The following is a 57,039-nucleotide window of genomic DNA, read 5'->3' as shown; positions in this document are numbered from 1 at the left end:
GCCTCGATTTCAGGGATTGAGTTACAAAAGCTGAACGCTTTTTGCCAGTCTACCCGTCATCCACCTGCCGGCACCTTCTCCCTCAAGGGGAGAAGGGGGTAATTGCAACGCTGGTTTCAATTACGAATCTTGCAGAAGTTATGCAGCGATGATGCTTCTTCCTTCTCCCCTTGAGGGAGAAGGTTTCGGCAGGCGGATGAGGGGTTCTTTCCCTTGAGGGGTGCGGAGTGGTCCGCGAAGCAGATGAAAGGCCCCTGAATGGGCATTTCAAATGACGAACGCCCGGTGCCGTAGCGGAGGGCCGGGTGGCGCTGGCAGGCGGATCAGGGGTATTTGTCCTCTACATCGTTGCGCCGACCAGCCACGGCACGAATTCATTATCGCCATAGCCAAGCTCTTCGGATTTCGTGCGCTCGCCCGATGCAACGCGAATAATGGCCTCGAATATCTCTGCGCCTTTTTCCTCCAGCGACACACCGTCGAGAATGTCACCGCAGTTTATGTCCATATCCTCACGCATGTGGTCGAAGATAAACGTATTCGTCGCCAGCTTAATTGAAGGTGTCGGCTTGCAGCCGAAGGCCGAACCACGTCCCGTCGTGAAGCACAGAATATTCGCACCGCCCGCAACCTGCCCGGTCGCGGCAACGGGGTCGTAACCGGGCGTGTCCATGAACACGAGGCCGTGCGATGTCACCGGCTCGGCATAATTCACCACATCGACGAGATTGGTTGAGCCGCCCTTCGCCGCCGCTCCGAGCGATTTTTCCAGGATCGTCGTCAGCCCGCCGGCCTTGTTGCCGGGGGAGGGGTTGTTGTTCATCTGCATATTGTTGCGCGCGGTATATTCTTCCCACCAGTGGATCCGCTCGACAAGCTTTTCGCCAACCTCGCGCGTTTCGGCGCGCCGGGTCAGCAAATGTTCCGCGCCATAGATTTCCGGCGTCTCGGAGAGAATCGCAGTGCCACCATGTTGCACGAGCATGTCCACCGCCGCGCCAAGTGCAGGATTGGCCGTAATGCCGGAATAGCCGTCCGAACCGCCGCATTGCAGTGCCAGCACCAGTTCTGAAATCGGCGCCGTTTCACGCTTTACATTGTTCACGGTGGGCAGCATGTCGATAATCGCCTGCACACCTTTTTCGACCGTGGCACGCGTGCCGCCAACTTCCTGGATGGTCAGCGTCTGGAAGGTGGTATCTTCCTCGATGCCATACGCCTCTTTCCAGCGCGGTATCTGGAACGCCTCGCAACCGAGTCCTACCATTAGAACCCCGCCGACATTGGGATTCGTTGCGTAGCCCCATTGGGTGCGCTTCAGCAGATTGTAGTCCTCGCCATTCGTGTCGATGGCGCAGCCACTGCCGTGAACCAACGAAATCACCCCATCGATATTCGGATAGTCTTTCAGAACGCCGCGCCGCTCCACCTCTGCCGCAATGTGCCGCGCGGCGGTTGCAGAGCAATTCACAGAGGTCAAAACGGCGATGTAGTTGCGCGTGCCCCATCGGCCATTCGCGCGGCGATAGCCTTGAAAAGTGCGGCGCGCGTCGTCTGGCACGCGCACATTCGGCCCTCGAGCCGCGCTGAATTGATAGTCACGCTCAAAGTCATGCAGCGCGACATTTTGCTCGTGCACCCATTCACCGGGCTGGATTTCGGCCTTCGCAAAGCCAATTACCTGACCGTATTTGACGACCGCACCGCCAGCCGCGATGGTCACCAGCGCCATTTTGTGGCCGCGCGGCACACGCGTCGTGGCTGCCACGCTCAGCACCTCATCGCCAGCGGCAAAGGCGTCTACCGCCACCACGACATTGTCGTCGGGATGAAGTTTTATGGAACGGGGCATGGGGTGTTTGCCTTTGCCTATTTTGTGGTGTCAGGAAATCGGCGCGATGCGAGGCGAAACAGCCGATCAGGCAGCCTCTTTCGAGCGCCTTCACGCAATGCTTCAGCACTGATGGGACGATAAAACTATCCCCCGCGTCAAGTGTTTCGGTGCGACTGGCAATAACGGGAGCGCAACGGGGATGCGAATGGAGCGAGCCTTCGCCGCAAAAAGCGCTATGCTGCTGCTTCTGGCGGGAATTGAGGTTGGAGGAGCCATGCTTCGGTTCAAAATTGTCACGGCGCACGAATGAACCGCCGCCTATCGGATGCAACCATGAGGAGCATTTCGGCGGAGGTGGCGCGCCCCAGTTATGACCGCGCGCGCACCAAAGCGGGCATCGTTCATCTTGGGCTTGGCGCGTTTCATCGCGCCCATCAGGCTGTGTTTGTCGACGATTGCATGAACAATGGCGAATGCGATTGGGGCATCGTCGGCGTCTCGCTACGAAGCCCAGAAACACGCGACGCGCTCAGCCCGCAGGACGGCATCTACACGCTTTCCGTTGTCGATGGCTCTGGCGAAAAACTGCGCGTAGTCGGATCTATCTTGCGCTCGCTCGTTGCGCCAGAAAATCCACAAGCCGTGCTCAGCGAATTATGCGATCCGTCGGTGCGCATCGTTACGCTTACAGTCACTGAGAAAGCCTATCTGCGCGATGCAGGCAGCGATCTCGATATCAATCATCGAGATATAATATGGGATTCACAGAATCCAAATAATCCCAGAACCTTGTACGGATTTCTTGTAGAATCGATTGCACGTCGCGCTGCTGGTGGAACGGTGCCTTTCACCGTTCTTTCCTGCGATAATCTTCCAGCAAATGGCGCAACGCTCCGCCGCCTGCTGATCGCTTTCGCCGGCCTGCGCGACCCCAACTTGAAGCGCTTCATCGAGCGCGAAATTTCTTGTCCCTCCAGCATGGTGGATCGCATCGTTCCTGCAACCACTAACGACGACCGCACCCGCATTTCTACTGCGCTCGGCGTTTCGGATGCATGGCCGGTCACGACTGAACCGTTTCTGCAGTGGGTCATCGAAGACGACTTTCCATCAGGCCGTCCGCGCTGGGAATCCTTCGGCGTCGAGATGGTCGCGGATGTCGCGCCATTCGAGGATATGAAACTGCGGTTGTTGAACGGCTCACACTCTACGATTGCATATCTCGGTTTGCTGTCGGGCCACGCAACCGTCTCGGAAGCGTTCTCTGATCCCGCAATTCGCGCATTCGTCTCGTGCCTGTGGGGCGAGGCGAAGCCATCCCTTCCAGGCGGCAAGGGGCTTCGTCTCGATGCCTATACGGACGAACTCACCAAGCGCTATGACAACCCGGCGCTTAAGCACCGCACCGCTCAGATTGCGAACGACGGTAGTCAAAAGCTGCCACAGCGCATCATGACCACAGCGTTGGATCGCGCCGCTGCGGGCGGCAGTTTCCGCATGCTGATGCTCACGCCCGCCGCATGGATTGCTGCCTGTGAAGCGCGTGGCTCGACCCTGCCAAGCGCGCATTTCACTGACCCGCTGGACGGTCAACTCACCGCCATCTTCGCGCGGAGGCTAACCTCTCTTGAAACCGTCCGGTCCGTGTTCGACGCGGCTGGTTTTGCCAACGGTTCACCGTTCCGTCAGGCGTTCATTGAGCAGGTTGCGACCCATCTGGAATCGCTACGCACCAACGGCGTCGTCAAGACATTGAAGGAAGGCATCACATGAAAGAGACGTGGCGTTGGTTCGGACCTGACGATACCGTTCAGCTTTCGCATGTGCGTCAGGCGGGTGCGAGTGGCATCGTCACGGCGCTGCATCATCTCAATGATGGTCGCGCATGGCCCACTGACGAAATTGCCAGGCGCAAATCTGAGATCGAGGCGGCGGGCCTCACATGGGATGTCGTCGAGAGCATTGTCGTCCACGAGGATGTGAAAACGCGCACGGGTCGCCATGCGGAACTGATCGGCAATTACAAACAATCCATCCGCGCCGTCTCGGCCGCGGGCGTCAAAACCGTTTGCTATAATTTCATGGCGATCACGGACTGGACGCGTACCGATCTCGACGCCCCCATGCCACACGGCGGCACGGCTCTGCGTTTCGACGTTGTCGATTTCTGCGCTTACGACGTTCTCGTCCTTAAACGCAAAGATGCCGAGCGCGATCACCCCGCCGAACGCATCGAAGCCGCGCGCAAACGCCTTGCCGCAATGAGCGAAAGCGATCTGTCGAAGCTGGAGCAAAACCTCATCGGATGGGTGCCCGCACGCGAATTCATCTTCGACCGGGATTCGTTCAGACGGGCACTTGACCGCTACCATGATTTGAGCCCGCAGGGCCTGCGCGAAAACCTGCTGTCCTTCCTGAGAGAAATCGTGCCGGTCGCCGAAGAACACGGCGTGCGCATGGCGATCCATCCCGACGATCCGGCGTTTCCGATATTTGGACTCCCGCGTGTCGTCTCGTGCGCGGATGACGCGCGCGCGATCATCGATGGCGTGCCGTCACCATCCAACGGCATCACGCTTTGCACAGGCTCTTACGGTTCAAGAGCCTCGAACGATCTGCCTCGAATGGCGCGCGAATTTGGCCCGCACATCCACTTCGCGCATCTACGAAACGTGGCCAAAGAAACAGATGGCTCGTTCTACGAGGCCGAGCATCTAGGCGGTGACACGGATATGGTGCGGGTCGTCGCGGCATTGCTTGCCGAGGAAAATCGACGGCGTGGAGAAGGGCGCGCGGATTGGGAAATCCCGATGCGGCCGGACCACGGCCACGCCATCGTTGACGACATCGGAAAGAAGGTGAACCCCGGTTATTCCTGCATTGGCAGGCTAAAGGGGCTGGCAGAATTGCGCGGCATTGCAACCACTCTGAAAGCCACCGGGATACCGGACTGGCTATAGTACGCCTTGGAGTTGGTCCATCGGCAACATCGATGCAATTCTGCGCTCTGCAAAAACCAGCAGGCGCGAAGCCGTTTAACTTGCGCCTTGCTCCGCCGCATGATTCAACTTTGCGATGGAATGGCGAGACGAAGGAATCATTCTCGGTGCGCGAAGGCATGGCGAAACCAGCGTCATCCTTGAGGTGATGACGCGCACGCATGGCCGTCATCTCGGTCTCGTCCGTGGCGGGCGCTCGCGCAAACAACAACCGCTGCTGCAATCCGGCAATCGGGTCGAGTTGATCTGGCGCGCGCGGTTGGACGAACATCTCGGCATGTTTCAGGTCGAGCCTGTGGCCCTCAACGCTGCCCGCCTTATGGAAAGCGCTGTCGCCATATTCGGCTTGCAAACTGTCGCTGCACACTTGCGCCTGCTGCCTGAGCGTGACCCGCATTCCGGCCTTTTTGAAACGCTCGCCATCGTGCTGGATCATCTGGAACAGCCGGAAATCGCTGCCGCGCTTATCATCCGCTTTGAATTGCTGATCTTGGAAGAGCTGGGCTTTGGGCTGGACCTGACCGAATGCGCAATCACGGGCCAGCGCACGGAGCTTGCCTATGTTTCGCCGAAGTCGGGCCGCGCTGTTTCTGCCGAAGCTGGCGCGCCGTGGCGAGACAAGCTGTTCCCGCTGCCGTCCTTCCTGCAGTCCGAAGCACGAGAGCAGGCGGATATTGCCGCGCTGGAAGCGGCCTTCCGCCTAACTTCGCATTTCTTCGCGCGGCATGTTTACGAGCCGCGCGGCGTCAATGTCCCCGAATCCCGCGCGGCGTTTATCGTCGCCGTCCGTCGCTTCATTCAGCAGGCGTCAGCGCAAGACGTGGCGCGGGCGCTTCCTTGATCGGCCAGTGAACAACCGCCGCGAACACGCCGAGTGCAACGCCAAGCCACCACACCGGATTGTACGTTCCGAAATGGTCGTACAGATAGCCGCCGAGCCATACGCCGAGGAATGATCCGAGCTGGTGCGAAAGGAACACCACGCCGCCGAGCATTCCGAGATGCCGCGTGCCGAACATGACCGCCACGAGACCATTGGTCGGGGGCACTGTCGAAAGCCACAGCAGACCCATCAGAATTGCAAAGGCAATCACAGTGAACGGTGTCTGCGGCAGTAGCAGGAACGCCGTCACGACAAGCGAGCGTCCGAGATAGATCAGCGCAAGAAAATACGGCTTTGAATAGCGCTGGCCGATGAAACCAGCGGCGAGCGAGCCGATAATGTTGAAGAACCCGATCAGCGACATAGCGATCACGGCATATTTCGCGTCGATGCCGATGTCGCGCAGATAGGGCGGGAAGTGCACGGTAATAAACGCCACCTGAAATCCGCAGACGAAGAAGCCTGTCGTCAAAAGCAGACAGCTGCGATGTCCAAGAGCCTCTTTCAGCGCCTCTGCGACAGTCTGGTCGACTTCGGCGCGAAATGCGGCACCTGTCTTGGCATTGCCTGCAAGCGGAATTGCCAGAACGGGTATCGCCAGCATCATGACGCTCATGATCACCAGCGAATCCGCCCAGCCATAGGCGCTGATGAGCGACTGGCTGATCGGCGCGAAAAGAAACATGCCCGCCGATCCCGCAGCAGTGCCCAAGCCAAATACGAAGCTGCGATTCTCAGCGGAAACATTGCGAGCAAAGGCCGACAGCACGATGCTGAACGAGCCCGCAGCAACGCCAAGCCCGACAAGCACGCCGCCGCTGAAATGCAGCATCGTTGCGCTATCGGCAATCGACATGAGGTAGAGGCCGAGCGAATACAGAACACCACTCAGCAGCAGCACGCGCCACGTTCCAAATTTATCGGCAAGCGCGCCGAAAAAAGGCTGGCCGAGACCCCAGAACAAGTTCTGAATGGCCATTGCAAGCGCAAAGGTGGTGCGGTCCCAGCCGCGATCGGCGAGCATTGGTAACTGGAAGAAGCCCATTGCAGATCGCGGCCCAAAGGTCAGCGCTGCGATGAGGCAGCCGCAGGCGATGATCAGCCAAGGCAACTGGCGCTGTTGGGTTTGTGTGACTTGCGCACTCATGAAAGCCTCTCCATTTCATGCTGCCTATAATGCAAACCGATGCCCAAGGATAATCAATAGAACGAACGGATTCTTCAAAAGTCTTGATGGAATAGATTGCTTGCTGGCAACGTTCTAACAATTACAAACCGCGATTATGGCCGTCTGGCAGGGAGAGGATTGAACGGTTCATGGACGACAGGCGAACCGCGATCCTGGCAGAAATCCCGCGCTTGCGACGGTATGCGCGGGCGCTCCTGCGCGGGCGGGAATCGTCTGACGATCTTGTGCAGGACACGCTGGAACGGGCGCTTGGAAAAATGGAGAACTGGCAAACGGGCGACAGTCCGCGCCGCTGGCTTTTTACGATCATGCACCATTTGTTTATCGATCAGACCCGCCGCCGAAACAGGCGTGGCGAGGATGTCATGCTCTCGCTCGATGATGATGAGGCGCTTGGGCAGCAGGCTCTACAACAGGAAACGGCAGAAGCGGGCGAGGTGCTGGACGCCCTTTCGGCACTCTCACCAGATCGTCGCGCAGCCATCGTTCTGGTAGGCGTCGAAGGCTTTTCATATGCGGAAGCCGCTGGAATGCTTGGCGTACCGGCGGGCACGGTCATGTCTCGCGTCGCGCGCGGTCGCGAGGAGATGCGCCGGTTGCTGGATGACAACGCGCGCCGCAAAACGTTGAAGGTGGTCGAGAAATGAGCCGAACCTTCTCCGAAACTGACATCCATCTGGCGTTGGACAACGAACTGCCCGCCGACGAAAAAGCGGCGTTCGACGCATGGGTCGACGCTAACCCCGACATGAAGGCACTCCAGCAGCGTTATGCGCAAGACCGGGAGCGCCTGCGCAGTGCGTTGGAAGGTATTGCGCTTGAACCGATACCGGGAAGGCTGACCTCGGTCCTGACCGGCGATGCCAAGCCGCGAACCAATCGCTGGGCATGGAGTCGCTACGTTGCTGCCGCTGCCGTCTTGCTCGCTGTTGGCGGGTTGGGCGGTTATTTCGTCGGCCAGCGCGCTGAGTTCGCGCCGCAATCATCGGCCTTGAAACCTATTGCCGAAAATGCCGTCGCGGCGCACCTGATTTATGCCAATGAAAAGCGGCATGTCGTGGAGGTTGGCGCGGATCAGGCCGAACACCTCAATGCGTGGCTCTCGAATCGCGTCGGCGTGAAGATTGTCGCACCTGATCTTAAATCAGGTGGGTACGATCTGGTTGGTGGCCGCCTGCTTCCGTTCAATGGGAAGACCGCGGCTCAGTTCATGTATCAAGACCCCACGGGCAACCGCCTGTCGCTCTATGTAACCAAGGACGATTCGCGTCAGGATAGCGGCTATCGTTTCATGACCGAGCGGGGGGCGGATACGCTTTATTGGCTGGATGGCGGTTATGGTTGCGCGCTTACCGGCAATCTGCCCGAAAAAGCGCTAACGCAGCTTGCGGACCTGACTTACGATCAACTCGTCAAGTCGGCCGGCGAGCCGCATTGATACGGCTTTCAAGCTCTTTGTGACGTTTGAGAAAAGCCCGTTCCACCGTCATCGTCGCCAGCGGCGACAGATCGAGTTCAGCAGGATTGAAATTGCGGGGCCGACCGAAATATTCGGTCGCTTCGGCAACTGAAAATCCCGCAAGAATTGTCGCTTCAAAATAGGCGGCAATCTGGTCAGCGCGTTTGATTGCTGCCTTCAAATTCGCCGAGCAACGTGCAGGCAGGCTAAAGCGCAAATGCACTGCCTCCTGAAGCCGCGCCTCAATATCCTTATAGCCGCCGCCTACGACCGCCTTGAACGGCGAGATCATGTCGCCAATCACATATTCCGGCGCGTCATGCAGCAATGCCGCCATATGCCAATCCGCACCTGCCTCAGCATTGAGTTGGCCGAAAATGGCCTCCACCAGCAGCGAATGTTGTGCGACTGAAAAGGCGTGATTGCCTTTGGTCTGCCCGTTCCAGCGCGCAACACGCGCAAGCCCGTGCGCGATGTCGGAAATTTCAATATCAAGCGGGGAGGGGTCGAGCAGATCGAGCCGCCGCCCAGACAGCATGCGCTGCCATGCGCGCGCCGGTGCGCCGGTTCGGTCGGCCATCAGCCTTCCTCCGCAGCATCGTGCGGAAAGGTGAAACCGGCCCATTCCGGAATGGCTAGACGAACCGTAACGCCATCAGCGAGAAGCGGTGTGCCTTCATCCATCGCGGCCTTCACGCGGTCGATGCGCGCAATCGCCAAACCCCGTGCGCCCGCCACCGAGCCAAGCTTGCCGACCGGCTTGCCGCTGGCGGTAATCTCTGCGCCGGGCGTGAGCGCAGACTCACCTGCGGCAATCAACACCCGCCGCCGCGCGGTGCCGCGATGCTGCATGCGCGACACGACCTCCTGGCCGATATAGCAGCCCTTGCGGAAACCCACGCCATCGATCTGATCGAACAAAACATCGTGCGGAAACGCATCACTCAATTCGTAATCGGTTCCGCTTTCCACGATTCCATTTTCGATTCTCAAGCGCGTCCAATCTTGTAGCGTGCCAGTTGCCGCCACAGACGCGCCATAGGCGCGCTCCACTTTTGTCGCCTTAAACCGGGCATCGCGAACCCAAGTTGAATCAATCTGTGAAGTGCTTGAATCAGAATCTGAAGAGCCTGATTCATTTTCGCCCCAGATAACGGCAACATCCTGATTCTTAACTTCAATCACTGCTTTCGCTCGCAACCGATAAAAGGTTAGGCGCTTTGCGAAATCGGCAGCAATGTCCGCTCTGCAATCCAGAACGAGCCCGTCGTTGCCACGGCGGAACACGAGATAGTCGAACAAAATCTTGCCCTGCGGGGTCAGCAGCGCACCCGGTCTGGCAACGCCCGCGGGCAGCGAATCCAAATCAGTGGTCAGCACATTTTGCAGGAAGTGTTCGGCGTCCGGCCCGCTCACTTCAATCAAGGCGCGATCTTCAAGAATAACAACTGGCATTACTGGCTTCTTGCAATTGAGTCGGTCCTTACGTAAGCCGCAGCGTCTTGGTGAGCAAGGCAGGAGATTGGCATGGCCGCAACCTACGACCTGATCCTGAAGAATGCTGTCGTGGTAAATCACGATGGCATTGGCCAGCGAGACATCGGCGTTTCGGGTGGCCGCATCGCTCATCTTGGCGATCTTTCTCTCGCGTCTGCCGCCGAAACAATCGACACTTCCGGCTTGCATATTCTCCCCGGCGTTGTGGACAGTCAGGTGCATTTTCGCGAGCCGGGTCTGGAGCATAAGGAAGATCTCGAAACCGGCTCACGCGCTGCCGTGCTTGGCGGTGTCACTGCGGTTTTCGAAATGCCAAACACCAAGCCGCTCACCACCAGCGAGGAAACGCTGGCCGACAAGGTGCGCCGGGCTACGGGTCGCATGCATTGCGATTTCGCGTTTTGGGTCGGCGGCACGCGCGACAATGCGAAGGACGTTGCCGACCTTGAACGCCTTCCGGGTGCTGCTGGAATTAAGGTATTCATGGGTTCCTCGACCGGCGACCTCTTGGTAGAGGATGATGACGGCGTTTTCTCAATTCTCAAGAATGTGCGCCGCCGTGCCGCTTTCCATTCAGAGGATGAGTTCCGTCTGCGCGAGCGGCTTGGCGAGCGCGTGCCGGGCGATCCATCCTCTCATCCGGTTTGGCGAGATGAAATCGCCGCACTGCAATGCACCCAGCGGCTCGTAGCTGTTGCCCGCCGCGCTCGCGCGCGAATCCATGTGCTGCATATTTCCACCGCCGAAGAGATTGAATTTCTGGCCGCACACAAGGACGTCGCCACCTGCGAAGCCACACCGCATCACCTCACGCTGGCGGCGGATGATTATGCGCGGCTTGGCACACTTATCCAGATGAATCCGCCCGTGCGCGCGGCGCGACATCGCGACGGGGTTTGGCATGGCATCGAGCAGGGCATTGTCGATGTGCTCGGCTCGGACCACGCACCGCACACGCTTGAGGAAAAGGCCAAGCCATATCCCGATTCGCCCTCGGGCATGACTGGGGTGCAAACGCTGGTCCCAATCATGCTGGATCATGTCAATGCCGGCAGACTTTCGCTGGAGCGTCTTGTCGATCTGACGAGCCACGGCCCGAACCGCATTTTCGGCATGGCGCGCAAGGGCCGCATCGCGGTCGGTTACGATGCTGATTTCACCATTGTAGATCTTAAACGCCGCGAGACTATCACCAATGAACAGGCCGGATCGCGCGCGGGCTGGACACCATATCACGGCAAGCAGGTCACTGGCTGGCCGGTCGGCACAATTGTGCGCGGTCAGCGTATCATGTGGGAATCGGAAATTGTTGCGCCAGGGCAGGGCAGGCCGGTTGAGTTTTCCGAGTCTCTGCTCGCCTGACTATTCGCCCGCGACGAAGAACGCCCAGTGGCCGTCAGGTGAAATGCCGAGCCGGAAAAAGATGTAATTTCCGAAATTCTGCATCTCTTCAAAATCGCTGGCCGTAACGATCTTGTACATCTCCACCTTTTGCTGCGGCGTCAGCTTGTCGAGTGGATATGCGAAGAAATACGGCCAGACATAGAGTTCTTCGGGGGTGCCTGCATCGAGATGCACATACCCGGCAGACAGAACTTCTTCCATGATCGCGAGAATTTCCTCGCCGTCAGGGTCGCCCGACTGGCTCTTGAGAAACGCAATCGGATCGTCTGTCATATCGGCCAGCGAAAGCTGGGTGGCGCTATCGCCAGTACCAAGCATCGGGCGAAGTTTCTCAATGTCGCCGCTCTTTGCCGCGTCGATCAAAAGCTGGCGCATACGGCGAACGGGTTCCGGCAGCTTCAGCACATCATAGAAAACTTCAGGCAGCGGCGCATTCGGATCTACGTCCGGTCGTGCAATGCTGCTGCGGGCCGGGTCTTCATCATCGGTTCCGGCGTCGTCGCCATCGGTGCCGTCCTGCGGCGTTGCAGGCTGCTCACCTTGCGGCGAATCGGTGTTTGGCTGCGTGGCATCCGGCAATGCAGGCTGTGACGGATCGAGAGGCTGCGTTGCGTCGGGCGCCTTTGGCTCTTGATTGGTAGCGGGCGGAATGTCCTCACGCTGAATTTCGCTCAACGCCCACGCCGGACCTGCCGTCACGATATGTCCAAGTAGAACGGCTGCGGCTGAAATTGCCAACAGCGAGCGGGGTTTCCGGGGGGGTACGATCAATCCAGTCTTCACGGGCCAACTCTTCGACAGGCAAATCCGCCGGCAAACGGCCGACAGGCGAAACTGCGCCAGTTGTCAGTGGCGCGTGCTGCGGGATTCGAATTCGCCCGCAATTACCTTTTCGCGCATTTTATCCAGCATTGCCAGTGTCGCGTCTTCGCCATTGGTGCGCAGCAATTCGCCCAGCGCCTTATCAAGCGCCGCTTCGGCCATGATTTCCGGTTCGATGCCGGCCGAAACACATTCAGCCCACGCTTCGGCATGCGTTTCGGCTGCCGTCAACCGCATTTCTTCGCGCACCAGTGCGTCAATGTCGTTTCCGCTCTGTGCCATGTCGTACCCACCCTTCTTCAAGCGACCAGCATCTACCACAACGAAAACCGATTCAACTTGAACTGTCGACTTAATGTCCCATTAAGAAAGAGCCTAGCACGTTCAACCGTGGCAAGTCTGTGACGCTTGATGAAAAAGTTAATGCCGCATTAAAAGTGCCTCAAATTGCGGCACTCTCGCGTGTTGGGCCGCGCACTGTGAAATTATCGATCAGGCGCGTATGCCCTAGCCACGCGGCAACCAGCAGGCGTGCTGGCTGATTAAGCTCGCCCAGAGGCGCGAGGTTGCGCTCAGAGCGCAATTCCAGATATTCAACGCGCTCAAATCCTGCCGCGGCGATTGCTTTCTTCGCGTTCGCGAGAGTGTCTGCCACCGGTTCACCGGCCTCCAATTGTCGCGACGCTTCAAATAATATCTCTGCCAGTTTTGGTGCAATTTTGCGTTCGGCAGGGGAGAGCCTGACATTGCGCGAGGAAAGTGCCAGCCCGTCCGCCTCGCGCACCGTCGGACATCCGATGATCTCAATCGGAATGTCGAGATCGCGCGCCATTCGCTTGACCACAAGCAATTGCTGAAAATCCTTTTCGCCAAAGAAGGCCACATCAGCGCCGGTTTGCAGAAACAGCTTTGCAACCACGGTTGCCACGCCGTCGAAATGACCGGGACGAAACGCGCCACAAAGCCCCTCGCTCACGCCCGCAACAGAAACAGTAGTCGCAAATCCTTCCGGATAAATTTCTTCCGCGTTCGGAGCGTAAAGCATATGCACGCCGAGCGGCGCGAGCTTTTCAGCGTCGTCAATCTCCGTGCGTGGATAGGCGGCCAGATCCGCTGCGCTGTTGAATTGCTTGGGGTTGACGAACAGCGTGACGATAACGCGATCTGCGCTCGCCAGCGCCGTGCGCGCAAGGCTCAGATGGCCCTCATGCAGCGCGCCCATCGTTGGAACGACCGCCACCTTCGCCCCATCGCGCTTCCAACCGGCAACTGTCGCACGCAATTCTCCCAGCGTTCGAACAATCGGCACGCTCATGCGGGACGTTCCTTTGGCGCATTACCGAAAACATGTTCAGACGCTGGAAACTTCCGCGCCCGCACATCGGCGGCATAGGCTTCAACTGCCTTATCCGCCAGCGCGCCAAATTCCGCATAGCGCTTCACGAATTTGGGGTGGAAGTCGGTGAACGCGCCAAGCATGTCGTCAACGACCAGAATTTGTCCGTCACATGCTGGCGATGCGCCGATCCCGATTGTGGGGATTGCAATCCGTTGCGTAATGCTGCGCGCAAGCGCCTCCGGCACCTTTTCCAGCACAACGGCAAACGCACCGGCGTCCGCCACCGCGACAGCGTCACGCGTTACCCTGTCCCCATCTTCGCCGCGACCCTGCACTGCATAGCCGCCGAACGCATTGACTGACTGTGGCGTCAGCCCAATATGCGCCATGACCGGGATGCCCCGCGAGGTCAGGAAGCGGATTGTCTCCGACATGGATTGGCCGCCTTCGAGCTTCACTGCCGCGCATCCGGTTTCCGCCATCACCCGCGCCGCGTTACGAAAAGCCTGCTGCGGGCTTTCCTCATAGGAGCCGAACGGCATATCCACTACCATCAGCGCGCGTTCCACGCCGCGCCGAACCGCCCGTCCGTGAAGAATCATCATGTCGAGCGTAACGCCCAGCGTCGATGGCAAGCCGTGCAGCACCATGCCCACGCTGTCACCAACGAGCACCACGTCGCAATGCGCGTCGACAATTCTGGCCATCGGGGTTGTGTAGGCTGTGAGGCAAACGAGCGGTGTGCTGCCTTTGGCTTTCGCCACTTGTGGAGGCGTTAATGCAGCATTGGTCCCGGTAGCGCTCATCGACCCATCCTTCCACACGCGCGCCATGTGCCACATTTTTTCGCAAATGCGAACAGGGGAAGCGGGTCAGTTCCCGTATTTGACGGCGATTTCGCGCGAAAGTGTCTCGCCCTCTTTCACGTAGCGCTGTATGGCGGCGGCAGCGGCAGGCGTGCAACTCGTATAGGTTGTCTGAAACGTGCGGTAGCCGTGGTTGAAACTGGCGATGAAGCGCGCCTTGCGCGTTGCGTCCGGCTTTTCAGCGGCCATCAGCGCTTCCATCTGGTCGCGCCATACGGTTCCTTTTTCACCGCACAAATTGCGCAAAAAATGCAGCGAGCCGAGAATCTCCGAGAGCCGCACCAAACCCGGTTCGAACGGCCCATCAGTAGCGCCAGCCATATTCAGCGGCATAGAAGCCAACGGCACGGCAACGAGGATGGCTATTGTTCTGCGCATTGCCGCACCCAACCAACCCATTTTGGCCGACTCATGACGGCTGCCCCTTGTCGCGCGCAGCCAAAAGCAGATCACGCGCAATCTCATAAACGCGTCCGGCCAAGGGCAGATCGTCAAGCTGCGACAGTGTGTAAAACCCTGCTTGCTCCGCATCGTCGGCGGCAATCGGCTCACCGCCCGCGTCCTGCGCAGCGAAAACGCGCAACTGGAAAGAAGGCATTGAACTGGAAGCCTCCGGCTCGGTTAGCACTTCCTCGAGGAAGCTTAGCGTCTCTACAACCAGCCCCGTTTCCTCGAACAATTCGCGTTTGGCCGCCTCTTCCCAGCCTTCACCGTGCTCAACGCGACCGCCCGGAAAAGCATAAACACCTTTAACTGGCGCGCGCCCGCGTTTTACGAGCAAAATCGTGTCGCCTCGCACCAGCGCAACCGAGACAGCAGGAAGTGTTTGCAGTTTTTCCGTCATGCTTGAACCTGTAGCGCATAGATACGACATGATCGACGCAATCGGTTAAGCCGATTCCCTCCTGGGAGAAAGCTGCAATGTGCGGACGCTTTGGACTGATACCGACGCATAGCGAGCTTGCCGAACTTTTCGCGCTGCTTGATCTGGAGCCATTCCCGCCGCGCTACAACATCGCGCCGACGCAACCCATCCTGATGGTCATGTCCGGCGAACCACGCGAGCCGGGATCTAATCTGCCAAATCGCCGCTCGCTCCTCGTTCGCTGGGGCATGTTGCCCGGTTGGGTGAAAGACCCGAAAAAGTTTCCGCTTTTGTTCAACGCGCGCTCTGAAGAAGCTGCTGAGAAAGCCGCCTTCCGCGCAGCCATGCGTCACCGCAGAACGCTCGTTCCCGCTTCCGGCTTTTATGAGTGGCGCAAGGATGGGCCCAAGCAAAGCCAGCCATTCTGGGTGCGACCCAAAAACGGCGGCATCGTCGCCTTTGGCGGGCTTATGGAAACGTGGAGCGAGCCGGGTGGTTCGGAGATCGATACGGGTGCGATCCTCACGACAGAGGCCAATGCAGACCTCGCACCCATTCACCACCGCATGCCGGTGGTCATTCATCCGCAGGATTTTGAGCGCTGGCTTGATTGCCGCGACAACGAGCCGCGCGATGTCGCAGCCCTGATGCGTCCCGTGCAGCCAGATTTCTTTGAAGCGATTCCAGTTTCGGATCGCGTCAACAGGGTGGCAAATGTCGGGCCCGAAAACATGGAACCGGTCGAGCCGAAGCCGGCTCCCGCGCGTAACCAAAAGAAAACCGAAATGCCCGCAGATGAACAGCTCAAGCTGTTCTAATCAAATCAGGCAGGCTTTGGTCCGGTCTTCTTGGGGCCTTTGCGCACATAGATCAGCGCTGCCGCCACCGACGCCACGCCGATTGGGCGATAGTGCTTGGTCAGCGACGCATATTGTGCGCGCGCTCGCTCGGAATCGTTCTTGATAATCGATTGCATTGCTCGGTCCGGTATTTGTTGCCGTTTCATCGTACGGGTCGCCAATCTTCGCGGAATTAGACCAAATCTTGACGTCGCGTCACTTTAGCCGCGAAATAGGGCTATTTCATGTATATACATGTTTAATAGAATGTTACCGATCCGCGCCGGCCAGGCGTTTTGCTGAACTTGTTGCCAGACCGCGGCTTGACGGCAACACCAAGCGGCGCAATAAGGCGCTTATGAAAACGTCTTTCGTCATTTGCAGCATTTGCATTATCGGCTAGCGCAATCGCTGGTCCGGACGTTTTCGCCTCATCTTCCCGTAGACAGGACAAACGACCCGGCCAGCAGGCCAGGGGAAATTTATGTCTGACGGTATGGCAGGGTTGAGGTTTTACAATACGCTGACGCGGGCGAAGGAAGATTTTGCGCCGATCGATGCCACGAATGTGCGCATGTATGTCTGCGGCCCGACGGTTTACGACTACGCCCACATCGGCAATGCGCGCCCGGTCATCGTGTTTGACGTGGTGTTTCGCCTGCTGCGCCATGTTTATGGCAAGGAGCACGTCACCTATGTTCGCAATATCACGGACGTAGACGACAAGATAAACGCTCGCGCCGCGCGCGATTACCCCGACATGCCGCTCAACGAGGCGATCCGCCGCGTCACGGAACAAACCAATGCGCAGTTCCAGTCGGATGTGAAGGCATTGGGTTGCCTTGAGCCGTCGAGCCAGCCGCGCGCAACCGAATACATCGATGAAATGCGCGCGCTGATCGAGCGTCTGATCAAGAACGGCGTGGCTTATGTCGCCGAAGATCATGTGCTGTTTTCTCCATCGGAGATGAACAAGCGCAAAGGCGGCCCGCGCTATGGCGCGCTCTCGCGCCGTCCGCTGGATGATATGCTGGCAGGCGCGCGCGTAGACGTCGCGTCTTACAAGCGCGACGAGATGGATTTCGTGCTTTGGAAGCCATCCAAGCCCGGCGAGCCGGGTTGGTCATCGCCGTCGGGCATCGCGGTTCCAGGCCGCCCCGGATGGCATATCGAATGCTCGGCCATGTCCATGGCAAAGCTGCTGGAGCCGTTTGGGGGCGGGCTGCAATGCGATGACCCGCTGAAGAACACCTTCGACATTCACGCAGGTGGCATCGACCTCGTGTTTCCACACCATGAGAACGAGATTGCGCAATCCTGCTGCGCGTTCGGCAGCCAGCGCATGGCAAATCTCTGGATGCACAATGGCTTTTTGCAGGTCGAAGGCAAGAAGATGGCCAAGAGCGAAGGCAACTTTGTCACCATCCATGAACTGCTGGAAACCGAACGTTTCGGCGGTCGCAAATGGCCGGGCGAAGTTCTGCGTCTGGCGATGCTCATGACGCATTACCGCGAGCCGATAGACTTCAGCCAGCGTCGGCTGGAGGAGGCGGAAAACATTCTGCGCAAGTTGAAGCGCGTTTCCGATACGGCCACGGATGCGAGCGGCGCTGTTCCGGCAAATGTTATCGAGGCATTGTCGGATGATCTCGCCACGCCGGCGGCGATTCAGGCGCTCTCAAATCTCGCCGCCGAAGGTAATGCGGAAGGCTTGAAGGCTGCGCTTGCGCTACTCGGTTTCGATGTCAGCGCTGTCGCTGTTGACGAGGCGCTTATCGACCGCGCTATCTCTGAGCGCCTGGCCTTTTTCCGCGAAAAGAACTGGGCCGAGGCTGATCGCATCCGCGATGAGCTCGTGGCCCAGGGCATTCAGCTGAAAGACGGCAAAGACCCGACGACCGGCGAGCGCGTCACGACTTGGGAAATCAAGCGATGAGGCTGTGGCACGCCCGTCGGGCGAACTGTATGTAATGCGAGGCGAGTTGCGGAGGCTGAGCGATGATTGACCATACTGGAATTGCAGTGGCGGACTTTGAGAAGGCGAAAGCCTTCTATGATGCAGCGTTTGCGACGCTCGGCGCGTCGTTACTCTTTATGGTTCCACCGGAGTTTACTGGTGGCGTAAAGGTCGGCGGCTATGGCCGCGAGCGCCCGCAATTCTGGCTTCACGAAAATGCTGAAAACGCACCGGGGAGGCATTACGCGTTCTCCGCGCCGACCCGTGCTGCGGTCGATGCGTTCTATGTTGCCGCGATGGCTGCGGGCGGCAAAGACAATGGCGGTCCGGGCCTGCGTCCGCACTACCACCCCAACTATTATGGTGCATTCGTCTTCGATCCTGACGGCAACAACGTTGAAGCCGTTTGCCACACGCCCGAATAGGAGCTAGCCGTGAGCCTCGACAATCAGCCGATCTACACGGGCGGATGCCAATGCGGCGCAGTTCGCTTCCGCGTCGAAGGCGCGTTGGGCGAGGCTTCTGTCTGCCATTGCCGCATGTGCCAGAAGGCCAGCGGCAATTTCTACATGTCGCTTGTTTCCGTTCGCGGCGCGCGCATGACATGGACGCGCGGCGAGCCCAGGCGCTTCCGTTCATCAAACTTTGCCAATCGCGGCTTTTGCGAAGCCTGCGGCACGCCGCTCACCTACGAAGCGCCGGATGGCGTCGCGCTTTCAATTGGCGCGTTTGATCAGCCCGAAGAGGTCGCGCCGGTCGTGCAATGGGGCATCGAGGCCAAGCTGCCATATGTGGACGATGTGCCAACGCTGCCTGGCCACGGCACGCTCGACGATCAGGAAGCCGCAGATTTCATCAGCAACGTCGTTTCGTATCAGCACCCCGACTACGATACAGAAACCTGGCCACCGGAGCAAAAGCCATGAGAGAATTGCGCGGGCTTTACCCTGAAATCGAGCCTTTCGATTCCGGAATGCTGGATGTGGGCGAGGGCCATCAGATTTATTGGGAACGCGTGGGCACCAAAGGTGCGAAGCCGGCCGTGTTTCTGCATGGTGGGCCGGGCGGCACCATTTCTCCGCGTCATCGTCGCCTGTTCGATCCCGCGCTCTACGATGTAATCCTGTTTGATCAGCGCGGTTGCGGAAAATCCAAGCCCAACGCCTCGCTGGAAGCCAACACCACCTGGCACCTCGTGGCCGACATTGAGCGCTTTCGTGAAATGATCGGCTGCGAAAAATGGCTCGTGTTTGGCGGTTCGTGGGGTTCCACCCTCGCGCTGGCTTATTCGGAAACACATCCAAACCGTGTCAGCGAGTTGGTCGTGCGCGGCATTTATACGCTGACCAAAGCCGAGCTGGATTGGTACTATCAGTTTGGCGTGTCCGAAATGTTCCCGGAAAAGTGGGAGCGTTTCCTTGCCCCAATTCCGCAGTCCGAACGCGGCGACATGATGGGCGCATATCGCAAGCGCCTCGTGGGCACGGATCGTGCCAAACAGATCGAGGCCGCGCGCGCCTGGAGCCTTTGGGAAGGCGAGACGATCACGCTATTGCCGGAGCCTGAAACCAGCGGCCAGTTCGAAGCGGACGACTACGCGCTGGCGTTTGCCCGCATCGAAAACCATTATTTCGTCCACGCCGGATGGCTGGAGGAAGGGCAGTTGTTGCGCGATGCGCATAAGCTGCATGGCATTCCCGGCGTCATCGTTCATGGGCGCTACGATATGCCATGCCCTGCGAAATATGCGTGGCTGCTGCACAAGGGGTGGCCGGAAGCAGAGTTTCACCTGATCGAAGGCGCGGGTCACGCCTATTCCGAACCCGGCATTCTCGACCGGTTGATCCGGTCCACCGATAAGTTTGCGGGGAAGCCAGCGTGAGCAAGCAACGCATCTACCTGTTCGACACGACGCTGCGCGACGGACAGCAGACACCGGGCATCGATTTTTCCGTTGAGGACAAGATCGCCATTGCTCGGCTTCTGGACGATTTCGGCATCGATTATGTTGAGGGCGGCTATCCCGGCGCAAACCCAACGGACGACGCATTTTTCGACCGCAAGCGCACCAAAGATGCGCGCTTCGTTGCCTTTGGCATGACAAAACGCGCCGGCGTTTCCGCATCCAACGACCCCGGCCTTGCCGCGCTGATCAGGTCAAGCAGCGACGCAATCTGTTTCGTAGCCAAGAGTTGGGATTATCACGTCAAGGTCGCGCTGGGATGCACCAACGAAGAAAACCTTGAATCCGTACGCGCCTCTGTCGAAGCTGCCGTCAAGGCTGGCAAGGAAGCGATGGTTGATTGCGAGCATTTCTTCGACGGCTTCAAAGCCAATCCTGAATATGCCATTGCCTGCGCCCGCACCGCTTTGGAGGCTGGCGCACGTTGGGTTGTGCTGTGCGATACCAATGGCGGCACGTTGCCATCCGAAATCAAAACCATCGTCGGACAGGTTATCGCTTCCGGCATTCCCGGCGAAAATCTCGGTATTCACGCCCATGACGATACGGGCCAAGCTGTTGCGAATTCGCTGGCCGCTATTGAAGCCGGCGTTTGTCAGGTGCAGGGAACACTGAACGGTATTGGCGAGCGTTGCGGCAACGCAAATCTCATTTCGATAATCCCGACACTTGCGTTGAAGCCCGCATTTGCGGATCGTTTCGAGACCGGAATTTCGTCCGGACAACTTGCGGGCATATCCCGCCTTTCGCGTGCTTTCGATGAGTTGCTGAACCGTGCGCCCGAGGCGCAGGCGCCTTATGTCGGCACATCGGCCTTCGCCACCAAGGCAGGTATTCATGCCTCCGCAATCGCGAAGGAGCCCAAAACCTATGAGCATGTGCCGCCTGAAACGGTCGGGAACCGTCGCAAGGTCATGGTGTCGGATCAGGGCGGCAAAGCGAATTTCATCGCCGAGTTGAAGCGTCGTGGAATTGACGTGCCGCGCGAAGACACCCTGCTGGATTCGCTCATTTCCGTCGTCAAAGAGCGTGAGGCGACCGGCTATGCCTATGAAGGCGCCGACGCCAGTTTCGAACTGCTGGCCCGCCGCATGCTGCACACAGTGCCGGACTTTTTCGATGTCATCAGCTTCCGTTGCATCGTCGAGCGCCGCTTCGATGCAAACGGCAATATAAAAACCGTCTCCGAAGCCATCGTGAAAGTGTCCGTCGACGGTGACGAGCGCATGTCCGTCGCTGAGGGGCATGGCCCTGTCAACGCGCTGGATCTGGCACTTCGCAAAGATCTTGGTCGTTATCAGAACGAACTGAATGATCTCGAACTGGCCGACTATAAGGTGCGTATCCTCAATGGCGGCACGGAAGCCATAACGCGAGTTCTCATAGAATCGCGAGATTCGACCGGCGCGCGTTGGTGGACGGTTGGCGTATCCGACAACATTATCGACGCGTCGTTTCAGGCCTTGATGGATTCGGTGATCTATAAGCTGATGAAAAATCGTGAGCTTGCCGGGCTTGTCGCGGCAGAGTAAGCGCATTCATCACTGAAACCATATGCAATCATCAGAACTTTGTGATGGTTTTGCGCATTGGGCTGGCGCATAGCCGAAAGCATGACGACCATGACCACGCCAATTGATACCAACCTCGAAGCGGACAGGGGCGCGAGACGCGGCTTCACGCTTGCCCTTTTTGCGTATCTTCTCTGGGGGTTGCTGCCCTTTTACATGAAGGCCGTGCAGCATCTGCCTCTGCTCGAAGTCATCGCTCATCGCATCATCTGGTCCGTCCCTATTGCAGGGGCGGTGCTGGTCTGGATGGGCCGCACGGCGGATTTCAAGGTGGCTTTGCGCACGCCGCGTATGTTGGCGATGGCGGCGGTCACAGCCGTTCTCATCACCGTAAACTGGAGCATTTATGTCTGGGCCATCGCGGTGGACCGCACGGTGGAAACAGCGCTAGGCTACTACATCAATCCGCTGGTTAATGTCGTGGTCGGCGCCGCTCTCTTAGGGGAGCGCTTGGGTCGGTTGCAAATCGTTGCTGTCTTGCTTGCCGCCCTGGCTGTCACGATCCTCACGATAGAGCAGGGCATACTGCCGTGGGTGTCGCTTGCGCTCGCCTTTTCATTTGCGGCCTATGGCTTTTTCAGAAAAACACTGCCCATCGGCCCAAGTCAGGGCTTCCTTCTTGAAATCCTGATCCTGTCGGTTCCGGCGCTTGGCTATATTTTCTGGCTGCAGGCAAGCGGGCAGGGGCACTTCCTCACTGGTTCGACGGAAAACACATGGCTGCTGATCGGCTGCGGTCCAATCACCGCCGTTCCGCTGTTGCTGTTCGCCTTCGGTGCGCGCCTGCTTAAGCTCTCCACCATCGGAATCATGCAATACATTGCACCAACGATGGTTTTCCTGATCGCTGTCTTTATCTTCCATGAGCCGTTCGGCACGATTCAGGCCATCGCATTCGCGCTCATCTGGGCGGCGCTGGCTCTTTACACATTTGCGATGTTCCAGAACCGCGCGCGAAAAGATTGATGTATACGCTGCACATTGCCAACAAGAACTATTCCTCGTGGTCACTCCGCCCTTGGGTGCTGATGCGCACGCTCGACATTCCGTTCGAGGAACATCAGGTTCCATTCCCGACCGGGTCGAGCTTCGAGCTTTACCGGCCGTTTTCTCCGAGCGGACGCGTGCCTTGCATTACTGATGATGGGCGCGCTGTCTGGGATTCGCTCGCTATCGTTGAATATCTTGCGGAGCGCCATGCGGGTGTGTGGCCACAGGATGCTGGCGCTCGGGCATGGGCGCGCTGCGCTGCCTCCGAAATGCATTCAAGCTTCTCGGCCCTGCGCAATGATTGCACCATGAATTGCGGCCTGCGCATCACGCCGCATCCATATTCGGACGCGTTGCGTCAGGATCTCTTCCGCCTTGGCGACCTCTGGAATGATGGGTTCGCTCGCTTCGGCGGTCCGTGGCTCGCGGGCAAGAATTTCACTGCAGTCGATGCGTTTTTCGCGCCCGTCGCCTTCCGTGCGCAAACCTATGGGCTTGAGTTCGATGGTGCGGCATCAAGCTATCCGCAGCGTCTTCGGGATTTGCCTGCAATGCGCGAGTGGTATGCCGCTGGCTTGGCCGAGACCTGGCGCGAGCCTAACCACGAGGCTGAAGCGCTCGCCGCGGGAACCGTCACCGCGGATTTGCGCGCAACCGCCTGATTACATCTTGTCGATCACGGCCTCGACGCCTTCGGACGGCGTCGCGTCCTTCACTGCTGCGGTCAGTATCGCCGGAACAATTGCGCGCGCATCATCCACAACCAGTGGCGTCACCAGATGCCGCGTATGCACGAAACCCTCGTCGCGCATGTGATCCAGCAAGGCGAGCATCGGATTCCAGAACCCGTTGATATTGGCAAACACGATTGGCTTGCGGTGATGCCCAAGCTGCGCCCAGGTCATGATCTCGACGATCTCTTCCAGCGTGCCAATTCCGCCCGGCAGTGCGACGAATGCGTCCGACCGCTCAAACATGATGTGTTTGCGCTGATGCATGGTGTCCACGATGATGGATTCATCGAGATTGGCCAGCGCGCCCTCATTCGCTTCCTTGTTCATGAGGAAGCGTGGGATGATGCCCGTCACCTTGCCGCCCGCGCGCCGCGTGCCTTCGGAAACCGCGCCCATAATGCCTTTAGCGCCCCCGCCATAGATGAGTCGCAAACCAGCTCCGGCAATTGCCGCGCCCATGGTCCTGCCCGCTTCCATATAGATTTCGTCCCGACCGGGGGATGAACCGCAATACACGCAGATGGATCGAATCGTGTTCATACCCACGATAGGCAACGCCAATCGCCTTTTGGTCAAGGTTCTTTCGTGTCGCTAGCCTTATGGTTTTGTTGATGCGGCTATCAAAACGGTCTAGACAAAGCAGGTATCTTGGGGACTCGGGACAATGGCGGTCACTCCGCGTCGAACGCTGTTATTTCTGGGCGGGGTCACACTGGCCGCCGTCGGCACCGCATTTTACACCGGTGCGCTGGATCCCTTGTTTGGCAAGCAGGTAGCTGCGCCTCCGCAGGAGGTCGCCAAGGCGCCGCCTCCGGCCACACCCGAATCGGCCAAGCCGGAAGCGCCAAAAACCGAAACGCCAGCGGCTGAGACACCGAAGCAACCTGAGCAGCAGGCGGCCATTTCGCCTGCGCCGGAAGCTGCGCCAAAGCCGGATCAGGCACCTGCCGCCGAACAGGCTGAACCCTTGTCGCCCAGCTTTGATATTCTTCGTGTTGAGCCGGACGGCTCAATAGTGATCGCCGGCAAGGCTGCGCCTGGCGCGGAAGTCGAAATCCTGTCCGGCTCGAAAGTGCTGGGCAAGGTAATGGCTACGCCCGAGGGTGATTTCGCTGCCGCGCTCGAGGAGCCGCTAAAGCCGGGCGATTACCAGATCGTGCTGCGCTCGACGACAACCTCGCGCGTTGTCGCTAACTCGAAAGAAACGGCAGTCGTCTCGATCCCGGAAACCAAAGATGGGCAGGTTCTTGCGCTTGTCGAGCAGCCCGGCGCGCCCAGCCGCCTGATCACCAAGCCCGACGTGCCTGCGCCCAAGGCCCCGGCGCCCGCCGCGCAACAGGCCGCGCAGCCGGCAACGCCAGCGCCAGCCCAGGGCGAAACCGCCACTGCGCAACCCGCTCCCGCTGCACCCGCTGAAAAGACGGCGCGCCCTGCGCCTGCCGCGAATGTTGCTGTAGATGCGGTCGAAATCGAAGGCCGGAAGGTTTTCGTTGCAGGCTCGAGCGATCCCGGCAAAACGGTCCGCATTTATGCGAACGAGATTCTGCTTGGCGATGCGAAAACCTCGCCGGAAGGTCGATTCCTGATTGAAACCGAGAAAGATTTGCCGGTCGGCGATTATGTCGTTCGTGCAGACGTTCTCGGACCTGATGGCGCAAAAGTTATCGCGCGCGCCGCTGTACCGTTCACGCGTGAGCCCGGCGAAAACATTTCCGCCATCGCTCCGCAGGAGCCAGCGCAGCCGCCGGTCACACTGGCGGAGCCGCAGGCGACACCGGCAGCCCCGTCGCAGGACACCGCAGGCGCGCAGCAGCCTGCGCCTCAGCCACAAGCGCAGCCGTCTACCGAACAATCAAGCGCAGCGGCGCAACCAGAAGCGCCCGCCGCAACAACAACACCAAACGCACAAGCGCCGAGCGCCGACCAGCCCGAACAGCAAGCTGCGGCGCCGGAAGGCTCTGAACTCGCGCCCAAGCTAAAGCCTGTCGATGGCTCGGTAATCATTCGGCGCGGCGATTCGCTCTGGCGCATTTCAAAGCGCGTTTATGGTCGTGGCGTGCGTTACTCCACCATCTATCTGGCGAATCAGGAACAGATCAAAGATCCGAACATGATCTGGCCGGGACAGACCTTCCGCGTGCCGGATGAGACGGAGCAGGGCGAAAAGGCCGACATGGACGCAATCCAGAAGCAGGCACCGGCCACAGTTCAATAACAGCATTCTTGCAGGGCAGACCGTTACCAGCCTTCAAAAATGATCGCTCAGCGCATAGATGTGCGCTGGGGCAACGATGCGCGCCAGCGATAAAGCCAGCCGCCTGAAAGCAAGCAAATTGGCCAGCAAGACAGTTTCCGCCGATGGCGGTTCGACATTCCAGACACTTCGCAACCTATGGCCCTATATGTGGCCTGCGGATCGCGCCGACCTGAAAGCGCGGGTTGTATGGGCCACCGTTTTCCTCGTGCTTTCCAAGCTCGTTCTGGTCGTTGCGCCGTATTTCTTCAAATGGGCAACGGATGCATTGGCCGGTGATTCGCGAACGACGCCACCGCTTCCGGCATTTTTGCTCGCGCCGGTCATGCTCGTCATCGCCTATAATGTGGTGCGCATTGTCCAGACCGGGCTGAACCAGCTGCGCGACGCACTGTTCGCGCGTGTCGGCCAGCACGCAGTTCGCCAGCTTGCCTACCGCACATTCGTCCACATGCACGATCTGTCGCTGCGCTTTCATCTGGAGCGGCGCACGGGCGGCCTGTCGCGCATCATCGAGCGCGGCACGAAGGGCATCGAAACCATTGTCCGCTTCACAATCCTCAACACGCTGCCCACCATTCTGGAATTCGCGCTTACCGCCGTAATCTTCGCCGTCGCGTATGGCTGGATGTATGTTGCGGTGGTTGCGGTGACGGTGTGGATCTATACGTGGTTTACCGTGCGTGCGAGCGATTGGCGCATTTCGATTCGGCGCGAGATGAACAACAGCGACACTGACGCCAACACCAAGGCTATCGATTCGCTGCTGAATTTCGAAACCGTCAAATATTTCGGCAACGAGCGCATGGAAGCTGAACGCTTTGATCGCTCTATGGCGCGCTACGAGGTGGCTGCAACAAAGACATGGACCTCCCTGGGCTGGCTGAACTTCGGGCAGGGCGTGATCTTCGGGTTGGGGCAGGCGCTGGTCATGATCATGTCGGCGCGCGAGGTCGTTGCGGGAACGCAGACCGTCGGCGATTTCGTCTTCATCAACGCCATGATGATGCAGCTTTCCGTGCCGCTGAATTTCATCGGCTTCATCTATCGCGAAATCCGGCAGGGCCTGACCGACATCGAGCAGATGTTCGACTTGCTGGACGTTCCGCAAGAAGTGGTGGACAAGCCAGACGCCAAGCCGCTGGCAATCGCCAATGGCAAGGTTGAATTCCGCGACGTTCATTTCGCTTACGATGCGGCGCGGCCCATCCTGAAAGGCATTTCCTTCACTGTCCCGGCGGGCAAAACCGTCGCAATCGTCGGCCCGTCCGGCGCAGGCAAGTCCACCATTTCGCGCCTGCTTTACCGCTTTTACGACATCCAGCAGGGCGCGATCCTCATTGACGGTCAGGATGTTCGCGACGTGACGCAAAAGAGCCTGCGCGCCGTCATTGGCATGGTCCCGCAGGACACTGTCTTGTTCAACGATACGATTGCTTACAACATCCGTTATGGGCGCGTGGATGCGAGCGAAGCCGAGGTAGAAGAGGCTGCCGAGCTCGCGCAAATCGCCCATTTCATCGAAGCTCTGCCGGATGGCTACGAGACGATGGTGGGCGAGCGCGGTCTGAAGCTGTCAGGCGGTGAAAAGCAGCGTGTTGCGATTGCCCGCACCATTTTGAAAGCGCCGCCGATTCTCATTCTGGACGAAGCAACTTCCGCACTCGACACCCACACCGAGCAGGAAATTCAAACCTCGCTGGACCTTGTGAGCCGTGGCCGCACGACAATCGTCATCGCACACCGCCTGTCCACCATCATTCGTGCCGACGAGATCATCGTTTTGCGTGACGGCTTGATTGCCGAGCGCGGTTCGCACACGCATTTGCTCAAGGAAAAGGGCCTTTATGCACAGATGTGGGATCGCCAGCGCGAGGCCACGGAAGCAGAGGAAAGGCTGCGCATCGCGCGCGAGTCAGACGAGCTTGGCGTGGTTGTGCGCAAGCGCCTGTCAGATTTGTAAGGCCAATGTGCGTTGCGGCACTCCTGCGTTTCAGGTAATCACGCCCCAAAATAAGAAATGGGAGCACCAAACCGGCCATGGCCCTAACCGATACGATTCGGAACGCATTTGTTCCGATCCACCGCGAAGGTTATGTTTTCATAGCCATTTTCGCGGCGGTCACGCTCATTTTGGGCTTGTTTTCGACAAACCTTTTCTGGATCGGGCTCATCCTCACCGCGTGGTGCGCTTATTTCTTCCGCGACCCGCCGCGCGTCACGCCGCTTGATGATCGCATGGTCATCAGCCCTGCAGATGGTGTTGTGTCGTCGGTATCCACCGCAATCCCACCGCGTGAGCTTGGCCTTGGCAATGCGGAAATGACGCGTATTTCCGTATTCATGAACGTATTTTCCTGTCATGTGAATCGCGCGCCGGTCCGCGGGCAAATCCAGCGCATCGAGCATAGGCCGGGTTCGTTTCTGAACGCGGAACTGGACAAGGCCAGCACCGAGAACGAGCGCAACGGCCTCGTCATCGAGAGCCCCAACGGCACTGTTGGCGTCGTTCAGATTGCCGGGCTTGTCGCGCGGCGCATTCTCTGCTGGGCAGAGGCTGGCAATACCATTGCTGTAGGGGAGCGTTTCGGCCTCATCCGTTTCGGCTCGCGCGTTGATGTTTATCTGCCTGCCGATGCTACCCCGCGCGTTGCCACCGGGCAAACCGCGGTTGCCGGCGAAACCGTTCTTGCGGAGTTCGGCGGCGGCGCGATCACTCCTCTCGTTCGGGTTTCCTGATGGCTCGCCCGTTCCAGCCCTTCGAACCTCATGGTCGAGGAGGGCCGCGCATAGGCGAGATTCCGCTGCGCATGTTGGTCCCGAATCTCGTTACGGTCCTCGCAATTTGTGCGGGCCTCTCGGGCATTCGCCTTGCTTTCGAGGCGCGCTTTGAAACAGCGGTCGTCATGGTTCTCATTGCCGCGTTTCTGGATGGCATAGATGGCCGCCTCGCGCGCATGTTGAAAGCCAGTTCGAAGTTCGGCGCGCAGATGGATTCGCTCGCTGATATCGTCAATTTCGGCGTCGCGCCTGCCTTCGTTCTCTATCTTTTCCTGCTCAAAATGGCCGCGCCTTTTGGCTGGATTGCCGTGCTTGTGTTCACAATCGCCGCAGGCCTGCGTTTGGCGCGCTTCAATGTGCTCGATGAGGACCTATCGCGACCCGCCTGGCAGGGCGAATATTTTGTCGGTGTACCGGCTCCAGCGGGCGCGGTGCTGGTCATGCTGCCCATCTATCTGGGCTTTCTGGGAATTGAACGCGGGCGCGAATTCGCCTTCATCGGTAGTGCCTTCGCGTTCCTCGTGGCATTCCTGCTCGTCAGCCGTCTGCCGGTCTATTCAGGCAAGAAAATCAGGATTGGCCGCGACAAGGCGGTGCCGTTGATCTTCGCGGTCGTGCTCTTCGTCCTGCTGCTGGTGAACTATACGTGGCAGACAATTTCCGTCGCAGCGCTCGGCTATCTCGTGTTCCTGCCGCTCAGCGCGCGCGCCTATTCGCGCCGCGCCCGGCTGGAGGAAGCTGCGCAGGCCACCGCGACGGGCGAGGGCGCTCAATAAATCCGGGGCCGCCCTTGCTTTACGGCGCTATTGCTGTATAGACGCGGCCATTCCGCCGGTTCCGAATGGGGGCTGAACGGAGGGCCGAAGGTTTCCTTCGTCGTGAACGCAAAAGCGCTCCGCCTCCCGTGTCTCCGCTCTCGACCGTCTCGAACGCGCCTTTCTTCCCCTTATGGGTCAAGCGAAGTCGCAGAGGCTTTAGCCTTCGGGGTCCGGCTGATTAAACGAAGAAAGGCAAGACAATGGCTCTTTATGAACATGTGTTTCTTGCCCGGCAGGATCTGTCGCAGCAGCAGGTTGATGAGCTCGTTGAACGTTTCAAGGGCGTCATCACTGAAGGCGGCGGAAAAATCGGCCGGGTAGAAAGCTGGGGACTGAAGTCCCTGACCTACCGCATCAACAAGAATCGTAAGGCGTACTACACGCTGATCGATCTCGACACGCCTCCGGCTGCGCTCAACGAAATGGAGCGTCAGATGGGTCTGTCGGAAGACGTTCTGCGCTTCCTCACCGTTAAGGTCGATGCACACGAAGAAGGCCCGTCCGCGATGTTGCAGAAGCGCGACCGCGACGAGCGTGGCGACCGTGATGGCGGTGGCCGTGGCTTCGGCGATCGTCCGCAGCGTTCTTTCGGTGATCGTGGCGACCGTGGTGATCGCGGCGACCGCGCACCGCGCCGCCCGCGTGACAATGAAGGGGAGAGCGAATAATGGTCGACATCAACCAGATCCCGACCCGTCGTCCTTTCCATCGCCGTCGCAAGACGTGCCCGTTCTCCGGCGCGAACGCTCCGAAGATCGATTACAAGGACGTACGTCTCCTGCAGCGCTATATTTCCGAGCGCGGCAAGATCGTTCCTTCCCGCATCACAGCGGTCAGCCAGAAGAAGCAGCGTGAACTCGCCAAGGCGATCAAGCGCGCCCGCTTCCTCGGCCTTCTGCCCTACGTGGTGAAGTAAGAATTTCGGCGCGGGCGGCTTGCCGCCCGCATCTCCGCTTCGGGCGCGGTTCAGCCCGAGTTGGACCCGCGCAAATGTGCAGGCCCTAACTGCCAGACAGGCAGGACAGCGAAACCGGATGCCCGCATCCATTCTCTTCCTCGCCTGTATCCATTTTCGCAGCTCCGGCTGCAATTGAAAGGAACATGAAGATGGAAGTCATTCTGCTCGAACGCATCGCTCGTCTTGGCCAGATGGGCGACACCGTTAAGGTGAAAGACGGCTACGCACGCAATTTCCTCCTGCCTCGCGGCAAGGCCCTGCGCGCCAACGAAAACAACAAGAAGAAGTTTGAAGGCCAGCGCGCTCAGCTCGAAGCTCGCAACCTTGAGCGCAAGTCGGAAGCTTCGGCTATTGCCACCAAGCTTGACGGCAAGACCTTCGTGGTCGTTCGCTCGGCTGGCGAAACCGGCCAGCTCTACGGTTCGGTCTCCACGCGTGACATCGCCGATCTGCTGACGGCTGAAGGCTTCACGGTTACCCGCAATCAGGTCGAATTGAACCAGCCGATCAAGACCATCGGCATCACCAACATCGCGATCTCGCTGCACCCGGAAGTCGAAGTTACGATCTCGCTCAACATCGCTCGTTCCGCTGAAGAAGCCGAACGTCAGTCGAAGGGCGAAACGCTCACGACCGCTGAGGCGATCTACGGCGACGACATCAACGAGAACGCTCGTCCGGACAATTTCTTCGATCCGAACGAAGAAGAAGGCGAAGAGGCATAATCGCCTTTCTAATCGCTTCAAAACTTTCAAATCAGCCCGGGTCAGATGCCCGGGCTTTTTTGTACCAGCACGCTTGTATGAATTGACGAATTCCCTTTCGTATATGTACGCTCCTTATAGGTGGGGAATGGTGTTGGTATGAACATTTTTCTTCGTCACGTTCTCGAGCGACTCGTGAAGACCGGAAATCTCGTTGTTTCCGGCCCCGGCGGCAGCACACACAGATTTGGAGATGGCAGCGGCGATCGAGTGCACATCTCCATCCATTCCATGCGGGCCGAGCGCGCTATCGCTTTCGATCCAATGCTGGCGCTGCCTGAAGCCTACATGGATGGCGATCTCGATTTTCTCGAAGGCGACGTGCTGGGCATGTTGCACATCGCCTACCTCAACATGGGGCCGTATGGCAGCATCGAAGCGAGCTGGACCCGCGCGGTCGAAGGCGTGCGTGCTGCTTTCCGCCGTCTCCAGCAGCTCAATTCGCCAACCCGGTCACGCCGCAACGTCCAGCGGCATTACGATCTTTCGGCAGAGCTTTACCGGCTCTTTCTCGACGACGACATGCAATATTCCTGCGCCTATTTCGAGCGTCCTGATGCGACACTCGAGCAGGCGCAGCTTGCCAAAAAGCAGCATATTGCTGCGAAACTCGCGATCAGGCCGGGGCAAAACGTCCTGGACATTGGGTGTGGTTGGGGCGGTCTAGGTCTGTACCTCGCACGCACCTTCGATGTGGATGTGCTCGGCGTAACACTCTCCACCGAGCAGCACACGATTGCCGCGCAGCGCGCGCAGGTGGAGCATCTCGACAATCACGTACACTTTGAAATCCGCGACTATCGCGAACTGAACGAGCGCTTCGACCGCATCGTTTCTGTGGGCATGTTCGAGCATGTGGGCGTCAACCACTATCGCACTTTCTTCGACAAGGCCGCCAAGTTGCTGAAGCCCGATGGAGTGATGGTTTTGCATGCGATAGGGCGCTTCGGACCGCCCGTGGCCACCAATGCCTTCATCCGCAAGCATATTTTCCCGGGCGGTTATATACCTGCCCTGTCGGAAGTGCTGCCTGCGATTGAAAAATCGGGCCTGATGACAACCGATGTCGAAATATTACGGCTCCACTACGCTGAAACCCTGAAAAACTGGCGCGAGCGGTTTATGGCGAACCGAGAAAAAGCCAAGGCGATCTACGACGAACGTTTCTGCCGTATGTGGGAATTCTATCTCGCTGGATCGGAGGCCGCATTCCGGTGGCAGGATTTGATGGTCTTCCAGATCCAACTCACCCGCCGCAACGACACGCTGCCAATCACGCGCAACTACATGGAAAAGTGCGAAAAGGCCCTGACCTTGCGCGACGCGGCGCAGCTCGCATCCGCACCTTCCCGCAAGTCGCGCAAAACCCGCAGCCGTTGAATCAGCGCACCTACCGCGCACTTCGTCAAAACCGAAATGCTGGCAATTTGGCTCCTGTTACGGTGCAATCCTTGTGACTCTCTAAGGCAGGGGCACCGGCAAGGTAGCGAGTGAGCGACAAGTCAGCTTGCATCCACAACCCCGCGCGCCTAATCAGAACAAAAGCGGCAGGGCCAATAATGAGCTACTTGATCTACGCGGCAGCGGCGCTTGCGGAAATCGCAGGATGTTTTGCAGTCTGGAATTGGTGGAAGCTTGGGCGCTCAACGCTTTGGCTCATCCCCGGAACAGCCAGCCTTCTCCTCTTTGCATGGGTTCTCACCTTGATCGACACAAACGCGGCCGGTCGCGCCTATGCTGCCTATGGTGGCATCTATATCGCAGCCTCCTTGGCTTGGCTGTGGGCCGTTGAAGGCGTCCGCCCCGATCGATGGGACTTCGCCGGCGCTGCAATTTGCTTCGTAGGCGCGAGTGTTATCCTTCTAGCCCCACGCGGAGCATAAAGGTGGAACTTCCGCAACGTCTGCGCGTCGCAATCGACAAGCTATTGGAGGGAACGCCCACGAGTAGTCTCCAGTCTGCAAGCGCGGCTCTCTCCCAACGCTATCGCGCCGAATTGCGCGATGGTCGCCTGCATCTGGCTGACGATCTCTCCGTCAAAGCCTATCTCGCCGCACGCATGCCCGCGACGTTCGCAGCCATCCGCAGCAGTCTTGCCATGTTGGAACAAGCGCTTCCCGCATTTTCCCCGCGCTCGATCCTGGACGTTGGCTCAGGTCCGGGCACAGGACTGTGGGCCGCGCAAGACTGCTGGCCAGAGCTTGCTAAAGCCGATGCGCTAGAGGCCAGCGATGCCGCATCTCGCGTCGGTCGCCATCTCGCGCAGGAACTGCACCTGCTTCAGGTACAATGGCATTCGGGCGATGCGGCGCAGACCCTCTCCTCAATGTCCGCCGCAGATCTGGTGACACTTTGCTATGTTCTCGATGAACTTCCTCCCGAATCTTTGCCGGCGCTTATCCGCCACCTTTGGAAACTTGCCTCCTTCGCTCTCGTAATTGTCGAGCCGGGCACGCCTGCAGGATGGGCGCGCATTCTCACCGCTCGCACCATCCTCATCGAATCCGGTGCGCATATAGCCGCTCCGTGCCCCCATGAAGGACGCTGTCCACTGTCTCCTCCTGATTGGTGCCATTTCGCAAGGCGCGTCGCGCGCACGCGCATCCATCGCGTTACAAAGGGTGGTGACGTTCCGTGGGAGGATGAAAAGTTTATTTTCCTTGCCGCTACACGTTCGCCACCGGACGAACGTTTTTCGCGCGTGATAGCGCCGCCAAAGCACGCCAAAGGCAGGGTCGATCTGAAGCTCTGCGATTCCAATGGAAACGCCGACTTCCGTACGATCACCAAGCGCGAAGGCGAATCGTTCCGCGTTGCGCGACGGGCGGATTGGGGTGACGCTCTAGATCTCATCTAAGTAAGTGTTTGTTTTATGTTCTTGTAATGTTCGTGTTTTGATTTATGTTGGAAACACGATTCGTGTCAACATCTGGGAATGGGAATTTTGGATGTGCTGTGAATTGGTGTGAATCACGGGTACCGCGGCGCTGGCGGTAATCATTGATTCACCACGGCGGTCGGGCATCTGCTACCGCCATCTGGAGACGAGGGTTATGGAATTCGATGGCTGAGGCAGCGCGAAAATTTGCGGTGGCGGAAACGCCGCTTTACCGGGAAGCTCCCAATAATGTGGAGGCTGAGCAGGCTCTGCTTGGTGCGGTTCTGGTAAACAACGACGCTTACTATCGCGTGTCGGATTTCTTGAGGGCGGAGCATTTCTTCGAGCCTCTCCATCGCAAGATTTTCGAGGTTGCGGCCGAGCTGATCCGGATGGGCAAAATGGCCAACCCGGTGACGATGAAGAATTTCGTGCCGGCTGAGGAGAAGGTCGGCGACATGACGGTGTCGCATTATCTGGCGCGTCTGGCCGCCGAGGCCGTGACCGTGATCAACGCCGCGGATTATGGACGCGCCATTTATGAACTGGCAACCCGACGCGCGCTGATTTCGGTCGGCGAAGACATGGTCAATGTCGCTTATGATGCGCCGGTTGACATGTCTCCACGTGAGCAGATCGAAACAGCCGAGCGCCGTCTGTTCGAGCTGGCCGAAACGGGTCGTTATGATGGCGGCTTTGAGAGCTTCACAGACGCGGTAAAGACCGCGGTCGACATGGCCAACGCGGCTTATATGCGCGACGGTGGGCTGTCTGGCGTTTCCACAGGCATTCGCGATCTCGACCGCCGCATGGGCGGCCTTCAACCGTCCGACCTTATCGTGCTCGCGGGTCGCCCGGGTATGGGCAAGACCTCGCTTGCAACGAACATCGCTTTTAACATCGCGCATGCGTATGAGCCAGCCCAGCAGGCAGACGGTTCTTTCAAAGCAAAGAATGGCGGCGTGATTGGCTTTTTTTCTCTCGAAATGTCGTCTGAACAGCTCGCAACGCGTATCATTTCAGAGCAGACGGAAATTCCGTCCTCCAAGATCAGGCGCGGCGAAATAACGGAAATGGATTTCGAGAAGCTTGTTGCTTGTTCGCAGACTATGCAGAAAATCCCGCTGTTTATCGACCAGACCGGCGGTATTTCCATCGCGCAATTGTCCGCCCGCGCGCGCCGTTTGAAGCGCCAGCGTGGGCTGGATGTAATCGTGATCGACTATATTCAGTTGATGACCGGCTCCGGCAAACGCGGAAGCGAAAATCGCGTGCAGGAAATCACGGAAATCACCACCGGATTGAAGGCGTTGGCCAAAGAACTTGGCGCGCCGATCATCGCCCTTTCACAGCTTTCGCGTCAGGTGGAAAACCGTGAAGACAAGCGACCGCAGTTATCGGACCTTCGTGAATCCGGGTCGATCGAGCAGGACGCCGACGTGGTGCTGTTTGTGTATCGTGAGGAATACTACCTCAAGAATCGCGAGCCGAAGCCCGGCACGGAAGAATATATGAAGTGGGAAAACGAATTGAACGAGGCGCGGGGCAAGGCGGAAGTGATCATCGCCAAGCAGCGTCACGGTCCCACCGGCACTGTTCAGATGGCGTTCCATGGAGAGTTTACCCGCTTCTCCGATTTGGCCGAGGAAAGCCATTTGCCTGAACGCTTTGAGTAACCGGCATTTCCGGCACGATGGCAAAATCACGCGTTCAGTTCATTTGTCAGGCTTGTGGTCACGTTTCCACGCGCTGGTCGGGCAAATGCGATGCTTGCGGCGAGTGGAATACGCTTGTCGAGGAAGGCACTGCTGGCGGCATCGGTGCAGGTCCAGCCAGCCTTCGCAGCCCGCGAAAGGGCAGGGCGGTCGTGCTCACCTCTCTGTCGGGTGAAATCGAAGATGCGCCTCGTATCGTCAGCGGCATAGGCGAACTGGACCGAGCGACGGGCGGCGGCTTTGTTCGTGGTTCTGCGCTATTGGTGGGCGGTGATCCCGGCATTGGCAAATCGACGCTGCTCATGCAGGCTGCTGCGGCCCTGGCGCGTAACGGGCATCGCATCGTCTATGTTTCGGGCGAAGAGGCCGTCGCGCAGGTTCGGTTGCGTGCACAGCGGCTGGGCGCTGCCGATTCGCCGGTGGAACTCGCCGCGGAAACAAATGTCGAAGACATTCTGGCCACCATCAGCGACGGTAAGCGGCCCGATCTCGTCATTCTGGATTCAATTCAGACGCTGTGGACCGACCTTGCTGATTCGGCTCCGGGCACCGTTACGCAGGTTCGTGCGTCGGCCCAGGCTATCATTCGCTATGCGAAATCCACAGGCGCGGCAGTCGTTCTAGTTGGGCATGTCACGAAGGAGGGGCAAATCGCTGGCCCTCGTGTTGTCGAACACATGGTCGACGGTGTGCTTTATTTCGAGGGGGAGGGTGGACATCACTACCGCATCCTGCGCACGGTTAAAAACCGCTTTGGCCCAACCGACGAGATCGGCGTTTTTGAAATGTCGGATAAGGGGTTACGCGAGGTTGCCAATCCATCCGAGCTTTTTCTAGGTGAACGTCATGGAGCTGCTCCCGGTGCGGCGGTGTTTGCGGGCATGGAGGGCACGCGTCCCGTGCTTGTGGAAATTCAGGCGCTGGTTGCACCGTCTCCGCTCGGCACGCCGCGCCGTGCCGTGGTCGGGTGGGACAGTTCCCGGCTTTCGATGATCCTTGCTGTGCTGGAAGCGCATTGTGGTGTGCGGTTTTCCACAAATGATGTTTACCTGAATGTCGCGGGTGGATACCGCATAAGCGAGCCGGCGGCCGATCTTGCGGTCGCCGCCGCGCTTGTGTCATCGCTCACCGGTCTTGCTCTGCCAGCCGATTGCGTTTATTTCGGCGAAATCAGCCTCTCTGGCGCCGTCCGGCCCGTTGCACATGCGCAGCAGCGCCTTAAGGAAGCCAAGAAGCTGGGTTTTGTCCGGGCTATATCGCCGGTCGCCGGTTCGAGGGATGAGGAGCCGGCACAAGCTTCGGGTGTCGCGGAGTTTCAGCCAACGACATTGGCTGATCTGGTGGCCCGTATAGCTGGACCGAAACGGGGACGCGCGGACGACTGACCGCATCACGAGGGTGACCATTTATGCCGATCACGCTGCTTGACGGAATTGTCGTCGGCTTCACGCTGGTTTCAGCCATGCTGGCGATGGTGCGGGGCTTCTCGCGCGAGGTGCTTTCCATCGCTTCATGGGCGGCGGCTGCCGTTGCGGCGTATCTGTTTTACAAGCCCGTCGTCCCCTATGTGCAGCCATATATCGGGCATGAGCAGTTGGCGATTATTGCGGCTGCAGGCATCGTCTTTCTGGTTGCGCTCATCATCGTCACGCTCATTACAATGAAGATTGCCGATTTCATTATCGACTCGCGCATTGGCGCGCTCGATCGCACACTCGGCTTCCTGTACGGCGCGGCGCGCGGTGTTCTGGTTGTTGCTGTTGCGCTGCTGTTCTTCAACTGGCTCGTTGGATCAAATCCGCCGCCATGGGTTCAGAATGCCAAGTCGGCGCCATTGCTCAACAGCGTTGGGGCTTGGATTGAGGGCTTGATGCCGGACGATCCTGAGAATTCAATTCTAAAGAAATTGAAGCCCGGTTCAGAAACGCCGGCAGAGGGCGAGCAAACTGCGCCAGCAGAAGGTGCGACAGAAACGCCTCCGGCAGATGGGGCGACTGACCAGCCGCCTGCTGACGGTGGAACTGATGCGCCGGCTGACGATTCGGTGCCACCTGCGACAAACAATTAGCTCGAATATTTGCGGACAGCGCATTATATAAGCGCTTTCCGCTACGGCGGTTTCCCGCAATGAGGCTCAATGGCGATGGTTGATTCTGGCGTTACGCTCTGCGCCGAAGCGGATGATCATTTTCACGACGAATGCGGCGTGTTTGGCATTTTCGGGCGGCAGGATGCGGCAGCGATCGTCACGCTCGGTCTTCACGCGCTTCAGCATCGCGGTCAGGAGGCTGCGGGAATCGTGTCGTTCGACGGTAGCCAATTTCACATTGAGCGGCATGTCGGCCTGATTGGCGATACGTTCACCAAACAATCGGTGCTTGATCGTCTGCCAGGCAGCCGCGCCATCGGCCACACGCGCTACGCAACGACGGGCGGAGCAGGGCTGCGCAATATCCAGCCGTTCTTTGCTGAATTGTCGGATGGTGGGTTCGCTGTCGCTCACAACGGCAATCTCACCAACGCCATGACTGTGCAGCGGATTCTGCAAAAGCAGGGTTCGATCTTTTCATCGACATCGGACACAGAAACGATCCTGCATCTTGTCGCGACGAGCAAGGAACGCGACCTCAACGCGCGTTTCATCGATGCGGTGCGTCAGGTGGAAGGTGCGTTTTCACTGGTAGCGCTGTCGTCCAAGAAAATGATTGGCTGCCGCGACCCGCTTGGCATTCGTCCGCTTGTGCTCGGCGATCTTGATGGCGCATGGATTCTTGCCTCGGAAACTTGTGCGCTCGACATCATTGGCGCTCGCTTTGTCCGCGACATCAAGCCGGGCGAAATGGTTGTGATCACGTCAAAAGGCATTGAAAGCATATTCCCGTTCGAGCCGGTAAAATCGCGCTTCTGCATTTTTGAATACGTCTATTTCGCGCGACCGGATTCGATGGTCGAGGGGCTCAATGTTTATGACGCACGCAAGCGCATCGGCGCACAGCTTGCCATTGAGAATCCGGTAGAGGCTGACATCGTCGTGCCGGTCCCGGATTCGGGCACACCGGCAGCCCTTGGCTTTTCGCAGGAGGCCGGCATTCCGTTCGAGCTTGGCATTATCCGAAACCACTATGTCGGGCGCACATTCATTCAGCCGGGCGATTCGATCCGCCACATGGGCGTCAAGCTCAAGCACAACGCGAACCGCCGCATGATCGAGGGAAAGCGGGTGGTTCTGGTGGATGATTCCATCGTGCGCGGCACCACGAGCCAGAAGATCGTGCAGATGGTCCGCGATGCGGGCGCGAAAGAAGTGCACATGCGCATTGCCTCACCGCCCACGCGCTCCTCCTGCTATTACGGCGTGGATACGCCGGAAAAGGCGAAACTTCTGGCCTCGCGCATGTCCGTGGAAGAAATGGCCGAGTTCATCCGGGTCGATTCGCTCGGCTTCCTCTCTTTGGAAGGGCTGTATCGCGCTGTCGGCGAATCCGGCCGCAACAGCGAGCAGCCGCAGTTTTGCGATGCCTGCTTCTCAACCGAATATCCAACACGCCTCGCAGACATCGAAGGTTCCGACAATGTCCGGACCCTGTCCCTGCTGGCAACCGGCGGTCAATAAAAGAAGCGTATGAGCATTCCTGATCTGACCAATCGTATCGCGCTGGTAACGGGCGCTTCTCGCGGCATTGGCTATCAAATCGCCAAGCAGATGGCGGCGGCGGGCGCGCATGTCATTGCTGTTGCGCGTACCGTTGGTGGCCTTGAGGATCTGGACGACGAGATCAAAGAGGAACGTGCTCGCACGGGCAAAGGCGAGGCCACGCTGGTCCCGCTCGACCTAGCTGATATGCAGGGCATAGACCGCCTTGGCGGCGCGATTAATGATCGCTGGGGCAAGCTGGATATTCTTGTCGCCAATGCGGGTGTGCTCGGCACGATTTCACCGGTCGGGCATGTGGAAGCCAAGGTTTTTGAAAAGGTGATGAACATCAATGTCACCTCTACATGGCGCTTGATTCGCTCGGTCGATCCGCTTTTACGTAAGTCAGACGCGGGACGCGCAATCCTTCTTTCGTCCGCCGCTGCGCATTCGGCGCGCGCTTTCTGGGCACCCTACGCGGCGTCTAAAGCCGCCGTCGAAGCGATGGCGCGGTCATGGGCAGACGAAGCAAAAACCTTCTCGCTGCGGGTCAATTCAGTGGATCCTGGCCGCACGCGCACGGCAATGCGCGCGCAGGCGGTGCCTGGCGAGGACCCGTTGACCTTGCCGCATCCATCGGAAGTTGCCGCGCGCATCGTGCCGTTGGCTGACCCGGCGTTGGAGCGCACCGGCGAAATCTATCAGGCTCAGCCTGATCGCTGGGTTCGTTATCAGATGCCTGCCTGAACAATCCGCGCAGGCTTGACCGCCAACGATCAGCCGCTAACCTACGCGCGGCGGGTGCGGTTGGGAGGTTTTGAATGATCCTGACTGGAAAAATCCTGCTGCTTTTGTTGATGGCCTTGGCTGCTTATTCAGGCTGGCTGGCTTATCGGCTGGGAATTTCCTTCCGACAGGCGATTTTCTACCTTCCGTTGAAGCTTTTCTATCGCGTTGATGACAGCAGCGTGCGCGGCATTCGGTCCGCGCCGTCGCCAGTCGTTTATGTCGTCAGCCACCGGTCGCGGTTAGAGCCGGCGCTTGCGCTGTCGCTGCTGCCCGACAATACGCTGCATATTCTGGACGCGCATTCGGCGCGCTCTGCATGGCTGGAGCCCTATCGCGAGCTTGCGCGCACCATCGCGTTCAACACAGAACATTTGTTTGTGAACCGCAGGCTTGTCCGCCATTTGCGGGGAGGTGGGCGACTGGCCGTCTATCTGCCGGATGGAATCCAGCCAAACACGAAAGAATTCAGGCTTTATCGTGCAATCAGCCGCATCGCCGAGAGCGGTCGGGCCTCCATCGTGCCGCTGCATTTCGAGGGCACGCGGTACACAACATCGGCCTTCATCAAGCCTGAGGACAAGAAGCTGTTCCCACAAATTCAGGTCATCGCGCTGCCAGCAAAAACGATCCTCGAACTTGCGGCGTTGAGTGGTGAGCGCGGTTCGTCACACGCGCTCTACGCGCGGTTGAATGAGGTGCGCGAGCCGGAAGACGCAAAAGCTGCTTGATCGCGGATGAGGGGTAGTTGCGCGATGTATTGAGAACTTGCGCTGCCCTCACCCTTACCATCGGCGCCGCGTTGCATTTTCAACGTTGCTAAGGTTGCGAGACATTACCGCGGCTTCCCTCTCCCGTTCTACGGGGAGAAGATGCCGGTAGGCACGTGAGGGGCAGCACGAACGTGGAGATGTTGGCTCCTGTCCCTCATCCGCCGGCCAGCACCACCTCTTTTCCTGCCGCTTCAAACGCCGCTTGGCTTTGGCAGGTTGGGGAAGAACGCGTTCGTTCTCCACGCTTTGCCGAACATCGCATCGTATTGCAGCAGGCGATAATCATTGATCATCGGATCAACCTGCTTTTCGCGCGCCCAATCGGGCGTAGGCTTTCCGTCTGCATCGACAAGTACGTGCCGTTCGACGACATGGTACTTCATGTTGAGTTCGCCGAGAAAACCCGTGTAGTAGGGGTGGCTGATGCCCGCAGTTTTCAGCACGTAAAGCGGCAGGAAGGCGGGGCTGACCGTGCCAATATCCTGCACAGACCCCGATTTATTCGACCAAACCACGAGCGGCGTTTCGCGGTGCAATGCCAGCGCATCCGGCGGTTCGCGACGGTCCGGCACAGGCTCCTTGAGGAATTTCGTTTCCACATATCCGAGATTGAGCGGCGGCAGATGATCGCCAAAGAATGCAATGATCGTCGGGCGCTCGCGCTGCTGCGCCCAGTCCATCAGGCGCTTCAACTCTTTATCGGCGTCGTGCGCGCCTTCGGCATACGACAGAATCGACTGGCGCGTTGACTCGGTTGTCGAAGCCGAAACCTTAATCACCGGATCGGAATAGCGATATGGCTCATATGGCCCGTGGCTTTGCAGGCTAACTGCGAAATAGAAGAACGGCCGTTCGGTCTGGTCGGCACGGCGAATAATCTCTTCGGTCAGTGATTCGTCGGAAATCAGCGGCCCGCGAGCTTTCATCGGCGGCAGGTTTTCGATGGAATAGAAGCGGTCGAACCCGAAGGCATCGTAAACGGCCTTGCGATTCCAGAACCAGCCTTCAAACGGGTGGATCGCCATCGTCTCATAGCCCTGCGAGCGGAAGAAGCTGGCAAGCGACGGCACGGCTTTGCGCACATATTGCTGATACGGAATGCTGCCATAAGGCAGAAAAGCGTTGGAAAAGCCGGTCAAAGCTTCAAACTCGACATTGGCAGTCATGCCGCCGAATTCGGGCGAAAACACATGGCCGGAATGCGCGGCGCGCACATTTGGAATCGGATCGGGCGTAAACTTCACGCCCGGCAGCCGGGTCGGGTCCCAGAAGGATTCGCTCATCACGATAATGATGTCCGGTTTCTGTTCGGGCAGCGTGATCGTTGCGCCATCCGGCGGCGCAATGTCTGCCAGCGCCTGCTCCGTATAGCCTTGCGGTGTATTTACCTTGGCCATCGGCACGTTCATGGCGAACGCCAGCGCAAAGCCGTTGGAGGCGTAATTTTCTTTTTGATCCCACATTATGGGAATGATTTGCAGCCGGTCGCGGGTCCACGAAAACGTCGCGTAATCCATAATGGACACGAAAAACGCCAGCGCTGGCACTGCGACCGTAAGCCGCCAAATACGGCTTTTTCGGCTGATTTTAGGACCGTTTCGCCGCCAAAACCGCCACATTGCCACCAATGCGCAAATCGCAGTCACGCCAACTACCGCCATCGCTACCGCCAGCCAGGGGCGGTCACGTACCAATAGCGGCATCAGTTCCATGATCTGCCGGGAGTAGAGGAAATCCGTCGGATAGAGCGGATCGCCGAGATAATGTGCTTTTTGGTGGCCAACGAATGCCAGCAGTAGCGTCAGTGGCGCGACGATCAATATGCCGATATGCCGCCGCGCGAAAATTGCGTCCAGCAGGGTCAGCACCAATGTGAAGACGATAATCGTTGTCCAACCGGGCTTGAACGGCTGAAAAAAGAACTGAACCGTCGAGATAAAATCGCCACGCGCGACCAGCTCGATAAGGAACACCAAAGCGGCTGACAAAAACACGGATGCACCAAGCGCGCGGTAAGAATCGCGAGCCTGCCGGGATCTTAAAAGGCGCGCCATTCTCCGAAAAAAGCCTGCTTTTGCAGGGGCGTGCTCAATTTCGACGTTCCTACGCTCCACCCTGAACTCCCAAGACACCCGGCATTGTATTCAAACTGTCATGCCTATGTCACAAATGCAGCTTTTTGACGGAATTGAGAAGTCCGTTTTTTGTTCCATCTAAAATACCCAATCGGCTAAGATTCAGGTGCTTTGTAAATGTCGACCGCTCTTGACTTGCCCGGAAGCATGAAGTCAGACGTTTCCAACAAGAACTCAGGGCAGGAAGAACAATGTCGATCGCTTTCACCTTTCCGGGGCAGGGCAGTCAGGCCGTTGGCATGGGAAGGGACCTTGCCGAGCGTTTTCCCGCCGCGCGCGCGGTTTTTGAAGAAGTAGATGAGGCGCTTGCGCAGCGGCTTTCTCATATTATCTGGGAAGGCCCGGAGGAAACTCTGACATTGACGGCGAACGCGCAGCCGGCACTCATGGCTGTCTCATTGGCCGCGATCCGGGCGCTCGAATCGCAAGGCTTTGTTCTGGCCGATAAGATTTCGTATGTCGCAGGCCATTCGCTCGGCGAATATTCCGCGCTCGCGGCGGCTGGAATGTTCTCCATCGCAGATACGGCCCGCCTGCTGCGCATTCGCGGCAATGCGATGCAAGCCGCCGTGCCGGTGGGCGAGGGCGGCATGGCTGCCATTATCGGCCTTGAGCAATCGCAAGTCGAAGCTGCCTGCGCAGAGGCCGGCGCTGGGGTGCAGATCGCGAATGACAATGGCGGTGGCCAGATTGTTATTTCCGGGGCGAAGCCGGTGGTGGAACACGCCGCTCGCATCTGCACTGAAAAGGGCGCGAAGCGAGCTATCATGCTGCCGGTTTCCGCACCGTTCCATTCGGCATTGATGGCTCCTGCCGCCGAAGCAATGCGAGAAGCGCTCGCAGAGGTCGTGTGGCGTGCGCCTGCGGTTCCGGTTATCCCCAACGTATTGGTCGCTCCGGCCACTGAGCCGAGTGAAATCGCAGCGCAGCTCGTCGCGCAGGTAACTGGTCGTGTTCGCTGGCGCGAAACAATCGAATGGTTCGGCGCAAATGGTGTGACGACACTTTATGAAATCGGCGCCGGAAAGGTGCTTTCCGGGCTTGCGAGGCGCATAAACCGCGACATCGTGACGGCAAATGTGGGCGCGGCGGCGGAAGTCGAAGCTGCTCTCGACGCGCTGGCCTGAAAAACAAGAACACGCCTGAAACAACAACAGGATTGGATTGCAGAATGTTCGAGCTGACGGGACGCAAGGCGCTGGTAACTGGCGCAACGGGCGGCATTGGCGAGGCAATTGCCCGCATCCTTCATGCGCAGGGCGCAACAGTTGGCCTGCATGGAACGCGGGCGGAAAAACTCGAATCTCTTGCTGCAGAACTTGGCGACCGGGTCAGGATTTTTCCGGCCAATCTGTCGGATCGCGACGCGGTTAAGGCATTGGGACAGAAGGCGGAAGCCGAACTTGAAGGCGTGGATATTCTGGTGAACAACGCTGGAATCACCAGGGATGGCCTTTTCGTGCGCATGTCGGATGCCGATTGGGATTCAGTCATCGAGGTCAATCTCACGGCTGTTTTCCGGCTCACGCGCGAGCTTACGCATCCGATGATGCGCCGCCGCTTTGGCCGCATCATCAACATCACCTCGGTCGTGGGCGTTACGGGTAATCCGGGTCAGGCGAACTATTGCGCGTCGAAGGCGGGCATGATCGGCTTCACCAAGTCGCTTGCGCAAGAGATTGCGACGCGAAATGTAACGGTGAACTGCGTTGCGCCGGGCTTCATCGAATCTGCCATGACGGACAAGTTGAACGACAAGCAGAAAGAGGCGATCATGGGTGCAATTCCCGCCCGACGCATGGGAACGGGTGACGAAGTTGCCTCCGCCGTCGCTTATCTGGCGTCAAATGAAGCCGGTTACGTGACGGGCCAAACCCTGCATGTGAACGGCGGCATGGCTATGATCTGATATGAAATACGCGGCAACAGGGCAAAACACCCTGTGCGCAAGCCGAAACTGCTGTGTCACGGGCTTTTACAGATGGAAATTTTCGTGTAATCGGCGTGGCGAGCAAGTAAGGCGTGAAGCTGGTTCGTCCGGCTTTGCAAGACAAAATGTTAGCGCTTGATTAGCGGCAATGGGGCCGCTAACGAATGACAAACAACAGCACTGGAATAAGGATTGCCTACATGAGCGATACCGCAGAACGCGTCAAAAAGATCGTCGTCGAGCATCTTGGCGTTGATGCCGACAAGGTCACCGAAGGCGCGAGCTTCATCGACGATCTGGGCGCAGACAGCCTCGACACCGTCGAGCTCGTGATGGCCTTCGAAGAAGAATTCGGCGTTGAGATCCCGGACGATGCCGCCGAAACGATCCTCACCGTCGGCGATGCGGTGAAGTTCATCGACAAGGCTTCTGCCTGATCCGACAAACTCGGTAAGGCACTGAATGAGACGTGTCGTTGTCACCGGTATGGGCTTGCTCTCACCCTATGGGGTGGGAGTTGAGCACGGCTGGAAAGAATTGCTGTCGGCGCGCAGTGCCGCCCGCAGGGTAACCGAATTTGAGGTCGATGATCTCCCGTGCAAGATCGCTCATGTGATCCCGCGCGGCGACGGTTCAAACAACACGTTCAGCCCGGAGGCGGTGCTCGAGCCGAAGGAATTGCGCAAGATCGGCGATTTCATCCTGTATGGAATCGCCGCTGCCGACGAAGCCCTGAAAGATTCGGGCTGGGAGCCGCGCACTGAAGACGAGAAATGCGCCACCGGCGTCATGATTGGTTCGGGCATTGGCGGCATTGAAGGCATTGCCGAGCAGGCTCTGGTGCTTCACGAGCGCGGCCCGCGCCGCGTTACACCCTTCTTCATCCCCGGCAACATCATCAATCTGGTTTCGGGTCAGGTTTCGATCCGGCATGGCCTCAAAGGACCAAATCATGCCGTCGTGACCGCCTGTTCCACCGGCGCACACGCAATTGGCGATGCCGCGCGCATCATCGCGCTGGGCGATGCTGATGTGATGCTGGCTGGCGGTGCCGAATCGCCCGTCACGCGACTGTCGCTGGCGGGATTTGCCGCCTGTCGCGCCCTTTCGACTGAGCGCAATGACGAGCCGCAGAAAGCGTCACGACCCTATGACCGCGACCGTGATGGTTTTGTCATGGGCGAGGGTGCTGGCGTGGTTGTTCTGGAAGAACTGGAACACGCGAAGGCGCGCGGTGCAAAAATCTACGCAGAGGTCACGGGCTACGGCATGTCCGGCGATGCTTATCACATCACGGCTCCGGCCGAGGATGGCGATGGTGCGTTCCGCTGCATGACCATGGCGCTGAAACGCGCAAAACTGTCGCCCGCCGACATCGATTACATCAACGCGCACGGCACATCGACAATGGCCGACACGATTGAACTAGGTGCGGTCGAACGCTTGGTCGGCGATGCCGCGTCGAAAATCTCGATGTCGTCCACCAAGTCGTGCATTGGGCATCTTCTGGGCGCTGCCGGTGCGGCGGAGGCGATTTTCTCGATCCTCGCGATTCGGGACAACATCGCTCCGGCCACTATCAATCTCGACAATCCTGAGCGGGAAACGGCGATCGACCTCGTTCCGCACAAGCCGAGAAAGCGCCGGATCGATGTTGCACTGTCAAACTCGTTCGGCTTTGGCGGAACCAACGCATCGCTGATCTTCCAGCGTTATAACGGTTAAACCGGCTCGCGCGCCAATTTGGCCGCATTGCACTTTTGTATTCCGGCCTTGCCGATTCGAAACCTGTGGGTATTGAGATGAGCGACTCTCCCAATGATGTCGAGTTTGGCCGCCGCGCCACTCCTCCCGCACCGGGAAATGCGGCAAAGCCGGCCAGCGAGGCGCTGCGGCAAGACGCATCACCATCGGCGGCTGCGCGGCGCTCGCGCCATTCGCGCAATCGCTTTGTCGTGTTCTTCAATCTGGTAGTTTCGCTGTGCGTTCTGGGCGCTCTCGCGGCCTTTGCCGGGCTTTGGTTCGGCAAATATGAGTTCAACGCCGAAGGTCCAACCGCGGAAACACAGACATTTCTGGTCAAGCCAAAGACGGGCTTGAAAGCCATCTCAAACGCCTTGGAAGAGAATGGAATCATCACCAATTCGTGGGTTTTCCAGCTCGGCGCGCAGGCGAACGGCAAAGCGGCGGACCTGAAAGCCGGTGAGTATGAAATCAAGCCCGGCGCTTCGATGCGTGAAATCATGGACCTGATGGCCAGCGGCAAGTCGATCCTCTATTCGATCACCATTCCCGAAGGCCTCACCGTCGAACAGGCGCTGCAAAAAGTTTCCGCCACGCCGGAGCTAAGCGGCGATTTGCCTACCGCCATGCCTGCCGAGGGTTCGCTCGCCGCCGACACGCAGCGCTTCACGCGCGGCACGGAGCGCAAGGCAATCGTGGACAAGATGCTGGCTGACCAGAAAGCGCTTGTCGAGGAAATCTGGGCTAAGCGCGAGGACGGCCTGCCGCTCAAGAACATTGACGAGTTCGTCACGCTTGCTTCCATCGTTGAAAAAGAAACGGGCATCGCGGATGAGCGCCCGCAGGTTGCAGCGGTATTCATCAACCGTCTGAACAAGGGCATGCGGCTGCAATCCGACCCCACAATCCTGTACGGGCTGTTCGGTGGCAAGGGGCGCCCGGCCGACCGCCCGATCTTCCAGTCGGACATCCAGAAGCCCACCCCTTACAACACCTACGTGATTGATGGCCTGCCGCCGACACCCATTGCCAATCCGGGCAGGGCGGCTCTCGAAGCCGTTGCAAATCCGGCCAAGACAAAAGACCTATACTTCGTTGCCTCCGGCGGCGGTGGTCACGTGTTTGCCGAGACATTGGAACAACACAACAAGAACGTCGCGCGCTGGCGTGAAATTCAAAAGCAGCAGGGTCAACCTGCCGACGCGCCGCAGCAGCAATAGCTGGGTGTCAGATCGCGGGGGATCCATTGGCTAGCCTACAAAGCATGACAGGGTTTTCGCGCGCGGCGGGCGACGCTCGCGGCGCGTCGATCACCTGGGAGGTGAAGTCGGTCAACGGCAAGTCGCTTGAGCTGCGATTGCGCCTTCCCACCGGCTATGACCGGCTGGAGCCAGCCATCCGTCAAGCGATACAGAAGCGTTTTTCGCGCGGCAGCTTTCAGGCGCAGCTCACCATTGTGCGCCCCACCGCTTCGCAGGTGCAGCCCATCGTCAACGAGGCCTTCCTCCGCGATGTGGCCGAGCTTGCCAAGCGACTTGAAAAGCAGTTCGGGACCGCACCTGCCACGGCTGACGGGCTTTTGAGCTTGCGCGGCGTGCTCGACATCCCGGAAGCGACCGAAACCGAAGAAGACAAGGCCGTCGCCGACAAGGCCGCTCTTGCGGTGCTGGAAACGGCGCTCGATGGTCTGGAAGCTGCTCGCCGTGCGGAAGGTGGTGCGCTGGCGACCGTGCTCAACGGCCATCTGGAAACCATAGCCAAATTGACCGAAAATGCCGAACGCGACCCATCGCGCGATCCGGCACTTATTCGTGAGCGGCTCGGCGAGCAGATTCGCGCGCTGATGGAAGCAGCGGGCAGCGGGCTGGATGAGCAGCGGCTTCACACCGAAGCGATGTTGCTGTCCACCAAGTCAGATATTCGCGAGGAAATCGACCGTTTGAAAACGCATGTTGCGGCTGCGCGCTCGCTGCTTTCGGCGGGCGGGGTAGTCGGGCGAAAGCTCGATTTTCTGGCGCAAGAGTTCAACCGTGAAGCAAATACGCTGTGTTCAAAGTCGAATGCGGCATCTCTGACCGCAATCGGGCTTGACCTGAAGGCGGTCGTGGACCAATTCCGCGAGCAGGTCCAGAATCTGGAGTAGCTCATGCCGCAAATTGAACCCATGCAGCCCATCGCCAGGCGGGGATTGATGCTCGTCATTTCTTCGCCGTCCGGCGCGGGAAAGTCGACCATTGCCCGCAATCTGCTCGAAGATAAGAGCCTCGCAATGTCACTTTCGATCAGCGTAACCACGCGCGAGCGCCGCCCCAGTGAGATCGATAGTGTGCATTATCATTTCATCACCAAACGCCAGTTCGAGCAGATGCGTGATGCGGATCAGCTGCTTGAATGGGCTGAGGTGCACGGCAATTTCTACGCAACGCCGCGCGAGCCGGTCGAATACGCTATGTCGCGCGGTCAGGATATGCTGTTCGACATTGATTGGCAGGGCGCTGCGCAAATGCGCGAGAAAATCCCGGCAGACGTTGTTTCCGTGTTCATCCTCCCGCCGCGGATGGCGGAACTGACCGCGCGCCTCAAGCGCCGTGCGGAAAACACGGAGGCCGACATTGCAAGGCGTCTCACTAACGCCCGTTCAGAAATCCAGCAATGGACGGAATACGACTACATCATCATCAATGATGATCTGAACCGCGCCTTCGCGGAGGTGCGATCCATCGTCATTGCGGAGCGCCTGCGTCGTGACCGCCGCCCCGGCCTGTTTGATTTCGTCACCGGCCTGCTTGAAGAGAACGTCGGCGCCTAAACAGCAATTGTTTTTACGGCCCCTCATCCGGCCGGCGGCACCTTCTCCCTCAAGGAGGGTAGTTGAATGCCTCACCCCGCTCTGCGCAGTCCGCGATTGAAGCCCACCTCAACACCTTCCCTTCTCCCCTTGAGGGAGAAGGTGCCGGCAGGCGGATGAGAAGTGCTGAAACGCGCAGCCGCTTAAACAGCGTTTGTCAGCGCGACAAACTCAGCCACGGATAGCGTTTCCGCGCGTCGCGTGCCGTCAATGCCCGTCGCCGCCAAAAGCCGCTCGCCGCCAATCGACTTAAGACTCTGGCGCAGCATTTTGCGGCGTTGGCCGAATGCCGCTTCTGTCACGCGCCCCAGCACCTTCACGTCGGCTGGCAGCGGAGCGTCACGTGGCACAAGATGCACGATGGATGACGTGACTTTCGGCGGAGGCGTGAAAGCCTGCGGCGGAACGTCGAACGCAATTTTCGCATTGGTTCGCCAGCCCGCAAGCACGCCGAGCCGCCCATAGGCATCGCTCCCCGGCGCGGCGACAATGCGCTGCGCAACCTCGCGCTGAAACATCAGCGTCATCGATTCATAATAGGGCGGCCATTCGGGCAGGGTCAGCCAGCGGATCAGCAGTTCCGTGCCCACATTATAGGGCAGGTTCGCAACGATGCGGATTGGCAGACCAGCGGCTAGCGCTCCGATATCCGTCTTGAGTGCATCCCCGAAAATCACCTCAAGCCGCCCCGGATAATGCGCGGCAATTTCTTCCAGTGCCGGGCGGCAGCGCTCATCGCGCTCGATGGCGATCACCTTCTTTGCGCCGTTCAGCAGCAGCGCCCGCGTCAACCCGCCGGGGCCAGGGCCAACCTCCAGCACCGCTGTTTGCGTCAAATCTCCGGCGCTACGCGCGATCTTTGAAGTCAGGTTCAGATCGAGCAGAAAATTCTGCCCCAGCGATTTTTTCGCGTTCAGCCCATGCTGCTCGATCACCTCGCGCAGAGGCGGCAGTCCGTCGAGGCTCGCCATTAATTGCCCTCGCGCGCGGACATTTCTGCCGCCATGCGCAACGCCGCCATCATGCTGCGCGGCTGCGCAATGCCCTTTCCGGCAATGTCGAACGCGGTGCCGTGGTCGGGCGAGGTGCGAATGAACGGAAGTCCCAGCGTCACATTCACCGCCTCATCAAACGCCAAGGTCTTGGCCGGGATCAGAGCCTGATCGTGATACATGCAGAGCGCTGCGTCATATGTCTGCCGGGCGCGCGCATGGAACATCGTGTCTGCGGGCAGGGGGCCTCGCGCATCGATACCGTCGCGTTGCAGGCGTTCAATGGCGGGCAGCACGATATCGCCGTCTTCCATGCCGAGCGCGCCGCCTTCGCCCGCATGCGGGTTCAGCCCGGCAATTGCAAGGCGCGGCTTCGCGAGTCCAAATCGGTCCGCAAGATCGCGCGCCACAATGCGCCCCGTCTCATATACGAGGTCACTCGTCAGTTGTTTTGGCGCTTCGGCAAGCGGAATGTGAATCGTCACAGGAACGGTGCGCAGTTCCGGCCCCGCCAGCATCATCACAGGCATTGCAGGCTTGCCGGTGTGCTGTTCCGCGAGATGCGCCAGATATTCCGTGTGCCCCGGAAATTTGAAGCCCGCATCGTAGAGCGGCTTTTTCGCAATCGGGCATGTCACCACTGCCGACGCGCGCGTCGTCATAGCCAAGTCAACCGCGCGGTCAATTGCCTCGACAATGCCCGCAGCGTTCGCGCCGAGTGGCTCGCCAGCCCGGTCAGCAAACGTCGCATCCAGTGGTACGACAGGCAAAGCGCGCGGAAAAATCTGCGAAGCACTTTCGGGCGTTGCCGTTTCAATCGGCACATCAAAACCCATGGCCTTGGCGCGGCTACGCAAAAACTCAGCGTCTGAAAGCAGGAAAAAACCGGGCAAATGCTCGGCATTGCGCTGTTGCCAGCACATCAGCGCAAGCTCCGGGCCTACACCAGACGGATCGCCCGAGGAGAGCGCCAGAAGTTTGGGCATGTGTGCGGTCGGCGGTTATTGTTGAACGATCTTGGCTTTGTCGCGCAGTTCCTTGAGGAACTTCTTGGACATATCATCTCCGCCAGCGTCCGCCCCGCCATTCGCTTCCTGCTGGAACACCATTTGCGCAACGCGATCGTCCGAAACCTCGCGTGCGCTGCAAATGCCGATGAACTCAATCCCGCGTTCCGTCTCGCGCACGGGCGTCGCGCCGCCTGCGCGGGTGGCCTTGATCGAATCCGCCCATTCGTTTGGAAGTTGCGGTTCCAGCACCCGGCCAAGGTCGCGAACCGTCACGTCGATGAGCCCCTTCGCCAGTGAGCGCGAAGCGTTGCAGCCGTTGAATCGAGCGCGCATGGCCTCGGCCTCGCGGCGGCGGGCACCCATCTTGCCCCGTTCCTTGGCGGGCACGACGAAGATCACCTGCTGCAGCATATATTCCGTGGCTTTGGGTTTTTGCCCGCCCTGTTGCAACATGCGGCGCACAGCCTCCTGCTCGGTCACGCGGCCATCGCCGTCGCCACCTGCCTTGCGGCTTACAACCTGACCCCAGCCCATTTGCGCACGGATAAAATCCTTGAAATGCGATTTGGTCACGCCGGATTTGCTCATGACGGTATCCAGCTGCGGGAGCGTCATCTTATTATTTGTCGCAAAGCGCGCGTAGGCGTCGTCCACCGCCTTGTCGGTGATGTTTACGTTCATGCGCTTCATTTCGGCGCGCTTCAGCGCCTGCTCGATCATCTGGTCGGCAGCTTGCTGGTTCAAATTGCCTTTTGCCCGCTGCAGCTTCAAAAATGCGACGCGGCGCTGCAGGTCATAGCTGGTGATCGCCTGACCGTTCACGACATATTTGATTTCGCTCGCAAAAGCAGGGGCGGCTGTGCCTAGCGTAGCGGTCGCGACCGCCGCCATAAGGCTAAACACCACCATCCGCTTCTTAATTCCAAGCATCGCTCTCATCCCAACGAATCCGTTTCCGACGCTCTGCCAATTCTATGAGGCAAAACAATGATCTGCGCTCGGGGCAGATTGACGCCCGCTATTGCAGGAAATTGGTGCTGCTATTGCCAAAATCACCGATTGTCCGGAACGACAGTTGGAAACCGATATTCTGGGTGTTGTCGGTTTGGCGCGTGTCACCGATCAAAGTCCGCGATTCGCTATAGGTCAGCGCAAAGGTAAAGCACTCATCGGCGTAACCAAAGCCGAATGAATTATACGAAACATAGTCCGATTCCAGATCATAAGTCCCGGAGCCGAATACACGCCAATATTCGTGGAATTTCAGGCTGCCTCCCACCGAAACTTCGTGCCTGTCGGTGGCAAATCCATAGATTGGCTGGGCCTGAATATACGCATACTTGGCCGTTAGAGAAAGCGGCGTGCCGCTATAGGCGGCGCGAGCTTCCGCCCTGCGCGCCTCGAAGGTTTCCTCGTCGAAACGCCCGCTCAGCGAAGCAGAGAGGCCATTCGGCGTCGCGAAACCAACCAGTCCGACATAGTCCGACTTATCCGTTTCAAGTCCGGATTCAGCGCCCACATTCACCAGATCAGGCGCTGCGAAGGAATTCAGACCGCCGAGCTGATAGGATTGTCCGAAAATCGCATTCGTAGACCAGCCATTGCCAAACGAACCGGCATAGCGAAGGCCAAGATTGGCGCGCGTGCCACCTTCCACACGGTCATAACCGGAGAACTTGTCGCGGTCGAAAAGTGAGGTCGCGTCGAACACGAAGCTCTGCGCATCCTCGTTGGAAAGGCCGAGCTGGGTTACGTCCTGCTCATTTGGACGCACAAAAATCTGCGCAACCGGCTCCAGAATATGGGTCGAGCTCGAGGTCGAGAAGAGCACCGGCCAGCGCACATCAAGACCGGCAGTCGCCATATAGCGATAATATTCGGAGCGCACGTCGGCGCCGACTCCGAGCTGGTTCGCCATGTTTTCAATGGCTGCGGTCGAAGCGTCGCTCTGGTCCGCCATCCGTGCTTCGCCAAGCAGCGCCAGCAACGGCGTAATCACCAGACCACCCGGCGCGATGAACTCGCGCTTCCATTCGGCCTCGGCGCTCAGGCGGCCATCCGTGCCTTCAACGCCGCGCACCGCTGTAACGTCCGCGTCGTCGGGCAGGGCGGAGTTGATAACGTCGTCCAGCCGCGAACGATTGATGACGCGCGAATTGAACGTCATCTTCAGTTCGCCGCCGGCCACCGGCTCGTCCGGTATGGCGACATAGTCGAAGCTCGGCAGAACCCAGGGCTGCTTGTCGTCGCGCGATGAGGAATTGTCGTCACGCAGCTTTTCCTGAACCTGGAACTTCATGAAGCGCATATCGAAATAATTACGCTCGCCAAGGCCGGTCAGGTAAACCTCAGACCGATGGATGTAGCTGTTGAAGCCTTCAATCGAATAGGTTCGCGAGAAATTCTTGTCCGACTGCAACATCAAATCCCAGCCGAACGTCCAGCGCGGATTAATGGCGAAACGACCCTTCGACCCGATCATGCCACGCAGTTTGTTCGGGTTGTCTGCCGGGCCGCGATCCACCGAATAGGATTCGAAAGCACTCGGGTCTGCCTGGCTGATGCCCGCGATCTTCAAATTATATTCGCCGGAATTGAACTTCTGGCGCCATTCAGCTTCGCCAAGGAAGCCCTGTTTCGTGTAGCCGGTGCCTTTGACGGTCAGGTCATAGGTCGGTGACAGCGCGAAATAATAGGGAACAGTCAGGCCCGCACCCAGCTTGCTGTTGAAGCTGATGCCCGGAAACAGAAAACCGCTTTTGCGCTTGACGGTCGGGTCCGGCACTTCGAAGGCGGGTAGATAGGCGAGCGGCAGTCCGAACATTTCGAAATGCGAACGCTCGAAGCGAATCGTTTTTTTCTGACCGTTCCAGATGATCTTGCGCGATTTCACTCGCCAGATTGGCGCGCTGTCCGGCTTTTCCTCGCAAGGTTCGCAAGCCGTATAAACACCATTGTTGAAGGTGGTGACGTTGCCGGCTTTGCGGTCGGCGCTCTCCGCCGCGAAATAGGTCTTATCGACCGTCTCGACGCGCAAACTATTCACAAAACCGTCAGCGAAATCGTCGGTGACGTCAATTTCGTCGGTGTAAATCTTGTTTCCGTCTTTTTCGATGATCTCGACATTGCCGACCGCCTTCAGTCGGCCGGTGTTGCGATCATAGGTGACTCGCTCGGCCACGAGGTGATTGCCCGCATATTCGATGCGCACCTGGCCAGAGGCGCTAACGGTGTTCGCGTCCTGATCGTAGGTCAGCACGTCCGACTCAAGCAGCATCTGCGAATCGGAGGGCACCTGACCGGCATATTGAGAGAGATCCTGCGCGCTGGCGGAAAATACGCCGAGCGAAAGCGCAAACAGGCAGGACAGCGCCGTTTGCCGGCGCAGCCTTTCCGTCGCCCTCCGCATGAGGCTATGTCCCCTCACTGCCCGCACTAACCGTCTTCCTTGTACAAAAGGAACGTTACTCCGAAGAAACTCGCCACGACCACCGGTATCCAGGCAGCCACAACTGGCGGCACGAGTCCGGCGTTGCCAAACGCCCGCACAAGCACCGAAACGACATAAAGCAGAAAGCCAGCGGTCACGCCACCCAGAATCATCACCGAAGACTGCCCCATGCGTGCGAAACGCATCGACACTGTTGCAGCAATGAGAGTCATCGCGATTAAAAGAAAAGGTAACGCAATCAAGGAATGTAGCTGCATTGCGAAAGCATCGGCCCGCAATCCGAACGAACGCGCCGCGTCAATCTTCGCCGGCAGTTCGTAGAACGGAATCGTTTCCGGTCGCGCGAGCCTTTCCTGAACAAATTCCGGTCTCAGATTCGTGGGAACGCGCATGGACGGGATAGCCTCGCCCGCCACACCGTCGCGGAACCGCTGCACGCCCTCCAGTTCCCAATATCCGTCACGCAAAAAGGCTTGTTTCGCGTCGTTGCGCTCGGCAATGTTTCCGTCGCGATCAAGGGAAAGGAACACCGCGTCGGAGAGCGTCAGGCCCTGATCCAGAATGGCGCGCGCACCGATAATCGTATCGCCCTGCGCGGTTTTCTGGCGCAGCCACGGCGCAGCAAACGCGGACACTTCGTTTGAGGAACCGGAGCGGATCATCGTATCGATCTGCTCGACGCGGCTGATACCGTAGGCAGCCAGCGGGTTCAGTATTGCGATGGCCAGCAGCCCGAAAATGAAAGCGCCGATGCAGGGTGGCAGCAGGAATTGCCACGCCGAGATTCCAGCCGAGCGCGCAATCACCAGCTCATATTTCCGGTTGAGCGAAATCAGCATCGCCATTGCCGAGAACAGCGCAACGAACGGCACCGTTTGCAGCATGATCATAGGCACCCGCAGCCCGGACATTGCGAGGCCGAGCGGCACGGTAAAGCCAGGCAATCCGGCGATCCGGCTCGTCAGTTCCGTGAAATCGACGAGAAACGCCAAGCAGAAAACGCCGAGGAATATCCACATCGTTATGCTGGCGTAGCGGCGCAGAAAATAGCGGTTCAGCGTCCAGCCCATCAGAGGCTCCCCGCTGTCGCGCGCCTGCCGGGCAGGATGGCCCGCCACAGAGCGCGGAATATGGAGCCGATCCAGTCGATAACGCCCATCGGCAATTCCAGCGCGCGGTTCATTGCTATGAACGCAATCGCCACGCCGCTGGCCAATATGGGCACAGCATACATTGCGAAGACGAAGGCCGGCTCCGTTTCGGCCTGATCGCTCACGAAATAGCCAACCCACCACCACAACAGCGCAATGACGATCGACGTTATCATCGGGTGAACGCGCGCCTCGCGGTGAGAGCGAGCATCCCCCGCGACAGCTATAGCGATTAGCGCGAACACGGCCGGATAGAGCCACTCTGTCAGGCGCCGGTGCAGTTCCGCACGATACGCTTGCGGCTTGCGCTGGTAGTTTTTGTCGGAGCTGTCCGGATTGACCAGAAATGCGAGGCTCTGGTCTTTCGGCTGCAACGTCACCTCATTTACCTCAGACGTGAAAGTGCCAAGGTCGAACGAATAGGACGCAAAGCGGATAACGGAAACGCCGCCGGTCAGCGTCTTTCGCTGCACAACTCCGTCAAACATCAGCAGCGCGGACTTGTCTTCGGTTCGCAGCACGGTGCCTGTCTTTGCATAATAGATGAAATCGATATTAGGCTCGCGCGAATCCGCCACGAAGATTTGCCCCAGCTTTCCATCGGGCAGGCGCTCGCCGATTTGCACATAGAGCCCATCTTCAATGCGCCGGAACGCGCCTTCCTGCAAAACTAGCGACAGCAAGTCGCCACGCGAATCCGCGATCAATTCGCGGTTTTTCTGGCGCGCGGGTGGCTCCACATAATTGTCCACCGCGAAGGAAAGCACGCTCGCCGCAATCGCGATCAGCATTATCGGCTTGATGATGATCATGCGGGAGGCACCCGAAGCGCTTATCACGGCAAGCTCGGAGTCCGCATTCATCGTTGCCAGCGTCTGCGTGATTCCGATGATCAGCGCAAAGGGCAGTACCAGCGGAATGACAGTCGGCATCACCAGCGTTGCGATCTGGAAGAAGGTCAGCGCCGTTTGCCCGCTATCCGTCACGAGGTCGATGCGCGCCAGAACCTGCGTGGTCCAGACAATCGCAAGCGTCCAGCCGAGGGCGGCTGCGAAAACGGCAAGCACGCGCCGCAATATGTAGCGTTCGAGGACCTTCATGGTGATGTGGATTTGTTCGCGCTTTCCGCTAGTCGACGTTGCGGATCACATCTTGTCGCGAGCGAATCCCTCTTTGGTCCTTCCTGTTTCTTTTCAATGCGTCCCAG

General features: G+C 58.7%; 57 protein-coding genes (1 of these 57 cut by a window edge). 38 read left to right on the top strand and 19 right to left on the bottom strand.

The window, feature by feature from the left end:
- On the top strand, positions 1–20 hold the final stretch of the coding sequence (gene era, locus DY251_RS03355) for a GTPase Era (RefSeq protein WP_199498767.1). It extends 883 nt beyond the left edge of the window; the window shows 20 of its 903 coding nt (coding positions 884–903); the start codon falls outside the window, past its left edge; the stop codon is at positions 18–20.
- 320 nt (positions 21–340) lie between these two features.
- Here the strand turns inward: era and DY251_RS03350 are convergent, their stop codons facing one another.
- A complete protein-coding gene (locus DY251_RS03350) occupies positions 341–1,852 on the bottom strand; it encodes a UxaA family hydrolase (RefSeq protein ID WP_116622433.1) in 1,512 nt (503 codons plus the stop codon).
- A 315-nt stretch (positions 1,853–2,167) separates the two neighbouring features.
- On the opposite strand from DY251_RS03350, the gene DY251_RS03340 reads away from it, so the two are divergent.
- From DY251_RS03340 to recO, 3 genes are all read left to right on the top strand, one after another.
- Entirely contained in the window at positions 2,168–3,607 is a 1,440-nt protein-coding gene (locus DY251_RS03340; protein ID WP_245415840.1) for a mannitol dehydrogenase family protein, read from the top strand.
- The gene (gene uxuA / locus DY251_RS03335; protein WP_116622431.1) at positions 3,604–4,794 is read left to right on the top strand and encodes a mannonate dehydratase; all 1,191 of its coding nucleotides are present in this window, start codon (positions 3,604–3,606) and stop codon (positions 4,792–4,794) included. The genes DY251_RS03340 and uxuA overlap by 4 nt, the downstream gene beginning before the upstream one ends.
- Before the next feature lie 115 nt (positions 4,795–4,909).
- Positions 4,910–5,674: a DNA repair protein RecO gene (recO, locus tag DY251_RS03330; RefSeq protein WP_116622430.1), complete on the top strand. Its 765-nt coding sequence runs from the start codon at positions 4,910–4,912 to the stop codon at positions 5,672–5,674.
- Here recO and DY251_RS03325 read toward each other — a convergent pair.
- Complete coding sequence (locus DY251_RS03325; protein ID WP_116622429.1) at positions 5,628–6,863, bottom strand: MFS transporter; 1,236 nt, start codon at positions 6,861–6,863, stop codon at positions 5,628–5,630. The two genes, recO and DY251_RS03325, sit on opposite strands and share 47 nt — an antisense overlap.
- Positions 6,864–7,033: 170 nt before the next feature.
- On the opposite strand from DY251_RS03325, the gene DY251_RS03320 reads away from it, so the two are divergent.
- Both DY251_RS03320 and DY251_RS03315 read left to right on the top strand, forming a co-directional pair.
- Complete coding sequence (locus DY251_RS03320; RefSeq protein WP_116622428.1) at positions 7,034–7,552, top strand: RNA polymerase sigma factor; 519 nt, start codon at positions 7,034–7,036, stop codon at positions 7,550–7,552.
- Positions 7,549–8,343, top strand: coding sequence for an anti-sigma factor family protein (locus tag DY251_RS03315; RefSeq protein WP_116622427.1), 795 nt, complete (start codon positions 7,549–7,551; stop codon positions 8,341–8,343). The genes DY251_RS03320 and DY251_RS03315 overlap by 4 nt, the downstream gene beginning before the upstream one ends.
- Here the strand turns inward: DY251_RS03315 and DY251_RS03310 are convergent.
- Entirely contained in the window at positions 8,318–8,947 is a 630-nt protein-coding gene (locus DY251_RS03310) for a YfbR-like 5'-deoxynucleotidase (protein ID WP_116622478.1), read from the bottom strand. The two genes, DY251_RS03315 and DY251_RS03310, sit on opposite strands and share 26 nt — an antisense overlap.
- Entirely contained in the window at positions 8,944–9,819 is an 876-nt protein-coding gene (gene ygfZ / locus DY251_RS03305) for a CAF17-like 4Fe-4S cluster assembly/insertion protein YgfZ (RefSeq protein WP_116622426.1), read from the bottom strand. The genes DY251_RS03310 and ygfZ overlap by 4 nt, the downstream gene beginning before the upstream one ends.
- A 72-nt stretch (positions 9,820–9,891) precedes the next feature.
- Between ygfZ and DY251_RS03300 the strand changes: the two genes are divergently transcribed.
- Positions 9,892–11,223 (top strand): dihydroorotase, encoded by a 1,332-nt coding sequence (locus DY251_RS03300; RefSeq protein WP_116622425.1) that lies wholly within the window; start codon positions 9,892–9,894, stop codon positions 11,221–11,223.
- Here DY251_RS03300 and DY251_RS03295 read toward each other — a convergent pair whose 3' ends face one another.
- From DY251_RS03295 to DY251_RS03270, 6 genes are all read right to left on the bottom strand, one after another.
- Positions 11,224–12,003: a hypothetical protein gene (locus tag DY251_RS03295; protein WP_245415839.1), complete on the bottom strand. Its 780-nt coding sequence runs from the start codon at positions 12,001–12,003 to the stop codon at positions 11,224–11,226. It abuts the gene before it with no gap.
- A 108-nt stretch (positions 12,004–12,111) separates the two neighbouring features.
- The gene (locus DY251_RS03290; RefSeq protein ID WP_116622477.1) at positions 12,112–12,369 is read right to left on the bottom strand and encodes a hypothetical protein; all 258 of its coding nucleotides are present in this window, start codon (positions 12,367–12,369) and stop codon (positions 12,112–12,114) included.
- Positions 12,370–12,529: 160 nt separating this feature from the next.
- Positions 12,530–13,402, bottom strand: coding sequence for a pantoate--beta-alanine ligase (gene panC, locus DY251_RS03285; protein WP_116622423.1), 873 nt, complete (start codon positions 13,400–13,402; stop codon positions 12,530–12,532).
- Positions 13,399–14,232 carry a 3-methyl-2-oxobutanoate hydroxymethyltransferase gene (gene panB / locus DY251_RS03280; protein WP_116622476.1) on the bottom strand — a complete coding sequence of 278 codons (834 nt, stop codon included), beginning with the start codon at positions 14,230–14,232 and terminating at the stop codon, positions 13,399–13,401. Before panB ends, panC begins: the two co-directional genes overlap by 4 nt.
- A gap of 66 nt (positions 14,233–14,298) precedes the next feature.
- Positions 14,299–14,670 carry a TIGR02301 family protein gene (locus DY251_RS03275; RefSeq protein ID WP_116622422.1) on the bottom strand — a complete coding sequence of 124 codons (372 nt, stop codon included), beginning with the start codon at positions 14,668–14,670 and terminating at the stop codon, positions 14,299–14,301.
- A 31-nt stretch (positions 14,671–14,701) separates the two neighbouring features.
- Positions 14,702–15,136: an NUDIX hydrolase gene (locus tag DY251_RS03270; protein WP_116622421.1), complete on the bottom strand. Its 435-nt coding sequence runs from the start codon at positions 15,134–15,136 to the stop codon at positions 14,702–14,704.
- Positions 15,137–15,213: 77 nt separating this feature from the next.
- Between DY251_RS03270 and DY251_RS03265 the strand changes: the two genes are divergently transcribed.
- Positions 15,214–15,975, top strand: a complete 762-nt coding sequence (locus tag DY251_RS03265; RefSeq protein WP_116622420.1) for an SOS response-associated peptidase — start codon at positions 15,214–15,216, stop codon at positions 15,973–15,975.
- A 5-nt stretch (positions 15,976–15,980) separates the two neighbouring features.
- Here DY251_RS03265 and DY251_RS03260 read toward each other — a convergent pair whose 3' ends face one another.
- The gene (locus tag DY251_RS03260; RefSeq protein WP_116622475.1) at positions 15,981–16,133 is read right to left on the bottom strand and encodes a transcriptional regulator; all 153 of its coding nucleotides are present in this window, start codon (positions 16,131–16,133) and stop codon (positions 15,981–15,983) included.
- A 347-nt stretch (positions 16,134–16,480) separates the two neighbouring features.
- Here DY251_RS03260 and cysS point away from each other — a divergent pair, with 347 nt between their 5' ends.
- The 7 genes from cysS (at position 16,481) to DY251_RS03220 (ending at position 23,139) form a co-directional block, all read left to right on the top strand.
- A complete protein-coding gene (gene cysS, locus DY251_RS03250; protein WP_116622418.1) occupies positions 16,481–17,932 on the top strand; it encodes a cysteine--tRNA ligase in 1,452 nt (483 codons plus the stop codon).
- 62 nt (positions 17,933–17,994) lie between these two features.
- Positions 17,995–18,378, top strand: a complete 384-nt coding sequence (locus DY251_RS03245; protein WP_116622417.1) for a VOC family protein — start codon at positions 17,995–17,997, stop codon at positions 18,376–18,378.
- Between the two features lie 9 nt (positions 18,379–18,387).
- Positions 18,388–18,879 (top strand): GFA family protein, encoded by a 492-nt coding sequence (locus tag DY251_RS03240; protein WP_116622416.1) that lies wholly within the window; start codon positions 18,388–18,390, stop codon positions 18,877–18,879.
- Positions 18,876–19,835, top strand: coding sequence for a prolyl aminopeptidase (gene pip, locus DY251_RS03235; protein ID WP_116622415.1), 960 nt, complete (start codon positions 18,876–18,878; stop codon positions 19,833–19,835). Before DY251_RS03240 ends, pip begins: the two co-directional genes overlap by 4 nt.
- Positions 19,832–21,448: a citramalate synthase gene (cimA, locus tag DY251_RS03230; RefSeq protein ID WP_116622414.1), complete on the top strand. Its 1,617-nt coding sequence runs from the start codon at positions 19,832–19,834 to the stop codon at positions 21,446–21,448. Before pip ends, cimA begins: the two co-directional genes overlap by 4 nt.
- A gap of 90 nt (positions 21,449–21,538) precedes the next feature.
- Positions 21,539–22,453: an EamA family transporter RarD gene (gene rarD / locus DY251_RS03225; protein WP_116622474.1), complete on the top strand. Its 915-nt coding sequence runs from the start codon at positions 21,539–21,541 to the stop codon at positions 22,451–22,453.
- Complete coding sequence (locus tag DY251_RS03220) at positions 22,453–23,139, top strand: glutathione S-transferase family protein (RefSeq protein WP_116622413.1); 687 nt, start codon at positions 22,453–22,455, stop codon at positions 23,137–23,139. Before rarD ends, DY251_RS03220 begins: the two co-directional genes overlap by 1 nt.
- On the opposite strand, the gene DY251_RS03215 is transcribed toward DY251_RS03220, so the two are convergent.
- Positions 23,140–23,751, bottom strand: a complete 612-nt coding sequence (locus tag DY251_RS03215) for an LOG family protein (protein ID WP_116622412.1) — start codon at positions 23,749–23,751, stop codon at positions 23,140–23,142.
- A gap of 124 nt (positions 23,752–23,875) precedes the next feature.
- On the opposite strand from DY251_RS03215, the gene DY251_RS03210 reads away from it, so the two are divergent.
- From DY251_RS03210 to DY251_RS03135, 16 genes are all read left to right on the top strand, one after another.
- On the top strand, positions 23,876–25,426 hold the full coding sequence (locus tag DY251_RS03210) for a LysM peptidoglycan-binding domain-containing protein (RefSeq protein ID WP_116622411.1): 1,551 nt from the start codon (positions 23,876–23,878) through the stop codon (positions 25,424–25,426).
- Between the two features lie 118 nt (positions 25,427–25,544).
- Positions 25,545–27,428: an ABCB family ABC transporter ATP-binding protein/permease gene (locus DY251_RS03205; protein WP_116622473.1), complete on the top strand. Its 1,884-nt coding sequence runs from the start codon at positions 25,545–25,547 to the stop codon at positions 27,426–27,428.
- A 50-nt stretch (positions 27,429–27,478) separates the two neighbouring features.
- Positions 27,479–28,204: a phosphatidylserine decarboxylase gene (locus tag DY251_RS03200; RefSeq protein ID WP_342633550.1), complete on the top strand. Its 726-nt coding sequence runs from the start codon at positions 27,479–27,481 to the stop codon at positions 28,202–28,204.
- Positions 28,204–29,022, top strand: a complete 819-nt coding sequence (locus DY251_RS03195; RefSeq protein ID WP_116622409.1) for a CDP-alcohol phosphatidyltransferase family protein — start codon at positions 28,204–28,206, stop codon at positions 29,020–29,022. The genes DY251_RS03200 and DY251_RS03195 overlap by 1 nt, the downstream gene beginning before the upstream one ends.
- A 242-nt stretch (positions 29,023–29,264) precedes the next feature.
- Positions 29,265–29,732 (top strand): 30S ribosomal protein S6, encoded by a 468-nt coding sequence (gene rpsF / locus DY251_RS03190; RefSeq protein WP_116622408.1) that lies wholly within the window; start codon positions 29,265–29,267, stop codon positions 29,730–29,732.
- Entirely contained in the window at positions 29,732–29,980 is a 249-nt protein-coding gene (gene rpsR / locus DY251_RS03185) for a 30S ribosomal protein S18 (RefSeq protein ID WP_019170551.1), read from the top strand. The genes rpsF and rpsR overlap by 1 nt, the downstream gene beginning before the upstream one ends.
- Positions 29,981–30,171: 191 nt before the next feature.
- Positions 30,172–30,747, top strand: coding sequence for a 50S ribosomal protein L9 (rplI, locus tag DY251_RS03180; protein WP_116622472.1), 576 nt, complete (start codon positions 30,172–30,174; stop codon positions 30,745–30,747).
- A 138-nt stretch (positions 30,748–30,885) separates the two neighbouring features.
- Positions 30,886–32,166, top strand: coding sequence for a cyclopropane fatty acid synthase (locus DY251_RS03175; protein ID WP_116622407.1), 1,281 nt, complete (start codon positions 30,886–30,888; stop codon positions 32,164–32,166).
- 179 nt (positions 32,167–32,345) lie between these two features.
- On the top strand, positions 32,346–32,669 hold the full coding sequence (locus DY251_RS03170) for a YnfA family protein (RefSeq protein WP_116622406.1): 324 nt from the start codon (positions 32,346–32,348) through the stop codon (positions 32,667–32,669).
- Positions 32,670–32,671: 2 nt separating this feature from the next.
- Positions 32,672–33,643: a small ribosomal subunit Rsm22 family protein gene (locus tag DY251_RS03165; RefSeq protein ID WP_116622405.1), complete on the top strand. Its 972-nt coding sequence runs from the start codon at positions 32,672–32,674 to the stop codon at positions 33,641–33,643.
- 206 nt (positions 33,644–33,849) lie between these two features.
- A complete protein-coding gene (locus DY251_RS03160; protein ID WP_116622404.1) occupies positions 33,850–35,340 on the top strand; it encodes a replicative DNA helicase in 1,491 nt (496 codons plus the stop codon).
- A 17-nt stretch (positions 35,341–35,357) separates the two neighbouring features.
- Positions 35,358–36,764 (top strand): DNA repair protein RadA, encoded by a 1,407-nt coding sequence (gene radA / locus DY251_RS03155; RefSeq protein ID WP_116622403.1) that lies wholly within the window; start codon positions 35,358–35,360, stop codon positions 36,762–36,764.
- Positions 36,765–36,787: 23 nt separating this feature from the next.
- The gene (locus tag DY251_RS03150; protein WP_116622402.1) at positions 36,788–37,447 is read left to right on the top strand and encodes a CvpA family protein; all 660 of its coding nucleotides are present in this window, start codon (positions 36,788–36,790) and stop codon (positions 37,445–37,447) included.
- A 69-nt stretch (positions 37,448–37,516) separates the two neighbouring features.
- On the top strand, positions 37,517–38,992 hold the full coding sequence (purF, locus tag DY251_RS03145) for an amidophosphoribosyltransferase (RefSeq protein WP_245415838.1): 1,476 nt from the start codon (positions 37,517–37,519) through the stop codon (positions 38,990–38,992).
- Between the two features lie 9 nt (positions 38,993–39,001).
- Complete coding sequence (locus DY251_RS03140; RefSeq protein WP_116622401.1) at positions 39,002–39,760, top strand: SDR family NAD(P)-dependent oxidoreductase; 759 nt, start codon at positions 39,002–39,004, stop codon at positions 39,758–39,760.
- Positions 39,761–39,834: 74 nt separating this feature from the next.
- Positions 39,835–40,530 carry a 2-acyl-glycerophospho-ethanolamine acyltransferase gene (locus DY251_RS03135; RefSeq protein ID WP_116622400.1) on the top strand — a complete coding sequence of 232 codons (696 nt, stop codon included), beginning with the start codon at positions 39,835–39,837 and terminating at the stop codon, positions 40,528–40,530.
- A gap of 233 nt (positions 40,531–40,763) precedes the next feature.
- Here the strand turns inward: DY251_RS03135 and DY251_RS03130 are convergent, their stop codons facing one another.
- A complete protein-coding gene (locus DY251_RS03130) occupies positions 40,764–42,626 on the bottom strand; it encodes an LTA synthase family protein (RefSeq protein WP_116622399.1) in 1,863 nt (620 codons plus the stop codon).
- A gap of 272 nt (positions 42,627–42,898) precedes the next feature.
- On the opposite strand from DY251_RS03130, the gene fabD reads away from it, so the two are divergent.
- The 7 genes from fabD to gmk all read left to right on the top strand — a co-directional run bounded on the left by fabD (position 42,899) and on the right by gmk (position 49,189).
- Positions 42,899–43,834 (top strand): ACP S-malonyltransferase, encoded by a 936-nt coding sequence (gene fabD / locus DY251_RS03125; protein ID WP_116622398.1) that lies wholly within the window; start codon positions 42,899–42,901, stop codon positions 43,832–43,834.
- Between the two features lie 44 nt (positions 43,835–43,878).
- A complete protein-coding gene (gene fabG, locus DY251_RS03120) occupies positions 43,879–44,616 on the top strand; it encodes a 3-oxoacyl-[acyl-carrier-protein] reductase (protein WP_116622397.1) in 738 nt (245 codons plus the stop codon).
- Positions 44,617–44,837: 221 nt separating this feature from the next.
- Positions 44,838–45,074, top strand: a complete 237-nt coding sequence (locus DY251_RS03115; RefSeq protein ID WP_002963616.1) for an acyl carrier protein — start codon at positions 44,838–44,840, stop codon at positions 45,072–45,074.
- Between the two features lie 25 nt (positions 45,075–45,099).
- The gene (gene fabF / locus DY251_RS03110) at positions 45,100–46,362 is read left to right on the top strand and encodes a beta-ketoacyl-ACP synthase II (protein ID WP_116622396.1); all 1,263 of its coding nucleotides are present in this window, start codon (positions 45,100–45,102) and stop codon (positions 46,360–46,362) included.
- Between the two features lie 77 nt (positions 46,363–46,439).
- Entirely contained in the window at positions 46,440–47,600 is a 1,161-nt protein-coding gene (gene mltG / locus DY251_RS03105; RefSeq protein WP_116622470.1) for an endolytic transglycosylase MltG, read from the top strand.
- A 44-nt stretch (positions 47,601–47,644) separates the two neighbouring features.
- Positions 47,645–48,523 (top strand): YicC/YloC family endoribonuclease, encoded by an 879-nt coding sequence (locus DY251_RS03100; RefSeq protein WP_116622395.1) that lies wholly within the window; start codon positions 47,645–47,647, stop codon positions 48,521–48,523.
- A 3-nt stretch (positions 48,524–48,526) separates the two neighbouring features.
- Complete coding sequence (gmk, locus tag DY251_RS03095) at positions 48,527–49,189, top strand: guanylate kinase (protein ID WP_116622394.1); 663 nt, start codon at positions 48,527–48,529, stop codon at positions 49,187–49,189.
- Between the two features lie 182 nt (positions 49,190–49,371).
- Here gmk and rsmA read toward each other — a convergent pair whose 3' ends face one another.
- The 6 genes from rsmA to lptF all read right to left on the bottom strand — a co-directional run bounded on the left by rsmA (position 49,372) and on the right by lptF (position 56,932).
- Positions 49,372–50,199, bottom strand: coding sequence for a 16S rRNA (adenine(1518)-N(6)/adenine(1519)-N(6))-dimethyltransferase RsmA (rsmA, locus tag DY251_RS03090; RefSeq protein ID WP_116622393.1), 828 nt, complete (start codon positions 50,197–50,199; stop codon positions 49,372–49,374).
- Positions 50,199–51,206 (bottom strand): 4-hydroxythreonine-4-phosphate dehydrogenase PdxA, encoded by a 1,008-nt coding sequence (gene pdxA, locus DY251_RS03085; RefSeq protein WP_116622392.1) that lies wholly within the window; start codon positions 51,204–51,206, stop codon positions 50,199–50,201. Before pdxA ends, rsmA begins: the two co-directional genes overlap by 1 nt.
- Before the next feature lie 15 nt (positions 51,207–51,221).
- A complete protein-coding gene (locus DY251_RS03080; protein WP_116622469.1) occupies positions 51,222–52,160 on the bottom strand; it encodes a peptidylprolyl isomerase in 939 nt (312 codons plus the stop codon).
- Between the two features lie 88 nt (positions 52,161–52,248).
- Positions 52,249–54,639, bottom strand: a complete 2,391-nt coding sequence (locus tag DY251_RS03075) for an LPS-assembly protein LptD (protein ID WP_116622391.1) — start codon at positions 54,637–54,639, stop codon at positions 52,249–52,251.
- A gap of 26 nt (positions 54,640–54,665) precedes the next feature.
- Positions 54,666–55,754, bottom strand: coding sequence for an LPS export ABC transporter permease LptG (gene lptG / locus DY251_RS03070; protein WP_170971319.1), 1,089 nt, complete (start codon positions 55,752–55,754; stop codon positions 54,666–54,668).
- Complete coding sequence (gene lptF, locus DY251_RS03065; RefSeq protein WP_116622390.1) at positions 55,751–56,932, bottom strand: LPS export ABC transporter permease LptF; 1,182 nt, start codon at positions 56,930–56,932, stop codon at positions 55,751–55,753. Before lptF ends, lptG begins: the two co-directional genes overlap by 4 nt.
- Positions 56,933–57,039 lie beyond the last annotated feature (107 nt).

The sequence above is a fragment of the Mesorhizobium denitrificans genome (genome assembly GCF_003403035.1).
GTDB classification, from domain to species: Bacteria; Pseudomonadota; Alphaproteobacteria; order Rhizobiales; family Rhizobiaceae; genus Mesorhizobium_G; species Mesorhizobium_G denitrificans.
This window is presented reverse-complemented; position numbering and strand designations above follow the sequence as displayed.

Excerpts from the sequence above, each read along its gene's own strand:
- DY251_RS03210 (WP_116622411.1), top strand. The coding sequence starts at position 23,876 with ATGGCGGTCACTCCGCGTCGAACGCTGTTATTTCTGGGCGGGGTCACA.
- panB (WP_116622476.1), bottom strand. The coding sequence starts at position 14,232 with ATGAGCGCTACCGGGACCAATGCTGCATTAACGCCTCCACAAGTGGCG.
- fabD (WP_116622398.1), top strand. The coding sequence starts at position 42,899 with ATGTCGATCGCTTTCACCTTTCCGGGGCAGGGCAGTCAGGCCGTTGGC.
- ygfZ (WP_116622426.1), bottom strand. The coding sequence starts at position 9,819 with ATGCCAGTTGTTATTCTTGAAGATCGCGCCTTGATTGAAGTGAGCGGG.
- lptF (WP_116622390.1), bottom strand. The coding sequence starts at position 56,932 with ATGAAGGTCCTCGAACGCTACATATTGCGGCGCGTGCTTGCCGTTTTC.
- DY251_RS03160 (WP_116622404.1), top strand. The coding sequence starts at position 33,850 with ATGGCTGAGGCAGCGCGAAAATTTGCGGTGGCGGAAACGCCGCTTTAC.
- DY251_RS03350 (WP_116622433.1), bottom strand. The coding sequence starts at position 1,852 with ATGCCCCGTTCCATAAAACTTCATCCCGACGACAATGTCGTGGTGGCG.
- gmk (WP_116622394.1), top strand. The coding sequence starts at position 48,527 with ATGCCGCAAATTGAACCCATGCAGCCCATCGCCAGGCGGGGATTGATG.
- purF (WP_245415838.1), top strand. The coding sequence starts at position 37,517 with ATGGCGATGGTTGATTCTGGCGTTACGCTCTGCGCCGAAGCGGATGAT.
- fabG (WP_116622397.1), top strand. The coding sequence starts at position 43,879 with ATGTTCGAGCTGACGGGACGCAAGGCGCTGGTAACTGGCGCAACGGGC.
- rarD (WP_116622474.1), top strand. The coding sequence starts at position 21,539 with ATGACCACGCCAATTGATACCAACCTCGAAGCGGACAGGGGCGCGAGA.
- DY251_RS03270 (WP_116622421.1), bottom strand. The coding sequence starts at position 15,136 with ATGACGGAAAAACTGCAAACACTTCCTGCTGTCTCGGTTGCGCTGGTG.
- DY251_RS03260 (WP_116622475.1), bottom strand. The coding sequence starts at position 16,133 with ATGCAATCGATTATCAAGAACGATTCCGAGCGAGCGCGCGCACAATAT.
- radA (WP_116622403.1), top strand. The coding sequence starts at position 35,358 with ATGGCAAAATCACGCGTTCAGTTCATTTGTCAGGCTTGTGGTCACGTT.
- DY251_RS03115 (WP_002963616.1), top strand. The coding sequence starts at position 44,838 with ATGAGCGATACCGCAGAACGCGTCAAAAAGATCGTCGTCGAGCATCTT.
- rplI (WP_116622472.1), top strand. The coding sequence starts at position 30,172 with ATGGAAGTCATTCTGCTCGAACGCATCGCTCGTCTTGGCCAGATGGGC.
- DY251_RS03150 (WP_116622402.1), top strand. The coding sequence starts at position 36,788 with ATGCCGATCACGCTGCTTGACGGAATTGTCGTCGGCTTCACGCTGGTT.
- DY251_RS03215 (WP_116622412.1), bottom strand. The coding sequence starts at position 23,751 with ATGAACACGATTCGATCCATCTGCGTGTATTGCGGTTCATCCCCCGGT.
- DY251_RS03275 (WP_116622422.1), bottom strand. The coding sequence starts at position 14,670 with ATGCGCAGAACAATAGCCATCCTCGTTGCCGTGCCGTTGGCTTCTATG.
- DY251_RS03100 (WP_116622395.1), top strand. The coding sequence starts at position 47,645 with ATGACAGGGTTTTCGCGCGCGGCGGGCGACGCTCGCGGCGCGTCGATC.
- DY251_RS03170 (WP_116622406.1), top strand. The coding sequence starts at position 32,346 with ATGAGCTACTTGATCTACGCGGCAGCGGCGCTTGCGGAAATCGCAGGA.
- DY251_RS03300 (WP_116622425.1), top strand. The coding sequence starts at position 9,892 with ATGGCCGCAACCTACGACCTGATCCTGAAGAATGCTGTCGTGGTAAAT.
- pdxA (WP_116622392.1), bottom strand. The coding sequence starts at position 51,206 with ATGCCCAAACTTCTGGCGCTCTCCTCGGGCGATCCGTCTGGTGTAGGC.
- recO (WP_116622430.1), top strand. The coding sequence starts at position 4,910 with ATGGAATGGCGAGACGAAGGAATCATTCTCGGTGCGCGAAGGCATGGC.
- DY251_RS03195 (WP_116622409.1), top strand. The coding sequence starts at position 28,204 with ATGGCTCGCCCGTTCCAGCCCTTCGAACCTCATGGTCGAGGAGGGCCG.
- uxuA (WP_116622431.1), top strand. The coding sequence starts at position 3,604 with ATGAAAGAGACGTGGCGTTGGTTCGGACCTGACGATACCGTTCAGCTT.
- cysS (WP_116622418.1), top strand. The coding sequence starts at position 16,481 with ATGTCTGACGGTATGGCAGGGTTGAGGTTTTACAATACGCTGACGCGG.
- DY251_RS03220 (WP_116622413.1), top strand. The coding sequence starts at position 22,453 with ATGTATACGCTGCACATTGCCAACAAGAACTATTCCTCGTGGTCACTC.
- DY251_RS03290 (WP_116622477.1), bottom strand. The coding sequence starts at position 12,369 with ATGGCACAGAGCGGAAACGACATTGACGCACTGGTGCGCGAAGAAATG.
- fabF (WP_116622396.1), top strand. The coding sequence starts at position 45,100 with ATGAGACGTGTCGTTGTCACCGGTATGGGCTTGCTCTCACCCTATGGG.
- DY251_RS03265 (WP_116622420.1), top strand. The coding sequence starts at position 15,214 with ATGTGCGGACGCTTTGGACTGATACCGACGCATAGCGAGCTTGCCGAA.
- rpsR (WP_019170551.1), top strand. The coding sequence starts at position 29,732 with ATGGTCGACATCAACCAGATCCCGACCCGTCGTCCTTTCCATCGCCGT.
- pip (WP_116622415.1), top strand. The coding sequence starts at position 18,876 with ATGAGAGAATTGCGCGGGCTTTACCCTGAAATCGAGCCTTTCGATTCC.
- DY251_RS03325 (WP_116622429.1), bottom strand. The coding sequence starts at position 6,863 with ATGAGTGCGCAAGTCACACAAACCCAACAGCGCCAGTTGCCTTGGCTG.
- DY251_RS03135 (WP_116622400.1), top strand. The coding sequence starts at position 39,835 with ATGATCCTGACTGGAAAAATCCTGCTGCTTTTGTTGATGGCCTTGGCT.
- DY251_RS03320 (WP_116622428.1), top strand. The coding sequence starts at position 7,034 with ATGGACGACAGGCGAACCGCGATCCTGGCAGAAATCCCGCGCTTGCGA.
- DY251_RS03130 (WP_116622399.1), bottom strand. The coding sequence starts at position 42,626 with ATGGCGCGCCTTTTAAGATCCCGGCAGGCTCGCGATTCTTACCGCGCG.
- DY251_RS03140 (WP_116622401.1), top strand. The coding sequence starts at position 39,002 with ATGAGCATTCCTGATCTGACCAATCGTATCGCGCTGGTAACGGGCGCT.
- rpsF (WP_116622408.1), top strand. The coding sequence starts at position 29,265 with ATGGCTCTTTATGAACATGTGTTTCTTGCCCGGCAGGATCTGTCGCAG.
- DY251_RS03175 (WP_116622407.1), top strand. The coding sequence starts at position 30,886 with ATGAACATTTTTCTTCGTCACGTTCTCGAGCGACTCGTGAAGACCGGA.
- mltG (WP_116622470.1), top strand. The coding sequence starts at position 46,440 with ATGAGCGACTCTCCCAATGATGTCGAGTTTGGCCGCCGCGCCACTCCT.
- DY251_RS03340 (WP_245415840.1), top strand. The coding sequence starts at position 2,168 with ATGAGGAGCATTTCGGCGGAGGTGGCGCGCCCCAGTTATGACCGCGCG.
- DY251_RS03080 (WP_116622469.1), bottom strand. The coding sequence starts at position 52,160 with ATGCTTGGAATTAAGAAGCGGATGGTGGTGTTTAGCCTTATGGCGGCG.
- DY251_RS03075 (WP_116622391.1), bottom strand. The coding sequence starts at position 54,639 with ATGCGGAGGGCGACGGAAAGGCTGCGCCGGCAAACGGCGCTGTCCTGC.
- panC (WP_116622423.1), bottom strand. The coding sequence starts at position 13,402 with ATGAGCGTGCCGATTGTTCGAACGCTGGGAGAATTGCGTGCGACAGTT.
- rsmA (WP_116622393.1), bottom strand. The coding sequence starts at position 50,199 with ATGGCGAGCCTCGACGGACTGCCGCCTCTGCGCGAGGTGATCGAGCAG.
- DY251_RS03315 (WP_116622427.1), top strand. The coding sequence starts at position 7,549 with ATGAGCCGAACCTTCTCCGAAACTGACATCCATCTGGCGTTGGACAAC.
- DY251_RS03245 (WP_116622417.1), top strand. The coding sequence starts at position 17,995 with ATGATTGACCATACTGGAATTGCAGTGGCGGACTTTGAGAAGGCGAAA.